We start from the raw sequence: 57467 nt of genomic DNA on the forward strand, positions 1-57467 counted from the left end.
CCTGTGCGCCGTTATAGCCGTCGCCCGAAAACTCATCGTTCTCGCCAACACAATCCTCTTTCGAAAGACCGAATGGACGCCACAACACCGGAAAATTGAACATGGTTGCTCCCCCGCTGGGGAGAAGGGGACGTGTCGCGAGGTCTCAATCCCCTCTTCTCCCAAGCGGGAGAAGGTGCCCGTAGGGCGGATGAGGGGGCCGCACGGCATGAGTTTCATGAGTTTCACCGTGGTTAACATTGGGGTAACGACATCAGGATAAGTCTAGCGGCCGCCGCTCTCCGCGGCTTTGTTTTTGCGTTTCCTGGAGTGCAGACGTGTCTCGTGCGGCAGCGCGGCTCGAAGAACCAGGTGCTCATCGGTGTCTCGGCGACCTACAGGTTCAATTTCTCTCTGCAGTGATCAAATCATGTCGCCCGCAAGTGTGCCGCGGTTCCGGGCGTCATGCATCACAAAGAGCCAAAGCGCATCACAGTAATCAGATTTGATGCGACACGCTTCTGGCGCCGTCGCGATCGCTTCTTGACCGGATCGCCAGCCCGCCGCTAGATGGATGGCATGCAAGATACCGGCGAGTTCAACGATCGCGTCTCCGACGCACCTTCCGATAACTGGGTTTACCGGACCCTGCCGCCATGGCTCTGGCCTTATGCGCAGCTTGCACGCTGGGATCGCCCGATCGGCTGGGAGCTCTTGATGTGGCCGTGCTTCTGGTCGGCCACGCTCGCCTCCAATGCGGCGATCGGCCAAGGGCTTTATTCCGGCAGCCTGCTGATGTCCCACCTTTTCCTCTATTTTATCGGTGCCGTCGCCATGCGCGGCGCCGGCTGTACCTATAACGATCTCGTCGATCACGAGATTGACATGGAAGTGGCGCGCACCCGTTCGCGTCCGCTGCCCTCGGGCCGCGTCACCCGCGGACGCGCGAAGATCTTCATCGGCATTCAGGCGCTGGTCGGCCTCTTCGTGCTCTTGCAGTTCAACTGGTTCACCGTCTTTCTCGGCCTGCTTTCGCTCGGCATCGTGGCACTTTATCCCTATGCCAAGCGCTTCACCGACTGGCCGCAATTTTATCTCGGCCTTGCCTTTTCCTGGGGCGCGCTGATGGGCTGGGCCGGCATTCTGGGCGGCCTCTCCTTTGCCGCCATCCTGCTTTATGCCGCCTCCGTCGCCTGGACGATCGGTTACGACACCATCTATGCACATCAGGACAAGGAGGATGACGAGCTGATCGGCGTGCGCTCCACCGCGCGTCTCTTCGGCGATAAGACGAGGCAATGGCTGATCGGCCTTTATGGGCTGACGCTGGTGCTGATGTTTGCTGCCTTCGCGCTCGCCGGCGCCAATCTCATCGCCTTCCTGGCCTTGTTCGGCGCGGCCGGCATGTTCGCCTGGCAGATCATCCGCCTTGATATCAACGATCCCGCCCAATGCCTGGCGCTCTTCAAGTCGAACAACCGCGTCGGCCTGACCATATTCGCCGGGCTGTTCTTTTCGCTGCTCTTTGCCATTCCCTGAATGGAATGGTTCGTGAAACGATAAACCCGGCACGAGGGCCGGGTTTCGCTTCTTCCAGATCTTCCTGCCGAGATGGCACAGTCGCGATTTCGGTCAGTTGCGGGCAATGATTTCCTTGCCTTCGATCTTCATGGCGACGCCCAGCTGCCCGGTGGTGCGACGCACGAGGAAGCGCGGACGGCGATTGGCGAAGTAGGAATGACGGCGACGCTGCTTGAGGTCACTGGTGCGCAGCGCCCCGATATGGTCCTCGAGCGGCCGGGCGACGCCATCTGCCTCGACCATTAGCATCGGAATGCGGAAGGCCTCCGACCAGCTGCGCCAGTCGGCGGCGATGTCGCTGAGATCATGAGCAACGAGCAGCGGAATGCAGAGCTCGGGATCGGCGTGGTGAAGTTCGAGCGTGACGGTGACCTCGCCGTCGCCATGGTCGATGGCGCGGGCGGCGACACCCTTAAAGACGCGCCTCGGCAGGGCAATCGAGAGCGGCAGACCGCTGGAGGGAAGGACTTTCCGCAGCACTGCGCCACGTTCGTCTATCGTGATGCTGACATCATCCGAACAATCATGGATGGCGTAGCTGATTTGCTGCGGGAAGCGGGACGGATCGAGACGCAGCGTCGTGCCAGCCCAAACGGGCTTCAAAACGGGATTGTTCATTTCATTCTACCCTTGTCTTACCTGAGAGCCGGTTTGCGGTCTTCTCCTCGGGACTTTTCGTCCTCTATGGCCGACAATAGGCGGCCCCCCTTCCGTACTGCTTAAAAATTGCGGTTAAGAAAACTTTGCCTCCCCTGATGGTTATCAAAACCGAATCCGGCAGGGTTTCCGGAAGGTGAACGGCTGGCTGACCTGAAATGGCGCAGTCGAAAGGTAAGTCTCGGGTAAGCTTTGCGTGGCAAAATGGGCTTACCAGCAGTTTGTCGTTCTTTTAGAGATTTTGCCGAAAAGGGCGCTTTTCATGATCACGGCCTCCCTCGCTTACACGATCCTGTCGAAGGACATGACGTCGAGCTTGAACAAGGTCGCCTCGCAGGCGACGGTCAAGAAGGATGCCCAGTATTACGCGGACAATATCAACAAGGTCAAAGACGTCGACGACTTTCTCGGCGATTACAAGCTCTACAGCTACGCCATGAAGGCCTATGGCCTCGAGGATATGACCTATGCCAAGGCCTTCATGAAGAAGGTGCTCGAAAGCGATCTCACGGACCCGAACAGCTACGCCAACAAGCTCTCCGATACGCGCTACCGTGAATTCGCGGCCGCCTTCAACTTCAATGCGCCCGAGAAGGACGTTCAGACCGACGCGCAGGAAGACGAGCTCATCGGCCTCTACAAGCAGTCCTTCGTCGATGCCGACAAGGCGGCGGCCACCGAGAGCACCTATTACAGCAACAATATCGACAGCGTGCAGACCGTCGACGACCTGGTCAACAACACCCGGCTGCGCACCTATGTGCTGAAGGCCTTCAAGATCGATCCCACCTATGCCTCGAAGGATTTCCTGCGGCAGGTGCTGACGAGCGATCTTAGCGACCCGACAAGCGTCGTGAACGCGCAGGGCGGCGACAAGTACAAGGCGCTTGCCGCCCAATTCAGCTTCAATGCCGACGGGACGGTCAACGGCAGCGCCCAGACCGCGACGCAGAAGGCGTCGATCATCGAGACCTATACGCTGCATAACCAGTCCGTCATCATCGACAATTCCGTCGGTTCTGATGTCGTCTATGTCAGCAAGACGGCGGCCGAATACAACCAGGCCTATTATACTGCCAAGATCGGCACGATCACCAATGTGGACGATCTCGTCGCCGACAGTCGTCTGACGTCCTATATCAAGACCGCCTACAGCATGGGCGCCGATTTCACCGCGCCGGCGCTGCGCATGGTGTTGACCGACCCCGGCTACGCCCAGCTGATGGGCTTCACCAATGTCTACAACGCCTTCAATTTCAAGGCCGACGGCACGACATCGACAACGGCGCGTGCACAGACGATCGCCCAGTCGAACAAGCTGAAGGACGCGGCGGCAAGCACCGCCAATTATTATAGCGTGACCTCGCGGTCGAGCAGCATCACCAATGTCGACGACCTGCTCGCCGACAGCGTTCTGGCACGCTATATCAAGGATGCCTACGGCCTCGGCAGCAGTTTCAGCAATGCCGAGCTGAAGAGCATTCTGACGGACTCGACCTATGCCGCCGCCCAGGGGCATGCCGATCTCAATGCCGACTTCAACTTTCAGGCTGACGGCTCGATCAACGGGTCGGTGATTCAGACCGACGCGCAGCGCAAGTCGACCACCGACAAATCGGCGGCGAACGCAACGCACTTCAACAGCATGATCGGCAATGTCACCAATGTCGACGACATCATGTCCGATCCCGTCGCCGTTAGCTATCTCAGAACCAGCATGCAGATCGCCGACAGCGTCTCCGACGCAACGCTGAGGAGCTTCCTCGTCGATCCCTCGGCGGCCAGCGCCCAGGGCTACAGCGACGTCCACGATCTGTTCAATTTCAAAACGGACGGCTCGGTCGCGACCCTCTATGCCACGCAGAGCGCGGCGCAAAGCGCCAGCACGGCAAGCAAGGCCGACGATGCCGCCGTCTATTACCAGGCAACCATCGCCGGCATCTCCAATGTCGACCAGCTGCTGGCCGACCGGCGGCTGAATAATTTCATCCGCAACGCTTACGGCATCCCCTCGACCGTCAGCGATGTCGATCTGCGCGCTATCCTGACCGATCAGAGCGGCACCGGCACCTATGCCGACGTCGCTGCCGCCTTCAACTTCAAGGCGGACGGTTCGCTCGAGGACGGCATGGCGGCACAGACGTCCGCCCAGATCACCAACACGAAAATTGCCGCCACGGCGCGCACGGACGACTATTCCGCCCGTATGGCGACGATCTCCAATGTCGATGATCTCATCGCCGATCCTGCAATCACCAACTTCCTGAAGAGCACCTACAATCTGCCGTTCGATATCACGGACGCCGATCTCAGGAGCATCCTGACTGATGCGACCGCCGCCGCCGCGGCCGGCTATTCCCACCTCAATGCCGATTTCAATTTTGCCGCCGACGGATCGCTTCCCGTCGTCAGCTCGATCCAGACCGCAGATCAGGCGCAGACCACCAACGACAACTACATGGCGCGCTATGACGACGAGCGCGACGAGGCGATTGAAGAAGTTGCCGACAATTACAAGAGCATGATGGCAGACAGCAGCAGCCTCTTGAACTTTTCCGACGTCAAGACCGTCAATGATTTCCTGCGCACCAATCGAACGGCCGATTTCACAAGGAGCAACGACAACCTGCCGGATCTCTATCATGTCGCGCTGCAGGCCTTCGGCTTGACCGATCAGGACGTGCCGCGCTCGATGATGCGCAAGATCCTGACGAGCGATGCCTACGATCCGGACGGCTATATCGCCTCGCTCAAGGACGAGCGAATTACCAATCTCGCCCGCGCCTTCAATTTCGGCCCCGACGGCAAGGCGGCCGCACCCCTCCAGGCGCTGCCCGACGCGACCATGGCCAAATACGCCACCGACTACAAGGCGCATGTGACCATGCTGCTGAAGGCCGGCCCGGTAAAGGACAAGGCATCGAAGGACGCAACCGCCGAGGTGGATTATTTCGCCAAGGGTATGGCGAAAGTGCAGTCGCTCGACGATTTCCTCGCTGACAGCCGCCTAACCGATCTGGTGTTGAAGGCGAACAACCTCGACCCGAAGGATTACGACAAGGCGACGCTGAAGAAGATCTTCACTTCCGATCCCGACGACAAGAAGAGCTACCTCAACACCAAGGCCGATGCGCGCTTCAAGGATATCGTCGCTGCCTTCAACTTCGACAAGGACGGCAATCTGACCCGTGCCAAGATCGGCGCCATCCAGAACAAGGCGGCCGAGGACAATACCCAGGAGCTCTACCTGCAGCAGACGCTGGAAACCCAGCAAGGCGAAAGCAACGACGGCGTCCGCCTGGCGCTCTATTTCAGCCGCAAAGCCTCCAGCATCACCTCAATCTATTCGCTCCTTGGCGACAAGGCGCTTTATCAGGTCATCACCACGGCTTACAGCCTGCCGTCACAGATATCGGGCATGGACGTCGCCAAACAGGCCGATCTCATTAATCGTTTCGTCAAGCTCGAGGACCTCCAGGATCCGAAGAAGGTGGACAAGCTGCTGCGGCGCTTCACCGCGATGTACGACGTCCAGAACAGCACCCAGCAGTCGCCGGCCCTGCAGATCCTGACCGGCGGCGGCACGCAGCAGGCGTAAGGTGGTTCGAGCAACGGGAAATTGCTCCGAGTTTCCCACGATCAGCAGGCTCAAGCCAAGACAGCCATTCGTACGGACGGCTGCTCCTCACCCTAACCCTCTCCCCGTAAACGGGGCGAGGGGACTTGCCCTGCGATGAGGTTGTCGGGAGACGGAGAGGCTGCGGCATATCCCCTTCGCCCCGCGTGCGGGGGTCCGAAGGGCGGGTCGAGACCCGTGGCTCGACCCCGGTCGGCGCCGGCAGGCGGATGAGGGGCAAACCTCATATTTCGAGACTGACCACCTTCCCGGGGTTCATGATACCAGCCGGATCGAAGGCGCGCTTGATGCGGCGCATCAGCTCGATTTCGATCGCCGGGCGGATTGCCGCCAGTTCGTCGCGCTTCAGCTGGCCAATGCCGTGTTCGGCCGAGATCGAGCCGCCATGGGCGAGCACCAGTCCATGCACGATGTGGTTCATTTCGCGCCAGCGGGCGATGAAGGCGGCCTTGTCGGCGCCGATAGGCTGGGAAATATTGTAGTGAATATTGCCGTCGCCCATGTGGCCGAAGGCGCAGATGCGGGCGCCCGGCATGGCTGCCATGACGACTTTCTCCGCCTCGGCCATGAAATGCGGGATCTTCGACACCGGCACGGAGACGTCGTGCTTGATTGAACCGCCTTCCGGCTTCTGCGCGTCCGACATGCTCTCGCGCATGTGCCAGATCGCCTTCTGCTGGGCGACGGAGGCGGCAATCGCGGCGTCCTGCACCAGCCCGGCCTCGAAGCCCTGTTCCAGCACGCCGTTCATCATCCGCTCCGCCGTCTCGGCCGAATCCGAGGTCGAGATGTCGATCAGCACGTACCAGGGGTAGGCCGCATCCAGCGGATCGCGCACGCCGTCGATATGACGGGTGGTGATCTCGACGCCGAAGCGCGGCATCAGTTCGAAACCGGTGAGCGAGGTGCCGCAGAGGCTGGCGGCAAGGTTGAAAAGCGCAAGCGCATCTTCGACCGAATTGAGGCCGGCAAACGCCACCTGATGACCGAGCGGCTGAGGAAACAGCTTCAGCACCGCGCCGGTGATGATGCCGAGCGTGCCTTCGGCGCCGATGAAGAGATCGCGCAGGTCATAGCCGGTATTGTCCTTCTTCAGGCGGCGCAGGCCGTCCCAGATCTCGCCGGTCGGCAGCACCACTTCGAGGCCGAGGCAGAGCTGGCGCATATTGCCATAGGCAAGCACGGCCGTGCCGCCGGCATTGGTGGAGAGATTGCCGCCGATGCGGCAGGAGCCCTCCGAGCCGAGCGAGAGCGGAAACAGCCGCCCATGCGCTTCGGCCGCTTTCTGCACATCGGCCAGGATCGCGCCGCCATCGGCGACCAGCACGTTCGCCACCGGGTCGACGTCGCGGATCCTCGTCATGCGTTCGAGCGACAGGATGATGTCGGCCTGCCCCGTGCGCGGCGTCTGGCCGCCGACGAGGCCAGTATTGCCGGTCTGCGGTACGATCGCCGTTTTGGTCTCGGTCGCAAGTCTCATGATCTCGGAGACCTCCTCGACCGAACCTGGCTTCAGCAGGAGAGGGGAGGAGCCATGGTAGAGCCCGCGATTTTCGATCAGGTGCGGCGCCAGATCGGCCTCGCGGCGCAGCGCATATTTTTCGCCGACGATCGCGGCGAAACGGTCGAGAAGATCGGTGGAAATGCCGGCGCTGCTCATCAGGTCGATCCTCTATCGCTTCTATCGGGTCAGTTGGTCGCGCGGGGCGCGGCAGCCCTTTGCAGCCGGTCGTTGATGGCTTCGCCGAGCCCGTCGTCCGGGATCGGCGAGAAGGCAATACTCGATACGCCGCTGGCATCGGCACGCTTCATGTAGTCGAAAAGATTGGCCGCCGCTTCCGCCAGGTCGCCGCGTGGGCTGAGATCGAGGACGATGCGTGCCTTACGCGCGCCTTCGACCGCCGCACCGCCGAAGGCGATCAGCGCTTCGCCCGGTTCCACTTTGGTCGCATTGAGGCGCACGCTGGCGCCCGGCGCATAATGCGAGGCGAGCATGCCGGGCGCCTCGATTGCCGCCGATGCCTTTTTGGCGCGCAGCAGCGGCTGGCCTGCGACCCGCTCGATCTCGCGCGCCGCCAGCCCGCCGGGCCGAAGCAGCCGCAACCGGCCGCCCTCCGCCTTGACGATGGTCGATTCGACGCCGACAGCGCTCGGTCCCGCATCGAGGATCAATGGAATTCTCGCCCCGAGATCGGCTTCGACATGGGCAGCACTTGTGGCGCTGATGGCGCCCGACGTATTGGCGCTCGGCGCCGCGAGCGGCCGTCCGAAGGCGCCGATCAGGGCACCGGCGAAGCCCTTGGGCACACGCACGCCGACGCTGTCGAGACCGGCGGTCGCCAGAGAGTGGATCGGGCTTTCAGCCTTCACCGGCAGCACCAGCGTCAGCGGGCCGGGCCAGAAGGCTTCGGCGAGCGCCCGCGATACCGGGTCGAACTCGGCATGCTGTTCGGCCATGTCGAGATCGGCCATATGGCAGATCAGCGGGTTGAAACGCGGCCGTCCCTTGGTCTCGTAGATGCGGGTGATGGCTGCCGGATTGGTGGCGTCGGCCGCAAGGCCGTAGACGGTCTCCGTCGGCATGGCGACGGCAAAGCCTTGGGAAAGAGCGGCACAGGCCGCTTCGAGCGCCACCTGCCTGTCTGCTCTGATATCAATAATGCGTGCCATATGCTGCCCGTCTCTGGTTCCGGCAGTCATTAGGCTTTCCGCCGCTTACGATCAATCGCCTTGTTCGCTCACAATTGGCGGATGATTTCGCGCAGCTGTTCGTTGCGGGCGCCGAGCAGCAGGATGTTGCGGATCGCTGCCTGCGGATCGTGGGTGCGAAAGAGCAGCCCGTTGCCGCGCACCGAGCGGTCGATCGTCATCTTTTCGGAGGACTCCTCGCCCGGCTTGATCGCGACGGCAAAATACATCCGCGAATAGCCGACGTCGATCCGTTCGAAGAAGTTGTCGTTGTCGCCGATTTCGGAATAGAAATTTGCGATGTAGAAAGCCCAGCTGACCTCCTCGTAGCGGGCGAATTTGGTGCGCGCTGCGGTGACGTGGCAATAGCCGAGATGCGGGCTGTCCTCCAGCGTCCGGTGGAAGATCATCTTCGGAAACTGGATCGAGTGGTGGAAGCCGTTGATGTGCTGATGCGTCTTCTCGCCGGCCGCCTGCAGCTTGCGGCCGGTCTTTGCGGCGACCTCGTCATGGGTGAGGTAGCGCCTTTCCTCGGCCAGCCAGTGGCGCCGGTCGCGGGGGATGCGGCCGGTGCGCAGGAATTCGGAATGGGCGGCGACCAGTGGCCGCTCCTGCGGCCGGATTACTTCTTTCGCGTCGAAATAGCGGAGTCTGGCCATGGTCTACATGCTTTGTCGGTCTGAGGTCGAAAGCAGGATAAGAGCGTATGCTTAACGCAGCATTAAGATGCGGCCGTCGCATCGGCCGGAAGCCGGCAATGTCGTAAATGCGACAATCGCCGATACCGGAGAGCCGCCTTCTTTGCCAATCCGGTCTTTACGCAATGTCGCAATTGACGATAATTGCCTGCAGAGTCGGACATCGGGTCGACTGGGAAGGGCTGTTTTGAAGCCTCCGCGCTTCCTGTCGTCAATTTCGAAGCCGATGTCGCATTACAACCAAGCGGCGGGAATGCCAGGTGATTAAATGGCGCCATGAACAATTCTCCCGCAGGAGAAGGTTAGCAGGCGCGCTTCCATAGCCTTCCGCTGAAGGCGGCAGCCGGTGCACGAGGACATGAAGATGGATATTCGCAGCAACGTTTTACGTCAGCTCAAGAACCGCCGCGAGGGCTTCAGCCTCGAACAGCCGTTCTACACCGACGAGGATTATTTCAAACTCGATATGGAGATGATCTACTATCGCGACTGGCTGTTCATGGGCCATGATTGCGAGTTGCCGAAGCCGGGCGCCTATTTCACCGTCCAGATCGGCACCTATCCGGTCGTCATAGTCCGCGGCCGTGACAATGTCATCCGCGCCTTCCACAACAGCTGTCGTCATCGCGGCTCGCGCGTCTGCACCAAGGAGCACGGCTCTTCCGTGCGTCTCGTCTGCCCCTATCATCAGTGGACTTACGATCTCGACGGCAAACTTGCCTTTGCCCGTCACATGGGCGACGATTTCGACAAAACCGGCTTCAACCTGAAGCCCGTCCACTGCGAGAGCGTCGCAGGCTATATTTTCATCTGCCTTGCCGACGTCGCCCCCGATTTCAAGCCGGTGCGCGACACGATCGAGCCCTATATGGCGCCGCATCGGATCGGCGAGACTAAGGTGGCTTTCCAGAGCACGATCATCGAGAAGGGCAACTGGAAGCTCGTCTGGGAAAACAACCGCGAGTGCTACCACTGCGCCGCCAATCACCCGGAACTCTGCCGCACCTATCCGGAAGCCCCGAGCGTCACCGGCACAGACGGCGGCGCCGACGATCCGGAGATTGCAGGCCATTGGGCGCGCTGTGAGGCCGCCGGCCTGCCGAGCAAGTTCCAGATCTCGCCGGATGGTCAGTTCCGCACCGCCCGCATGCCGCTGATCGAGGATGCCGAAAGCTACACCATGTCGGGCAAGCCGGCCGTGCAGCGCCGGATCTCCGACGACATCTCGATCAATCGTATCGGCACGATGCTGCTCTTCCACTATCCGACGACGTGGAACCATCTGCTCGGCGACCACGCTATCTCCTTCCGAGTGCTGCCGCTCAGCGCCAACGAGACGGCGGTGACGACCAAGTGGCTCGTCCACAAGGACGCCGTGGAAGGCGTCGATTACAATCTTGAGGAACTGACGCACGTCTGGACCGAGACCAACGACCAGGACCGCCGGATCGTCGAAGAGAATGCCTTCGGCATCCACTCGCCCGCCTATGAGCCCGGCCCCTATTCGGCCGTGCACGAGGGCGGCGTCATGCAGTTCCTCGAATGGTATTCGAACTTCATGGTGAACCGCCTGCAGGGTGAAACGGCGAAAATTTCCGCCGTCGCCTGAGCGCGCCGGTTGACCCCGCTTATCCAAAAGCGGCCCGTCCAGCCGCTTTTGGAACCATTTTCTCCCGAAAGCGTTGCAAGACCAAGCGGTTATCGCTGCTGAATGGAGAGAAAGAAATGATCGGCCTGAGAAACAAAATTGCGACCGCGGTATTGGCCGCCGCCGTCGTGCTGACGGGCTTCGTGCCGTCGCAAGCAATACAGATGCCGGCCGCGCCGCAGGTTGAAAAAACCTCGGCTGTCGAGAACGTCCAATACTACCGCGATTATTATCGGCCTTACCGCCGCGACTACTACCGGCCCGGCTATCGCCCCGGCGCCTACTACCGCCCCGGCTGGTATGGCGGCTATCGCGGCTATTCCTACTACCGCCCCGGCTATCGCCGCTATAACGGCTACTGGTATCCGCTCGCCGCCTTCGGCGCCGGCGCGGTCATTGCCGCTCCGCGCTACGCCGCGCCCGCGCCGCGCATGGGTTCGGCTCATGTCGCCTGGTGCGCGAACCGCTACCGGTCCTACCGCGCCTACGACAACACCTTCCAGCCTTATAACGGCCCGCGCCAGCAGTGCTATTCGCCTTATCGATAGGTCCCGAATGCTGCCCGTCACCCTTCCCCTTTCCCGCAAACGGAAGAGGGGAAGGGCCAAATATGGGGAGCGAAGCGGAGGGCCGTGGCACGAAGCAACGGCGCAACAACTCAGTGAACGACGGTGATCACCGGAATGCCTGCTTCCTTGGCGGCACGGATAAGCGCGTACCGTGCGTCCTCAGCAGGAAGGTCCCCGTGGATCGCATCGCGGCATGCCTTCACCGCGGTCAGATATTCTTCTCCGTCTTCGAGCGGCCAGCAAGCCGTCAGCATCTGGGCCGCCTCCCAAAGGCTCGCGACAAGCTTGTATTTTTCCGGCCCGTTCACAACGAGCATCAGCGGGCTGAATTCTCCAGGTGTGTGCCACTTCATGACATCAGGCCTCCCCACGGTGAGCATATTAGTAACCGTGCAAGAACCGTTCCGCGCGAGGTGGCATGAAGCAGCTGATCACGCGGGCACCGATCTCCGGGATTGCCCGCCAAGGCCGAGGCCATAATCAGATGGACGAAGCGTCGCAATGCTGACAGTGGCCGCGTCCCGCATGATGCGATAGGCGCAACGCCGCGCCATCCGCTGCGTCGGCGGCGAATTGGCAAGAGCGTTAACCCACTCTCGGCCTTGAGCTGCCTTGAGCAGAGGATCCATGCCCGGTGCTGGTGGAGGAGGCCTACATGAATCCTCGGGTCAGGCCAGGTCAAGTCCTGGGATGACGGAGCGTTGGGTGAGCTCTGTGGCAAGTACCGCGACGTTTGCTGGAGTAGGAGCGAGCTCGCACTCCGAGAGTCACGCTGAACCTTTCACCCTCAAAGAATATCCACTCGCCGCAGCAGCCACCAGGCGAAGGCGATCGAGGCGATGATCAGGATGACGGCGTATTCCGTGCCGTAATCGCCGACGGCGAAGGGCAGGTTGGCGGTGTTCATGCCGAAGAAACCCGTCACCAGCGTCGGCGGCAGCAGGAAGGCGGTCATGATCGACAGCAGATAGAGGTGGCGGTTGGTCTCGGAGGATTGTTTGGAATCGATTTCTTCGTGCAGCAGGCGGGCCCGGTCCTGCAGGGCATAGACATCGTGGTCGACCGTTTCCAGCCGGCTCGTCAGCCGCCGCGCCACATCGTCGAAGCCGAAGGGCATTTCGTCCTCGTCGGCGGCCCCGGCGCGGCGCATCAGCGCCAGCACCGTGCGCAGATGCCGGTGCAGCCGCACCACGGTCCGCCGGACCGGCGCCAGCCGCCGGCGCTCGTCGCGCGGCGCATTGTCGTAAACGATATCCTCGATCTGGTTCAGCTCCTCGGTGAGCTCGATGACGATCGCGATCAGCGTCCGCTGGAATTCGATCACCAGCAATTCGAAGAGATCGACCGGCCGCGAGAATTTGCCCGGATTCTTCTCGATCAGCGTGCGCGCCCGCTCGACGCTGCGCAGCGGCTGCAGCCTTGTGGTGATGATGAAGCGATCCGACATGGCGAAATGCAGCCAGCCGAGATTGTTGGTGTCCTGGTCGAAATCGCGCTGGCAGTCGACGAGCGTGCCGTAGAGCATCTGCTCGTCGACGGTCAGCGCCGCATGCGTGTCATGCGTCGTCAATGCCGATCTCGCCTCCTCCGTCAGTCCGTCGAGCGTCTCGAGCAGGGCCGGCACACGGGCGTCGACAAGGTTGAGATGCAGCCAGTAGAAACAGTTCTCGGCGATCAGATCCGCCACCGTCGCGGTGTTGGTCAGCCGCACCGCCGTCTTTTCATCCGGCGAGAAACGATAGGCCCAGACGAAACCGGGTATGTTGACGGGCAATGTATCCATCGGTCGCCGATCCTTTGCGAGGGCGATATATTGTCTTCAGTTCTCCATGCCGTCCATGGGCGCCGCTGTGCAAGGAGAAAGCGCCATGCCGGGTGGAATTATCGCATTGCGTCGTATGAAACAAAATTGACGTTTACGTAAAAATCAACTAGCCCTTGCCGGGGAGGGCTTTGCATGAGGTGCAGGCACCCGACGGAGGAGAAAGCATGTACAAGGCGCCCGTTGAGGAAATCGCGTTCACATTGAAGCATGTAGCCGGCATGGGCGGGGCGATGTCGAACGGTCTTTTTGACGATCTCGGCGAGGATCTCGTCGACGCCATCCTGGCCGAGGCGGGACGTTTTGCCACAGAGGAGGTGGCGCCGCTCGCCGAGATCGGTGACCGCCAGGGCGCCCGCCTCGTCGATGGCGAGGTCCGGCTGCCGGATGGCTGGCGTGATCTCTACCGCAGCTGGATTGCCGGTGGCTGGAACGGCCTGACGGCGCCGGAGGCTTTCGGCGGCCAGGCCTTGCCTGACATGCTGAATGTCGCGGCTCTCGAAATGTGGAATTCCGGATCCATGGCCTTTGCGCTCGCTCCGACGCTGACCATGGGCGCCATCGAGGCGGTCAGCACCCATGGCAGCGCCGCGCTCAAGGAGAAATATCTGGCGAAGATGGTGTCGGGCGAGTGGACAGGCACCATGAACCTGACCGAGCCGCATGCCGGTTCCGATCTCGGCGTCCTGAAGGCCCGTGCCGAACGTAGGCCCGACGGCAGCTATCGCATATCGGGTCAGAAGATCTTCATCACCTGGGGCGAACACGACGCTGCCGACAACATCATCCATCTGGTGCTGGCGCGGCTGCCGGATGCACCGGCCGGCACGCGCGGCATCTCGCTCTTCCTGGTGCCGAAATTCCTGGTGAACGATGACGGCTCGCTTGGGCCCCGCAACGATCTCTTCTGCCACGCGCTGGAGCACAAGCTCGGCATTCATGGTTCGCCGACTTGCACGATGATCTATGGCGACGGCCGCTTCGGCGACGAAAAGGGGGCGATCGGCTGGCTGGTCGGCGAGGAGCACAAGGGGCTCGCCTGCATGTTCACGATGATGAACAATGCGCGCCTCGCCGTCGGCATGCAGGGCGTGGCGATCGCCGAGGCCGCCACTCAGAAGGCTATCGCCTATGCAAGCGAACGCACGCAGGGCAAGGCCCCGGGCTGGTCGGGCGCCGGCATGAGCCCGATCATTGAACATCCCGATGTCGCCCGCATGCTCCTGACCATGAAGGCGCTGACCCAAGGCTCGCGCGCCATCTCCTATGCCTGCGCCCACGCGATCGACATGTCCCGCCGGGCACCCGACGGCCGCCATTGGCAGGAGCGTGCCGCGCTTTTGACGCCGATCGCCAAGTCCTTTTCAACCGATGCCGGCGTCGAGGTCGCCTCGCTTGGCATCCAGGTGCATGGCGGCATGGGCTTCATCGAGGAGACCGGTGCGGCCCGTTATCTCCGCGATGCCCGCATCGCGCCGATCTACGAGGGCACCAACGGCATTCAGGCGATCGATCTCGTTACCCGCAAGCTGCCGCTTTCCGGCGGCGATCAGGTAAAAGGCTTCATCGCCGAGTTGAAGGGGATCGCCGACGATGTCCGCCGCTCGAATTTCGATGGTTTCGGCGAGACGGCCGCGCGCCTCGATGCAGCCGTCGCCGACCTGGAGCAGGCTACGATCTGGCTCCTGAAGGCGCTGGCAGATGACAGGACCGCGGAAGCGCTTGCCGGCGCCACGCCCTATCAGCGCCTGTTCGGGCTGGTGCTCACCGGCTGTTATCTTGCCAAGGGTGGCCTGTCCGAGAGCGGCGACGGCAAAGCCGAGGGCCGCATCGCGCTCTGCCGCTTCGCCGCTGAAAACCTGCTTTCCGAGACCGCAGCCCTTCGCGACCGGATCGTCAACGGCGCGGCAAGCCTTGCCGCCGCCCGCATTCTGCTTGCCTGAGGAGATCCCCATGACTGATCATATCGTCGTCGAGCAGCCTTCCGCCCATCCCGGCGTCCAGCTCATCCGCTTCAACCGGCCGGAAAAAAAGAATGCTTTTACGCGGGCGATGTACCGCACCATGACCGATGCGCTGAATGCCGCCAATGCCGACGCGACGATCAGGGTGACGGTCTTCCTCGGCACTGAAGGCAGCTTTTCCGCCGGCAACGACATCGCCGATTTTCTGGCCGTCGCCATGGGCGGCGGCATGGGAGAGGATCTGATCGATTTTCTCTACGCGCTCGTCAGATCCGAAAAGCCGCTGGTCTCCGGGGTCGACGGCCTGGCGATCGGCATCGGCACGACCCTCAACCTGCATTGCGACCTGACGATCGCTTCCGACCGCAGCCAGTTCCGCACGCCCTTCGTCGATCTGGCTCTGGTGCCGGAAGCTGCGTCCAGCTTGATTGCTCCGCGCATCATGGGTCACCAGCGGGCTTTTGCCATGCTCGCTGCCGGAGAGGCCTTCAGCGCCGAGGAGGCACGGGAGGCCGGGCTTGTCTGGAAGGTGACGACGCCGGAAGAGGTTGTACGACAGGCACTGGCCGCTGCCGCAAAGCTTGCCGCTAAGCCGCCCGAGGCGCTGCGCATCTCCCGTGAGCTCGTCCGCGGTCCGCGGGAGGAAATTATCGCCCGTATCGATGAAGAGGCTCGCCATTTCGCAGCCCGACTGAAAAGTGCAGAGGCGCGGGCCGCTTTCGAAGCTTTTATGCGACGTTGAGCCCCTATAATTTCATGGTTTTTGCTGAGATTTTAAGCTCCTTTTAAGTATAAGCTAAATAACTAGAGCGCGACGGATCCCCTCGGCCGTCCGGGCGCATGATGTGCTTGACCCCCTTGTTCAAATTCATCCAACGGTGTCGCCGCCCATGTCGCGGCGTGCTTAACCGTTGCGCCCCCGAATCTATTTGATGGAGTGCATGGCATGACAAAGAAGACCAATTTGATGACGCGCATCCTGGTTGCAGCGTCTGTCGTAGTCCTAGCTGCTTTCGCCGCCTTTTCCTATTACATCGATCACGTTCAGCGTAGCGTGACTACCGCTTCGATCGAAGCGAATATCAAATCCTCTGGCGAGCAGGCCGCCCACAGCCTCGCCAACTGGATGAACGGGCGCGTCATCTTGACCGCCATGGTCGGCGATGCTGTTGGCAAGGCAGTCGATCGTGACGGTGTTCGCAAGGTTCTGCAGAACAATGTGCTCGCCACCCAGTTTGTCAGCACCTACCTCGGCGATGAGCAGGGCGTCTTCACGTCGTGGCCGGACCTGCCGCTGCCGGCTGATTACGATCCGCGCAAGCGTCCCTGGTATCAGGATGCCGTCAAGGCAAACGCCCCCGTGCTGACCGAACCCTATACTGACGCATCCAGCGGCAATCTCATCATCAGCTCTGCCGTTCCGGTTTCCCGCGATGGCAAGCTCGCCGGCGTTGCTGCCAGCGATTTCTCGCTGGAAACCATGGTCAAGATGATCAAGGAGATCAATCTTGGCGGGCAGGGCGAGGCCTTCCTCGTTAATAACAGCGGCCAAATTCTCATCCACCCCGATGCGAAGCTGGTAACGAAGACGCTGGCCGATGCCTTCCCGACGATCACGCCGACAATCGGCGGCAGCCTCACCGAGACCGAATTTGCCGGCAAACCGGTGCTTGTGTCCTTCGTGCCGGTCGAAGGTCTTCCGACTGTAAAATGGTATCTCGGCTTCGTGGTCGACAGCGACAAAGCCTTCGCGACGCTCAATCAGTTCCGCATCGCAGCCCTTGTCGCCACCCTCCTTGCCGTCGGCATCATGATTGCCGCCATGGCATGGCTGCTGCACGGCTTCGTCATCCGTCCAATCACGGCGATGACCGCTGCCATGCAGAAGCTTGCCGCCGGTGATCTTTCCGCCGTCATTCCAGGCGAAGAGCGCCGTGATCAGATCGGCTCGATGGCGGAGGCCGTTGCCGTGTTCAAAGCGAATGCCGTCGACCGGGAGCGCTTGGAAGACGAAGCCGAGCAGGGCCGTTCGCTGACGGAGCGCGAGCGCCGGGAACGCGAAGCGCAGAAAACGCGTGAGGCGGCGGAAATCCGTGAGGCCGTCGATGCGCTTGCTGGCGCGCTCGGAGCACTTTCCGAAGGCAATCTTGCCCATCGCATCGATACGCCTTTTGCCTCCCACCTCGATCGCTTGCGCAGCGACTACAACACCTCCGTCGCCAAGCTGGACGCTGCCCTCCATGCCGTCGGCAGCAATGCCCATGCAATCGACGCTGGAGCGACGGAAATCCGTACCGCCGCGGACGGTCTTGCCCGCCGCACCGAACAGCAGGCCGCCTCCGTCGAGGAAACGGCTGCCGCTCTGGAAGAGATCACCACGACCGTCAAGGATACTGCTCGCCGCGCCGAAGAGGCCGGCAGTCTGGTTGGCCGCACACGCAACGACGCCGAACATTCGGGCGAGATCGTCAGCAAGGCCGTCGATGCCATGACCGGCATCCAACAGTCCTCGGAGAAGATCTCAAGCATCATCGGCGTTATCGATGATATTGCCTTCCAGACAAACCTGCTGGCTCTCAACGCTGGCGTCGAAGCCGCACGCGCTGGTGAAGCCGGCAAGGGTTTTGCCGTCGTTGCCCAGGAAGTGCGCGAACTGGCGCAGCGTTCGGCCCAGGCCGCCAAGGAAATCGAAGGTCTGATCACGACTTCGAATGCTCAGGTTCGTTCAGGCGTCACACTCGTCGGCGATACCGGCAAGGCGCTGCAGTCGATTGTTGCGCAGGTGCAGGAAATCAGCCGCCATGTCGAGGCGATTGTGATCGCCACGCGTGAACAGTCGACGGGCCTCGCCGAGATCAACACTGCCGTCAACACGATGGATCAGGGCACCCAGCAAAATGCAGCCATGGTCGAGGAACAGACGGCCGCCAGCCATGGTCTTGCCCAGGAGGCTGCGAAACTGATGCGGCTTCTGGCGCAGTTCAGACTCGGCGCTCAGGAAGCCTTGGCTGTCCGCCGCGCAGCTTGACAAAGGTTGTCATCGGAGATGCCCGCGCTCGCCGCGGGCGTTTCCGATTGCCGAATGACGCCGGTTACTTCTCCAGCGTCGCCACCACCTCGACATGTGAAGTCCAGAGGAACTGGTCGATCGGCGTGACGCCGGTGATGCGGTAGCCGCCCTCGACGAGGATGGCGAGATCGCGCGCCAGAGTCAGCGGATTGCAGCTGACGGCGGCGATCTTCTTCACCGCCGAGCGGGCGAGCTCCTTGCACTGGAACTCCGCGCCGGCGCGCGGCGGATCGAAGACGACCATGTCATAGGGCTTCAGCTCCTGCGTCATCAGCGGACGTCGGAAGAGATCACGCCTTTCGACCGTCACCGGTTTCAGGCCTTGGGTTTTGCGGGCCGCCTGGTCGAGGGCGGCGAGCGCCTTGGCCTCGGCTTCGACGGCATGGACGCGACCGATCCGCGCCAGCCTGAGCGAAAACGTGCCGGCGCCGGCGAAGAGATCGGCGATCCGCTTCGCCTTGCCGGCATGGGCGAGTGCCAGTTCCGCCATCGCCTCTTCGGCCGGCTTGGTCGCCTGGGCAAAGCCGCCCGACGGCGGCGAAACAGAGACGCCGCCGAAATCGAGGAGCGGCTTCGATGGCTCGACCAGGATTTCTCCATTCACCGTCACGCGGGCAATGCCGCGCAAGGCCAGCACCGTCTCGATCGCCTTGCGCCGCTGCGGGTCGGAGAGCTTCTTGATTTCGTCGACCGCTACATCGAGTCCGGAGAGCGTTTCAAGCACGGCGATCCGGAAGGCTTCGGCGCTGGTCGCGAGCGACGCGGCGATCGCCTTGATCGCCGGCAGCCGGGCGACGATGCCCGGCGACGAGATCGGACATTCCTCGATGGCGACGATGTGGTGGCTTTCGGCCTGATTGAAACCGATCAGCATGTCCTTCTCGGTCCTGCGCGCCGCAAACACCACGCGCCGTCGCTCGCCCGGGTGAGCCGGGACGATTTCGCCGACCTCAGGCGTCAGCCCCTTGGATTTCAGCGCGTCGATGACCAGCTGGCGCTTGAAGGCGCGGTAGGGGCCGTCGGCCAGATGCTGCAGCGTGCAGCCGCCGCAGGTGCCGTTGATGCCGTCCGGACCGAAATGCCGGCAGGGCGGCTCCTGCCGGTCGGGTGAGGGCGCTGCGATCGACATGATCGTGCCATGGCTCTTGACGCGGGCGATCGCCACGGTTTCCCCAGGCAGGGAAAAGGGCACGTAGACAGGCCCGCCGGCGTCGCTTGCGATGCCGTCGCCCTGGGTGCCGAGTTTTTCGATCGTGACGGTTTCGGTGCTCACGGTTTCAATCCTGCTAGAAGGTATTCCTGATTGCCGTCGCCGCCTGATATCGGGGAGGAGATGAGGCCGAGGCTTTTCCAGCCCATGTCCTCGGTGAACCAGCGCTCCAATTCGGATGCGACGGCCGGAGCAGACGAGGGATCCTTCAATAGCCCGCCCTTGCCGATCGCCTCGCGCCCGGCCTCGAACTGGGGCTTGACCAGCAGCACGGCGACAGCACCCGCCGCAGCGAGATCGAGCGCCGGAGCCAGCGCCAGCTTCAGCGAGATGAAGGAGACATCGGAGACGATGAAGGTGGCGGGCTCGCCGATATCGTCGGCGCTGAGACTGCGGGCGTTGAGGCCTTCGCGGTTCGTCACCCGCGGATCGCCGGATAGCCGCGGATGCATCTGCCGATGGCCGACATCGATTGCGGTGACGTGCCGGGCGCCCCTGAGCAGCAGCACTTCGGTGAAGCCGCCGGTGGAGGCGCCGATATCGAGACAGTGATGGCCGGCCGGATCGAGCCGGAAATGGTCGAGAGCGGCCGCAAGCTTCAGCGCGGCGCGCGAGACGTAAGCCTGTGCCGGGTCGTCGATCTCGATATCGGCATCGTCGCCGAAGAGCGCGCCGGCCTTGGTTACCACCTCACCGGCGATCCGGACCGTGCCGCGCTGCACGGCGTCGCGCGCCCGAGAGCGGCTGGCAAAGAGGCCGCGGGAGACGAGAAGCTGGTCGAGGCGTTGGCTGTTTTGATCGGACATCGGCTGTGAATGACCGGCAAAGCCGCCGCTTGCAAGCATTTTATTCCTGCCGGTTGCAGGGCAATTCCTGCGATCCGCGATTTAAACAAATTTAAAGCCTGTCCGCATAGGGTCGGCACGATTGCAGCGGTTGGTCCGAACCGCTTCGTGCCATGAAGGCGCAGGCGTCTTCCGCCGATCATGTTTCCAATTCCAAGTCTCTGCGGTTGCGCCTTGCGCGCGACTGTGTCTCGCCGCGCCGACTGTCGCCAGGAGAACTCACCGATGTCTGTTAAAAACATATCCTTGAATGGGAAGCTTGCGGCCACGTTCGCAGCCCTCATTCTGATCTTCGTGTCCGTTTCGTCTTTCGTCTATTCCAAGGCGACGGCATCGGCGGCCGCCTCCACCGAGCAGGAAAAATCGGAGCTGCTCGTCAACCAGATCGACGATGCGCTGCAGGCCATGCTCGAGCAGGCGGTCAACCTGCGCGGCTTCATTCTCTTCCGCAGCGACAGCACCTATGGCGATGTCTTCGCCAATCGCGAGCGCATGCTGAAGGCAATCGCCGCCGCCAAGCAGACCGCGGCCGGCGAGCCGCAGCTGGTCGAGATGATCGACGGCATGCAGAAGGCGGCCGACCTTTATTTCCATGAACTTGCCGAACCGCAGACCAAGGCGCGCAAGGAAACCGACATGCCGATCGAAGAGGTCGTCAAGATCGGCGTCAACGCCGCCAAGGGTCAGCTCGACGGTTTCCGCCAGGCGTCCGCCAAGATCAAGGCGACCGCCCGCGAAAAGTCGAATGCGCTCGCTGCGATCCGGGCTGATGCCAACAGCGATCTGACGACGACGCTGCTTGCCGGTGGCATCGTCGCCTCGCTTGCCGCCGCCCTTCTTGCCTGGCTGATGTCGCGCACCATCGTCCGCCCGGTCGTCGGCATGACCGCTGCCATGGACCGGCTCGCCGGCGGCCAGAACGATATCGAGGTTCCGGCTGTCGAACGCGGCGACGAGATCGGCCGCATGGCCAAGTCGGTCCTGGTCTTCAAGCAGGCGGCGATCGAGAAGCTGCGTCTTGCCGGGGAAACCGACCGCATGCGCGACGATGCAGAGCGCCAGCGCCAGGCAAGCGATGAGCAGAAGGCGCGCGAAGAAGGCGAGCTCCGCAATGCCGTCGACGCTCTCGCCGGTGGCCTTGCCGGCCTTGCCGTCGGCGATGTCGCTGCCCGCATCCAGACGCCGTTCGCGCCGCAATATGACAGCCTGCGCAACGACTTCAACCACGCCGTCGAAAAGCTGCAGGCGGCACTTCAGTCAGTCGGCCGCAATGCCTCGGCGATCAATGCAGGCGCTGGCGAAATCCGCTCGGCTGCCGACGATCTTGCCCATCGCACCGAGCAGCAAGCCGCAGCCGTCGAAGAGACCGCTGCAGCGCTCGAGCAGGTGACGACGACGGTGCGCGACAGCGCCAAGCGCGCCGAGGATGTCGGCAATCTCGTCGAGCGCACCCGCCTCGGCGCCGAAAAATCCGGCGATGTCGTCCGCAAGGCGGTCTCGGCCATGCAGCAGATCGAAAAATCCTCCGGCGAAATCTCCAACATCATCGGCGTCATCGACGACATCGCCTTCCAGACCAACCTCCTGGCGCTGAACGCCGGCGTCGAAGCGGCACGCGCCGGCGAGGCAGGCAAGGGCTTTGCAGTCGTCGCCCAGGAAGTGCGCGAGCTGGCGCAGCGTTCCGCCAAGGCTGCAAAGGAAATCAAGGACCTGATCACCAATTCCGGCACGCATGTGCAAACCGGCGTCACGCTGGTCGGCGAGACCGGTAAGGCGCTGGAAGCCATCGTCGCCGAGGTGCAGGAGATCAACCGCAACGTCAACGCGATCGTCACCGCCACGCGCGAACAGTCGATCGGCCTGCAGGAGATCAATACCGCCGTCAACAACATGGATCAGGGCACGCAGCAGAATGCGGCGATGGTCGAGCAGCAGACCGCTGCAAGCCATGCGCTTGCCCAGGAAGCAAGCGCCCTGGACGAGCTGCTGCGCCAGTTCAAGCTCGGAACCGAGCTTGCCGCTCCGGTCCAGAGGACGGCAGCCGCAACGCCGGCCTCGCGCCCCATCGCGTCACCGGCCCGCGCACTCGCCAGCAAGGTCACCAAGGCCTTCGGCGGCAAACAGGCGAGCGCTGCGGTTGCGGTTCAGGAGGACTGGACGGAGTTCTGAGAGCGCGCTTTCGGAAGGAAAGGCTAAGGAAGAGGGCGGCGCAGTGATGTGCTGCCCTTTTTTATTGAGAAGATTGGCATAGGTGCGAGCAGGAACCGCCCCTCACCCTTACCCTCTCCCGTAAATGGGGCGAGGGGACGTGCCCTGCGAAAGGTTAATGGAGAACGGAGAGGGTGCGGCATGGTCCCTTCGCCCCGTTTACGGGGGTCCGAAGGACGGGTCGAGACCCGTGGCTCGACCCCGGTCGGTGCCGGCAGGCGGATGAGGGGCGGCGCAACCCTCAAAAATTTGCCTACCCCGCAACCCCAACCGCAACACCGCGCCCTAGCGCCCGGAACACCGTCGAAACAATCCCGGCGCGATCCAATCCCGCATGGGCATTCATCGCTTCGGGCTTGGCCTGCTCCATCCAGATGTCGGGCATGACGAGCGAACGGATCTTCAGGCCGTTGTCGAGCAGGCCTTCGCTCGAAAGGTACTGCATCACCTGGCTGCCGAAGCCCCCGACCGAGCCTTCCTCGACGGTGATCAGCATCTCGTGGTGGCGGGCGAGCTGGCGGATCAGGTCGTGGTCGAGCGGTTTGGCGAAACGCGCGTCGGCGACCGTTGTCGACAACCCGGCGGCGTCGAGATCCTCGCCGGCAAGCAGACAGTCGGCAAGCCGGGTGCCGAAGGAGAGCAGCGCCACCTTGGTGCCTTCCTTGACGATGCGGCCCTTGCCGATCTGCAGGATTTCGCCGCGCGCCGGCATGTCGACGCCCACACCTTCGCCGCGGGGATAGCGGAAGGAGATCGGGCCGGCGTCATAGGCGGCGGCCGTGCGCACCATATGTTTGAGTTCAGCCTCGTCGGCCGCCGCCATCACCACGAAGCCGGGCAGGGTGGCGAGGAAGGCTGTGTCGAAGGAGCCGGCATGGGTCGGCCCGTCGGCGCCGACGAAGCCGGCGCGGTCGATCGGGAAACGCACCGGCAGGCCCTGGATTGCCACGTCGTGCACGACCTGGTCGTAGGCGCGCTGCAGGAAGGTGGAATAGAGGGCGGCGAACGGCTTGTAGCCTTCCGCCGCAAGCCCGGCGGCGAAGGTCACGGCATGCTGTTCGGCGATACCGACGTCAAAACAGCGCGACGGAAAGGCCTCGGCGAGTTTGTCGAGGCCGGTGCCATTCGGCATGGCGGCGGTGATGCCGACGATCTTGTCGTCAAGTGCGGCTTCCTGCACCAGCGCTTCGGCAAAGACGCTGGTATAGCTCGGCGCATTCGGCTTGACCCGCGCCTGCGCGCCGGTGATGACGTCGAACTTGTTGACGCCATGGTATTTGTCGGCCGCGGCTTCCGCCGGCGGATAACCCTTGCCCTTCTGGGTGACGACATGGATCAGCACCGGTCCGCGGGCGTTATCGCGCACATTGCGCAGCACCGGCAGCAGGTGGTCGAAGGAGTGCCCATCGATCGGGCCGATATGATAGAAGCCCATCTCCTCGAACATGGTGCCGCCGGTGACGTAGCCGCGCGCATGCTCGACGGCGCGGGTGATTGCCCGGTCGATGTTCTTGCCGAGATAGGCCGTCAGTTTCTTGCCGAAATCGCGGAAACCCATATAGGTGCGCCCCGAGGCGAGGCGGGCGAGATAGGCACTCATCGCCCCCGTCGGCGGGGCGATCGACATGTCGTTGTCGTTGAGAATGACGATGAGGCGGGCGTCGAGGGCGCCGGCATTGTTCAGCGCCTCATAGGCCATCCCGGCCGACATCGCCCCGTCGCCGATGACGGCGATGACGCGCCGGTCGGTCTTCTCCAGATCGGCGGCGATCGCCATGCCGAGGCCGGCCGAGATCGAGGTCGAGGAATGCGCCGCCCCGAACGGATCATATTCGCTTTCGGCCCGGCGGGTGAAACCGGAAAGGCCGTTTTCCTGGCGCAGCGTGCGGATGCGGTCGCGCCGGCCGGTGAGGATCTTGTGCGGATAGCATTGGTGGCCGACATCGAAGATCAGCCGATCGTTGGGCGTATCGAAGACGCTGTGGATGGCGATCGTCAGCTCGACCACGCCGAGGCCGGCGCCGAGATGACCGCCGGTGCGCGACACCGCATCGATCATTTCGTCCCGGACTTCGCGGGCAAGCTGCGGCAGCTCGCGATCCTCGAGCTTGCGCAGGTCGGCTGGATAGATGACCTGGTCGAGCAGGGGAGTCTTCGGCAGTTGTGTCACGGGCGGGTGCTCTTTCTTGCTTTTCCTCGTTTCGCTTTATTCGATTAGATCGGGGCAAAACAAGTGCATTTCAGGAACCGAAGGTTTTCACCTTAGAGCATGGCGGAAAAAAGTGTGAGCGGTTTCGGAAGATATCACTTTCTATTTCTGTGAGTTGCATTTGCCTGATTTTGCCCGGGCGATCGAATGCGCGAAGCGCTGGCGAACAGCTTGAATATGACACGGAATGGTAGCAATGTTGCCGGACTGACTGGGGGACGGGTCATGGGAACGATTGTTGCAGCGCATGCCTACGTGAATAACGAGGTCGCCTATGTGGCCTGGGACATCGATGCCAAGATCGACGGGTGCCTCGGGTTCGAAGTCGTCCGCGTTTATCTCGACGAACAGGGTAACGTGTCGATAAGGTCCGACGGCAGCGAGGACCGGGTGACCTGCGCCGCCTGGGTCGCCTTCAAGGGGCAGCGTAATCCGCATTGGCTGCCGCAGACGACGTCGCTCTGGCCGGTGCAGAAGCTGTCCTGGCGCGACCTGACGCTGCGCAAGCGCCGCAACGAGATGAAGCGCCGACCGGACGAGGTCCGCGTGCGCTATGAAATCCGCCCGCTCGGCGACCTGAAGCCGGGCATGCAGGCCGCGCCCGATCCGACGCCTGAGATCGTCGAAATCAACAAGCGGGATGAAAATGGCCGGCCGATCAAAAAGCTCGACGGCACCTTCGAGAAGATCGCGGTCAAGGCCTATGAGGGGCCTCCGCGGCCGCTCGGTTATCTCGGGCCGGCCGTCGCCTCCAATCCGGTGCATGTGACGCGCAAGCGTGGCCAGTTCGAGTCCACCTTCACCAACGGCATCCTCGCCGCCCAGTGGCTGCGAAACGTGCTTTTGGAAGACGGCGTCAAACAGCCGAACGAGCTGATCGACATGATCTCCAATCCGGAAAACGGCATCCGCAAATATCTTGCCGGCGATGTCATTCCCATGCTCAAGGACTTCATGAATGCGCCTGGCCGGTTCCTTGTCGCGCTCTATGAGCTCGAGGATGAGGAACTGCTCGACCTGCTGCTTGCCAACAAGGACAAGCTCAGCCTCATCCTCGCCAATACCGGAAAGGTCGGTGACAACTGGGATGTGCGCAATGCCCATGCACGTAACGCGTTGATCGAGGCCGGCGCTGAGATTCACCACCGCATGTTCAACAATTCGAGTCAGATCGGCCACAACAAGTTCGTCGTCCATATTCCGCCTGGCGGCGCGGATCGCAGCGTCTTCACCGGCAGCACCAACTGGACGGCGACGGGCCTTGCCGGCCAATCCAACAATGCGCTGATCGTCAGGAACGATGCCGTTGCCGCGGCCTATGTCTCCTATTGGGAGCGGATGCTGGAAGACAATGCAACGCTGGAAGAGCCGGTCGAATTCGATGACGGTATGCCCGACAACCAGCAGAGCAAGGCGTTCCGTCGCTCGAACGAGACGCCGTCCATTGTGCCCACCGGCAATGGCGCTTCGGTGGAAGCATGGTTCTCGCCGAACATGCAGAGCCGAAGGAAGGGCAAGGATACACCGCCCGACCTTCGCGAGGTCTACCGGCTGATGCGCCGCGCCGAGCATGCGGTGCTGTTTCTGGCCTTCTATCCCGGACAGTCCGGCAAGGATTGCATCGTCGGCGAGGCGATCGACATCGGCCTCAAGGATCAGAAGCTGATCGTCACCGGCGCCGTTTCCAGCCCCCAGGCCATGCCCAACTATGTCCCCAGCAAAAAGAACGATCCCGACGACGAGGACGACGATGTCGACGCCATCTCGCCGCATACGTTCGACGAGGCCAACGTCTCGATCGTCCGCGCCTCGCGCATCGACGACCGGCAACTGCTGGCGGATTTCGGCGCGGAGGAACTGACGGCCAAGAAGGTCGGCGCCATCATTCACGACAAGGTGCTGGTGATCGATCCCTTATCGGATGACTGCGTCGTCGTCCTCGGCAGCCATAATCTCGGTTTCAAGGCCTCCTACGCCAATGATGAGAACATGCTGATCGTCAAAGGCGACCGCGCCCTTGCCGAGGCCTATGCGGTGCATATCCTCGATGTCTACGACCACTACCGGTTTCGTGCGGTCGAGGCGGAACTGAAGCGTCAAGGCAAGAAAGGCTGGTCGGGCTTCCTCAACGTCGACGACAGTTGGCTGGACGGCTACGTCAATCGCACGAAGGGAGCGCTGACGCGCTATTTCGCGGTGGGCTGAATTCCCGAAGCTGACGGTGGCGATCCCGCGCCGTCATCCCTCCGGCAGAGGCACGAATTCTTCTTCGTCACCCGGCACGATATCGAAGCGGCCGGTGCGCCATTCCTCCTTGGCCTTTTCGATCCGCTCCTTCGAGGACGAGACGAAATTCCACCAGATATAGCGTTTCGAATTCAGCGCCGCGCCGCCGAAGAGCATTAGATGACAGCCGTCGCCGCCGGCTTCCAGCGTGATAGGATCGCCGGGCCGGAAGACCAGCAACTGATCGGCGGCGAAGCGATCGCCTGCGATGACCACCTCGCCCGACAGCACGTAGACGGCGCGCTCCTCATGGCCGGCGCCGAAGGGAAAGCGGACGCCCGGCTGCAGGTTGAGATCGACATAGAGCGTGTCGGAGAACGTGCCGACCGGCGATGTCATGCCTTCGAACGAACCGATGACGACCCGGCCGCGCACCCCTGATGTTTCGATCAGCGGCATGTCGGTCTTTTCCGTATGGGCGAAGGAAGGATCGATCTCCTCCTTGTCGTCGGGCAACGCGAGCCATGTCTGCAGCCCGGACATCAGCAACGGATGGCCGCGCAGATTGTCCGGCGTGCGCTCGGAATGGACGATGCCGCGGCCTGCCGTCATCAGGTTGATGTCGCCGGGACGGATGACCTTTTCGGTGCCGAGGCTGTCGCGATGGCGGATCTCGCCGTCGAACAGATAGGTGACGGTGGAAAGGCCGATATGCGGATGCGGCTTGACGTCGAGCGCCTCATTGGGCTTCAGGATCGCCGGTCCCATGCGGTCGAAGAAGATGAACGGCCCGACCAGCCGCCGCTGCCGTGTCGGCAGCGCGCGCCGCACCTGGAAGCCGCCGATATCGCTGCTGCGCGGAATGATCAGGTTCTCGATCGCATCGCAGGCGAAGGCATCGCCGGGCAGGGGATCTTTACCGGGAAAGAAGGACATGAGGGATCTCCGCTTGCAGGGACGTCGACCACAGATAGTCCCTGCAGCGCCGCGCGTCCAACAGGATGTGCCGAAGAGGCTCCATGATGTCAGATTGCGGTGAAGCCGTTATCGACGAAGAGATGAGCGCCATTGACGAAGCTCGATTCATCGCTGGCGAGATAAAGGGCGGCGCGCGCCACGTCTTCCGGTTCGCCGATCCGTCCCTGCTGCGCGGCGATGGCGGCATCCGAAACATCGACGCCGAGCGCCTGCAGGTCGGCGACCTCGCGCAGCCCGTGCGGCGTGCGGATGAAACCGGGGCAGACGGCGTTGCAGCGGATGTTTCGGTCGCGGAACTCGACGGCGATGGCGCGGGCAAACATGTGCACCGCGCCCTTGGTGGTGTCGTAGAGCACTTCCATCGGGGTGGCGGCGACCGCCGAGATCGACGAGGTGCAGACGATCGATCCGCCGCCGGCGGCCATCATCTTCGGCAGCACCGCCTTGGTCATCAGGAACATCGAGCGCACATTGACGGCGTGCAGCCAGTCCCATTCCTGAAGCGTCGTCTCCAGGAAAGGCTTGATGACGATGGTGCCGGCATGATTGAAGAGGACCGTCACCGCGCCATAACGTTCCTCGACGCCGGCCACGGCGGCATTGACGGCGGCTTCGTCCGAGACATCGGCCGTCCAGCAGTCGGCCTCGCCGCCGGCATCACGGATTTGCTTCACCGTCTCGGCGGCCGCCTGGCCATTGCGGTCGATGATCGCAACGCGCGCACCTTCGGCCGCAAACAGCTTCGAGGCAGCGCCCCCCATGCCGGTCGCGCCGCCCGAGATGATGGCGACTTTGCCTTTCAATCTGTCCGTCATTGTCTGTCCCCTGATGGTGTCGGAAGGGGATCATAGATCGACCGAAAGCTGATCGCCAAGTGTCTTCAAATGCCGCGTTCGGTAGGCTCAGGCGCCGTCCAGCGGCTCGACGCCCTGCGGCCTGCCGGCGCGGTCGAGCCTGATCTTCTCGATGCGGTTCTCGGCCGCCGAAAGCAGCGTCTCGCAATGTTTCTTCAGCGCTTCGCCGCGCTCGTAGATCTCGATGGATTCATCAAGCGCCACGTCGCCGCGTTCCAGCCGGGCAACGATGCTTTCGAGTTCGGCGACCGCCTTTTCGAAGGAAAGGCCTGATACTTCAGGCTTGGCGCTGTCAGTCATTCTCAACCCTTCATCATTCTCAGAATATGCATGCCCGCCGATTCGGCCAGCCCCTCGAGATCATAACCGCCTTCGAGCAGGCTGACGACCCGGTTCTTCGCGTGCCGGTCGGCCAGTTCCAGGACTCTGCCCGTCGCCCAGTCGAAATCCTCACCCGTCAGATTGATCTGCGCCAGGGGATCGCGGTGATGCGCGTCGAAACCGGCGGAGATGATGATCAGATCCGGCCGGAAATCGTCGAGCGCCGGCAGCACGCGCGATTTGAACGCTTCGCGGAAATGGTCGCTGCCGACATTCGGCGAAAGCGGCGCATTGACGATGGTATTGTGCTTGCCCTTCTCCTCCTTGGCGCCGGTGCCGGGATAGAGCGGCATCTGATGCGTCGAACAGAACAGCACCGAGGCATCGTCCCAGAAAATATCCTGGGTGCCGTTGCCATGGTGCACGTCCCAATCGACGATGGCGACGCGCTCGGCGCCGTGCCTCTTCTGCGCATGGCGGGCGGCGATCGCCGCATTGTTGAAGAAGCAGAAGCCCATCGCCGTCATCTTCTCGGCATGGTGCCCGGGCGGACGCGCGGCGACGAAGACATTGTCGGCCTGGCCGGAAAAGACGTCGTCGACGGCCGCCATCGCCCCGCCGATCCCGGTCAGCGCCGCCTGCAGGCTTTTGGCGCTGGCGTAAGTATCGGCTTCGAGCTGGTTGATCCGATCCTCTTCCTCGGGAATCTCCCTTATGACGGCGGCAAGATGCTCCTCCGGATGGGCAAGCAGCACCGCATCCTCGCTCGCCTGCGGCGCCTGCCGGCGCTCCAGCCGTTCGAAATTCGGATGCTCCAGCGCGACGTTGATGGCGCGGATCCGGTCCGACCGCTCGGGGTGTCCGGCGGGCGTCACATGTTCCAGGAAGATCGGGTGTTCGTAAAGACGGGTGCTCATGGAGACACTCTATCGGCCGCTTCTGTCATGTTCCACAGCAGATGGGGCATCGCCCGCCGATTTCAACAAGTGCTCCCGCGGCGCTTGCGCACGCTCGGGGACGCGAACCGTTGCTCGCAATATTTGCTCCGATCGCATCGTCATACCCGCGGCGCGCCTTCGAGAACCTGCAAGCCAGGCTCTAACGCTTTGAATCAAATCTGTTTCGATCCAATGAATTATGCAGTAATGTCGGTTTGGGGGAATGTTGCAAGGCAGTATTGTTGATGAGTGAGTCAAAGCGTCCTGGGGTGACGGAAATACGCGTGCCGTTTCGCGATGTCGATATGAACGGCAAGATGTTCCTGGCTTCCTATATTTCTTACGCTGAATCCGTCATTGCGAGCTTCTGGTCGGCGCGGCCCGATGTAGACGACGAACCGCTCTATAGCGCCAGCAAGATCTCCTGCATGCTTCACCGCCCGCTGCACCATGACGAGCCGGCAATCTTCACCGCCGCCATCGACAAGATCGGCGTGCGCTCCATCGGCTTTTTGGTTTCGATCGACACGGGGGAGGAGCGCGCCGCCGAGGTCGAGATCATCTGGCAGGCCCGCAACAGAGAGGACGAGCAGCCGGCCTCCCTGCCGGAGGAAACGCGCGACTGGCTGTATGGGTTTTTGGATTAGGGGCGTTGCGGCAGGTAGCGATGAAGGACGAGCGAGAGACCGGTCGGTGGGACGCCGACGACGTCGTGACGTTCATGTATGGAACACAAAGAGCCGCGCTGCTTCTGGCGCTGCGGGATTTCTGGAAAGCACTTCTCTCGGCCTGGCCGAATAAGAAAAACACTTTCGTTTCCCCGCATCGTGGAGATGAACCTCAAGAGTAAGAGCCCGGCCAGATGGGTTCCTTGATCTCCGCGATGCGGCTCGGCTTTCCGCCGGCTGAAATTTGGGCCTCTCGTCATCTCGACGCCATGCTGGCCACCAGATCGCTGAACCTCTCGCCCTGAATGCCGACATGCGTTCGCAGCAGGCGGCGGGCGGCATCTCCATCTCCGGCAAAGATCGCGTCGACGATGGCGCAATGTTCCGAGAAGGAGGTCGACAGGCGATTGCGCACGCGCAGCTGGAGGCGGCGGTACGGCCGCAGGCGTCGATGCAATTGCTGGCATTGCTCCTCAAGGAAATCGCTGCGGCTTGCCGCGTAGATCGCCTTATGGAATTCCTCATTGTCGTAATAATAGGCATCGCTGTCGCCGGCACCGGCCGATTGTTCGCAGCGGCTGTGGGTGGCGGTGATCGCTTCCCGGGAGGCCTTGTCCAGCCGGCGTGCGGCGAGCGATCCCGCCAGGCCTTCGAGTTCCGCCATGACTTCGAACATCTCATAGATCCGGTGCGGGCCGGGATCTATCACGATCGCACCGCGGCGCGGGCGGATTTCGATCAGCCCGATGGCGTCAAGCTGCATCAACGCCTCGCGCACCGGCGTTCGCGATACGCCGAACCGATTGGCAAGCACCGTTTCATCAAGCCGTTCACCGGGGGCGAACTCGTAGGAAAGTATCGCGTTTTCAATCTCATCCCGAAGCCACCGGCCGGCATTCTCTGACATTTGTCTCGCATCCTTCATACACAAGCGCCATTCTTGTATACACGAATGTTGACGCCGTGTACGAAAGATGACACTCTACATACTACCGATGAAGCCCGACAATGGGAAGCAGATGGTCTGAATGGCCGCTCGGCTGGTCTTCGGAAGAGAGGAGAATGGCATGCCCGAGGCGTCTTTCTTCACCGACATGCTGCAAAGCATCACGGATCACGGTCGCCAGCTTTTGTTTTCCGGCTCGCGCAACACACAGGCCGCCGCCAAAGCCGATCTTCAGACCCTCTGTGAAATGCTGCTGTCGAGCCGGGGCGAAGCATCCGGCATGGCCCTTGCGGCCGAGATACTTGATCGCTGGGAGGCCCTCGACAGCGAGGGCGCGCAGGCATTCCTCCAGATGCTTCACGAAAAATTCGGGCCTGATGCGAGCAAGCTCGACCAGGCGATTGAACGCTACCGCACCGACAAGAGTTCGGCCGCCGTTATTGCGCTCCACCAGGCAGCCGAGCCGCGGCGCCAGGAGCTTCTGCGCCGGTTGAATCACGCGCCGAACGGCACCGCCACGCTCGTTCGTATGCGTCAGCAGCTGCTTGCTTCCAAAGACCGATCAGAAGCCTATGACGCGCTTGATGCCGACTTCACGCATCTGTTCGGCTCCTGGTTCAATCGCGGCTTCCTGACGCTGCGACCCATTGACTGGTCGACGCCGGCAAACATCCTGGAGAAGATCATCAAATACGAGGCCGTGCATGAGATCGCCAGCTGGGAGGAGTTGCGCCGTCGCTTGGCGCCGGCCGACCGTCGATGCTTTGCCTTTTTCCATCCGCGACTGGCCGACGAGCCGCTCGTCTTCGTTGAGGTGGCGCTTACCCGATCCGTGCCGAAGGCGATCGCCGATGTGCTCGATGAGGGCAGGGAGCAGATCAATGCCGACGAGGCGACGACGGCCGTCTTCTATTCGATCTCCAACTGCCAGGATGGCCTGCGCGGCATCTCCTTCGGCAATTTTCTGATCAAGCAGGTCGTGGAAGACCTGCGCCGCGACCTGCCCGGCCTGAAGAATTTCGTCACACTGTCGCCGGTCCCGGGCTTTGCCCGTTGGCTTGCCAAGGTGCGCGCCTCGGCAGACGGCCTGGTTCTATCCGAAGCGGCCATGAAAACGCTGGCCTTGCTCGACGATCCGAACTGGCCCGGCAAGGAGAACGGCGCGGCCGAAGTGGAGCGCGTATTGCTGCCGCTTGCGGCGCGCTACTTCCTGACCGAGCGGACGCCGGAGGGCCGTCCCGTCGATCCCGTTGCCCGCTTCCATCTCGGCAACGGCGCGCGGCTTGAACGATTGAATTTCCTCGGCGACCGCTCGCCCAAGGCTATCCAGCAGGCGCACGGTCTGATGGTCAATTACCTCTACAAGCTCGACGACATCGTCGCCAACCACGAGGCGCTGGCGCAGCGCGGCGAAGTGATCGCCTCGCCCGCCGTCAAAAACCTGCTCAGCCAGAGCGATGACGGCCGCCGCGGCGGCCATGGCCAGCAGGGCTCTCGAGCATTCGTACAACTGATGAATTCCACGCTTGGAGGAGGGCGAAAGTGAGCAACCATCTTTTCGATGCCATGCGGGCCGCCGCGCCCGGCGACGCAGCGTTCATCCGGATCGATAGCACCCGCACATGGACCTATGACGACGCCTTCGCTCTTTCCGGCCGCATCGCCGGCGCGATGGACACGCTCGGCATCCGCCCCGGCGACCGGGTTGCGGTGCAGGTCGAAAAAAGCGTCGAGGCGCTCATCCTCTATCTCGCCTGTCTTCGCAGCGGTGCCGTCTACCTGCCGCTCAACACCGCCTATACGCTGGCCGAGCTCGACTATTTCATCGGTGATGCGGAGCCGCGTCTGGTGGTCGTCGCCCCGGCCGCCCGGGAAGGCGTGGAGACCATCGCCAAACGCCACGGCGCGATCGTCGAAACCCTCGACTCCGACGGTAGCGGCTCTTTGCTCGATCTTGCGCGCGACGAGCCGGCCGACTTTGTCGATGCCTCGCGCACCGCCGATGATCTGGCCGCGATCCTCTACACCTCGGGAACAACGGGCCGTTCGAAGGGAGCGATGCTCACCCATGGAAATCTGCTCTCCAACGCCCTGACCCTGCGGGACTACTGGCGCGTCACATCAGATGACCGGCTGATTCATGCCCTGCCGATCTTCCACACGCACGGGCTCTTCGTCGCCACCAACGTCACCCTGCTCGCCGGCGCCTCGATGTTCCTGCTGCCGAAGTTCGACGCCGATGAGGTCGTTTCGCTGATGCCGCAGGCAACGATGCTGATGGGCGTGCCGACCTTCTATGTGCGCCTGCTGCAAAGCCCCCGATTCGGCAAAGAAGCGGCGGCCAACATCCGCCTGTTCATCTCCGGCTCGGCGCCGCTGCTGGCGGAGACGCATTCCGCGTTCCAGGCGCGGACCGGCCACGCGATTCTTGAGCGCTACGGCATGACGGAAACCAATATGAACACGTCGAACCCCTATGACGGAAAGAGGATTGCCGGGACGGTGGGCTTGCCGCTGCCTGACGTGACGGTGCGCGTCACCGATCCCGCCAGCGGGCAGGTGCTGCCGCCTGAAGAAACCGGCATGATCGAGATCAAGGGGCCGAACGTCTTCAAGGGCTATTGGCGCATGCCGGAGAAAACCGCGGCCGAATTCACCGCCGACGGTTTCTTCATCAGCGGCGATCTCGGCAAGATTGATCGGGACGGCTATGTCCACATCGTCGGCCGCGGCAAGGATCTGGTGATTTCGGGCGGCTACAACATCTATCCGAAAGAGGTCGAGAGCGAGATCGACCAGATCGACGGTGTCGTCGAAAGCGCTGTGATCGGCGTGCCGCATCCCGATTTCGGAGAAGGCGTCACCGCCGTCGTCGTGTGCAAGCCTGGCGCCGTCCTGGATGAAAAGAGCATTGTCAGCGCCCTCCAAGACCGCCTCGCGCGCTACAAACAACCCAAACGCATCATCTTCGCCGACGACCTCCCGCGCAACACGATGGGCAAGGTTCAGAAGAACATCCTGCGGCAGCAATACGCCGATCTTTACACCAGGACGTAAGGCGACCGCCCTCTGGGAGGAGGGCGCGCCGGCATCCGCATCAAACTTGAACGCAACAGCTACGGCGCTGGAGGCGCCGGAGGGAGGGGAATCATGGGTATTGAAATACTGGCCATAGGCCTGTTGGTCGCGATGTTCATCATTGCGACGATCCAGCCGATCAACATGGGCGCGCTCGCTTTTGCCGGCGCCTTCCTTCTCGGCTCCATGACCATCGGCATGAAGACCGGCGATATTTTTGCCGGCTTCCCGAGCGATCTGTTCCTGACGCTCGTCGCCGTCACCTACCTCTTCGCCATCGCGCAGATCAACGGCACCATTGATTGGCTGGTCGAATGCGCCGTGCGCCTGGTGCGTGGACGCATCGGCCTGATCCCATGGGTGATGTTCCTCGTCGCCGCCGTCATCACCGGTTTCGGCGCGCTTGGGCCGGCCGCAGTGGCCATTCTCGCCCCTGTGGCCTTGAGCTTTGCCATTCAGTACCGCATTCACCCGGTGATGATGGGTCTCATGGTGATCCACGGCGCCCAGGCAGGCGGCTTTTCACCGATCAGCATCTATGGCGGCATCACCAACCAGATCGTGGCGAAGGCCGGCCTGCCTTTCGCTCCGACGTCGTTGTTTCTCTCGAGCTTTTTCTTCAACCTGGCGATATCAGTGCTGGTGTTCTTCGCCTTCGGCGGCGCAAAGGTCACGAAGCACGCGCCGGCAACATCACCTGGCCCCTTGCCCGAACTGCATCCCGAGGGCGTGTCGGCCTCGATCAGGGGCCACGGCGGCACGCCGGCAAAGCCGATCCGGGACCATGCCTACGGCACGGCGGCCGATACGGCGGCGACGCTGCGTCTGAACAATGAGAGAATCACCACCCTGATCGGCCTGACGGCGCTCGGCATCGGCGCCCTGGTTTTCAAGTTCAATGTCGGTCTGGTCGCCATGACCGTCGCCGTTGCGCTGGCGCTGCTGTCCCCGAAGACCCAGAAGGCGGCCATCGACAAGGTCAGCTGGTCGACCGTGCTTTTGATTGCCGGCATCATCACCTATGTCGGCGTCATGGAGAAGGCCGGTACGGTCGACTATGTCGCGAACGGCATATCCAGTCTCGGCATGCCGCTGCTGGTGGCGCTCCTGCTTTGCTTTACCGGCGCCATCGTCTCGGCCTTTGCATCCTCGACCGCGCTGCTCGGCGCCATCATCCCGCTTGCGGTTCCGTTCCTCATGCAGGGACATGTCAGCGCCATAGGCGTGGTCGCGGCCATCGCCATCTCGACGACGATCGTCGATACCAGCCCCTTCTCCACCAATGGCGCCCTCGTGGTTGCCAATGCGCCGGATGACAGGCGAGAGCAGGTCCTCAAGCAGTTGCTGATCTATAGCGCGCTGATTGCGATTATCGGCCCGATCGTCGCCTGGTTGGTGTTCGTCGTGCCGGGGCTGGTTTGACGGCCACCGCCGAACCCATCGCTTTCCGCCCCGGACCATCGCCCGCGGCGGCGAAAAACCTGAACGGCGTGGTGTGCGGGCGGGGCGGCCGGCTCAGTATTCCGAACCGCTTCTATTGCTTAGATCGTGACGTTCCGTGCCATTCAATGGTGGATTGAAGACGCTGACGAGGATGAGATCCTCATCCTTGCCACCCCGCAAATAGTGCCGATCGTGTTTGTCGAGAACGTAGATATCGCCGGCGCGGATGGGGAAGACATTGCCGTCCATATCCTCGACCTCGCCTGCTCCCTGGATGCAGTAGCAGGCCTCCAGATGGTTGCGGTACTGCAGCAGGGCTTCGGTGTTGGCGCGAACAACGGTGTGGCAGACGGTAAACCCCATCCCGTCATCCCTGGTCAGCAGACGATGGCTTGTGCCATTGCCCCAATCGACGAAACGCTCGGTCTGCTCGACTTCTCTCAGGCTTCTCACAAACATGTTCGTCTCCTCGCGAATGGCTGAGATCTTTTGATCTCCGTGATCCATTAGGCACTGCAGCCGCGACTCTTTCAAATGATCTAATTTGAGAGACTTGTTAGAATATTCTACACATAATCTGGCGCGGGCCGAGGGCGATCGGATATTCTCCGGCACGTTCGGAGTGATACTAAAAGATTTGACATATCGGGCGGCGAATGGATCCTGCTGCTTATGTGAGGAATTCGAACATATGCAACTGCCGCCGCTGAACGCATTGAGAGCCTTCGAAGCAACCGCCCGGCTCATGAGTCTTTCAAAGGCCGGAGACGAACTGCACGTGACCCATGCCGCGATCAGTCACCAGATCAAACATCTGGAGACATGGATGGGACGCAAGCTGCTGCAAAAATCCGGACGCGGCGTTGCACTGACGCCGGCGGGCGCCGAATATTACCTGGCCGTTTCGGGCTCGCTCGCTGCCATCGCCCACGCCACCGGCAACATGCGCAGAGACCACAATATGCGTTCGATAACCGTGGGATGCATTCCTTCGATCGCGTCGCGCTGGCTGGTTCCGGCACTTCCATCTTTTCGGGAGAGCGATCCTGATCTTGATGTCAGGATCGTCTATGCAAAAGCGGAAGAGCGCTTCGATGACGAAAGCCTGGATGTTCTCATTACCATGGGAGAAGACGTGTCAGGGGGACGGGAGAGCCGCCTGCTTTTCTCCAGGCGCAACCAGCCGGTGGCCAGCATTCATTATCTGGCAAAGCGAAACTGGATGGCCGACGGCGTTCCCTTTGCGGCAGCCGAACTGCTGCACGATGAATCCATGGACGGCTGGAAGGAATGGTTCCGAAAGGCTGAGATAACGGCGCCCGACCCGCTTCGCGGGCCGATATTCCAGGACTTCAACATTCTTGCCACGGCAGTGATCGCCGGGCATGGCGTCGCACTATGCCCTGTCGAAGTGTTCCGGCGAGAGATCGATCGCGGCGACCTCGTTGTGCTCTCGGACATTTCGACGGCAGAGACTCAAGGCTATTACCTGATCACCAGCTCCTGGGCGAAGAAGCCGGTTCGCCGCTTTGCGGAATGGTTCACGGCGGAGTGTCGATCAGGCGGCCCGCCGACCATGGAATAGGCTGGAAACCACAGGGCACGGCTCGTTTTGACCCGAGCTGAAATGTCATGAAAGTTTCATATTGGTGCTATTGCGGCGATCGAAAAACAATCTACACTTTTGATCAGGAAACGAGCTTTCCTGAAGCAAACGAAAGGAAACTGATTGGATTCATATCTTCTGACGACCATGCTCGTCGCAGGCCTACTGGCCTTTGCCCTGACCGCGGTAAGAGCAGGAGCAACCGCCCAGACCAGCGCAAACACCAGGCGAAGTCCGGGTTCAGGTAGCGACGGCGGAATTGGGTTCGAGGTCTCTGATGACGGGGGCTGCGATGGCGGCGACGGAGGTGGCGGGGACGGTGGAGGAGACTAGATCAAACGAAATCGATAGCATGCCCGACCGCCTCAAGGCGGTTTTTTGTTGCCCGAACTCCACTCCGTACCAGGCCTCCAAATAGGCCGGAATGTCAGGCCCGCTCGAGGATTGCGGAACTGATCTGACGGGCGAATAGACGAACGGATCCGACACGCAATCCAATTTATGGGTCGTCACAGGAAACTTGAGCCCTATGTCTGTCGAGGCGGGCTGGGCGAAGGTGTTGGAGACAATCAATATGGCTAAATCTGCGGCGGGAAACCCGTATATTTACGGGATCGACGCACTGCGCTTTGCATGTGCCCTGATGGTGACAGTGTTCCATCTCGGATTTACTTCCTGGGCCTCGCCTTTATATCTCAGACCGTACAAAATGCCGGCGATCGAGAATGTCGCCCAGCCCGGATGGGTCGGCGTCGAATTGTTCTTCGTCATATCGGGCTTCGTCATCGTCAATTCCGCCGCTTCCGCCAGCGCCCTGTCATTTCTCAAGGGGCGTATTCTGCGGCTCTATCCGGCGGTATGGATCTGCGCATCGCTGACGCTGATCGTCATTGCCACACAGGACGTCAACTGGCGCATCCTCATGAGCTATCTGCGCTCGATCACGCTCTATCCCGGGGGGCCCTGGATCGATGGCCAGTATTGGACCCTGGCATGCGAGATTTGCTTCTACGCCATCGTCTTCATCATGTGCGCGACCGGGCAGAAGACGAGGATGTCCGCCCTGGCGCTCGGCCTGTCGCTGGCCAGCGCGGCTTTCATCGCGCTGTCTTACGCCGTTCCCGATGCAGCCATACAGGACATGTTCACCGAGACCGCCTGGCGGGCCATCCCCTTTTACTACGGCTGCCAATTTGCCGTCGGCATCTATATCTGGCTGCTGTCCCAAGGCCGGATGAGTGGGATATCCTGGCTGGGCTTCTTCTGCGCCTTGGCGGCGGGGGGCGCCCAGATCTACATGGCCGGAGAGAACAGCAGCGACCGCACGCTCGCCGCAGCGGGTCATTCTTTCTCCTCCTTTCCCGCAATCGCAATCTGGCTGGCTGGATTGATATCGATCGTCGCAAGCGTCGGCTATGCCAAGCGGATCAGCCGTCTGCCAAGCTTGTTGCTTCGATCGGTGAAAACCTTCGGCGCGATGACCTATCCGCTCTATCTCCTGCATCTCGCCATCGGCGTCCAACTTCTCGACTGGCTGACCGCCCGCGGAATGGCGCCGCTGCTGGCACTGGCTTTGGCCGTCGCGATCATTTGCGCCATGTCGCTTGCCGTATGCAAATGGGGAGAGCCGCCGATGCGGAGCCTTTTGCGAGGATTGCTCGATCGACTTGGGCAACGGGCTGCCGTTTTTCTGGCGAGGGAGTCTCGGGTCTAGGGGTAAAATTGAGGAGAGGGAGTAGGCCCGAGGCGCAATGATGTCCGAATTCCCCCTTCTCGGCTCTTGCCTCGACCTTGACCCCACTCTCCGTCCTGCTCGGGCTTGCCCCGAGCATCCATGCGACATCCTCTAATACGCAGTGGCCACCTTCGGTGGAAGGCGGCCACTGACGCTATGGATAGGCCCTAAACGCTCAAGCGCGCGCCGGCAGCAGGGGATAGCCGACCATGACGGCGCGGCCGAGCAGGGCGGCGACGACGGCCTTGATCACATCGCCCGGAATGAAGGCCATCGAGCCGACGAAGGCTTTCGTGAAGCCGAGGCCTGCGACGGTCGCGAGATAGGTGATGCCAAAGGCGTAGAGCACGACGATGCCGCCGATCATGGCGGCGAGGAAGAAGCTCACCGTCTGCACCAGGCCGGATTGCCCATGGTTGACCAGGCGCTCGCTGAGATAGCCGGTGACGAAGGCGCCAAAGATCCAGCCGACGAGGAAGCCAGCTGTCGGCGAGGCGAAGATCGCCAGGCCGCCGCGGCCGCCGGAAAGCACCGGCAGGCCGATCGCGACGAGCAGCAGCACGATCAGCACGGCGATCGCGCCGCGCCGGGCGCCGAGCACGACGCCGGCCATCATGACGCCGAGCGACTGGGCGGTGATCGGCACCGGAATGAAGCCGAGCGAGATCGGCGGCAGCAGGCCGAGCGCCACGATGATCGCGGCAAAGAGGGCGGTAAGGACGAGGTCGCGGGTGCTCATCATGAACTCCGTATTAAAAAATCGTTAACTTCCATGCCGCCGAATGCGGCGCGCGTCAATCGCCGCGGCGACATTATCCGCGTCCTTCAGCGTCAGAATGATCAGCGGCGCAAGCATACTTGTCGGCCGGACCTTCAGCCCACGCGCCATGTGCGCCTCGCGGATCGCCTGGTAACGGTTGACGATCTCAGGCACGAAGCGCAGCACCAGTCCGAGAGCAAGGCCGATATCGTCGGCCTGAACCCGGCCGGTGCGTTCGAGCGGGCGGGCAAGCGCCGTCACCTCGTCGATGAACTCGGTAATTGAAGTCGTCGCCGTCACGCTGGCGGCGAGAAGCATCAGCGCCGTCAACCGTAGCACGGGCACGAGCGCCGCCTGCCAGGGATTGAAGATGAAGTTGAAGAGGGCGACGACCGCAATCGTCAGGAAGATCGGCCGCAGCCGTCGCAACGCCTCGCCGAGCGGCAGGCCGACCGTGCCGTAGAGCACCGCCGCCACCAGCACGGCGCCCGAGAGCAGGAGGAGATTGTGGCCGATGAACAGCAGGATGGCGAAGGCCGTCAGCGACAGGAGCTTTACCCGCGGCGAGAGCCGGTGCATCGGGCTGTTGCTTTCGACGTAGAGCGTCTGCATCAGGCGGCGATCTCCCGATAGCGGGCGACCGCTTCGGCCGCAGGCGCATCGGCGGCAAGCCGCCCTTCGTGAAACACGAGCACCCGATCGAAACCGGCAATCAGCTCAAGGTCGTGGGTGATGACGATGGCGCTTTCCGGCAGTCCGGCGATGATCCTCTCGACCAGCCCCCGGTTTTTGAGATCGAGCTGGTTGGTCGGCTCGTCAAGGATGAGAATGCCCGGGCCGGTCGCCAGCACCGAGCAGAGCGCCGCCAGCTGGAGCTCGCCGCCGGAAAGCTCGTGCGCCCGGCGATCGGCTAGCGCCTCGGCGCCGAAGCGGGCCAGCACGCCTTGGACCCTTGCCTCGATCTCAGCCTTGCTGAAGCCGCGCCGCTTCAGCCCGAAGGCGATGTCGTCCTTGACGATCGGCAGGATGATCTGGTTCTGCGGCGACTGGAAGATGAAGCCGACATCGGCGCCAACAGTCTTCTCGTCGGCCGTGTCGCGGCCGTTGACCATGACGCGGCCAGTGGTCGGCTTGGTCAGCCCATTGATCAGCCGCGCAAAGGTGGTCTTGCCCGAGCCATTCAGTCCGATGATGCCAATCCGTTTGCCCGTGATGCCGAGCGTCAGCGGCTCGAGCGCCACCCGAGCCCCGAAACTGACACCTGCACTTTCGAATTGAATATCCAAACCAAGTCCCTCGCATTTTCTACCGGAGGGGTTGCCGATGCCGGCCCCTCATCCGCCTGCCGGCACCTTCTCCCCGTAAACGGGGCGAAGGGACCATGCCGCGCCCTCTCGGTTCCCCGCAGGCCCCTCGCAGGGCACGTCCCCTCGCCCCGTTTACGGGGAGAGGGTTAGGGTGAGGGGCAGCCATTGGCGCCAACCCGACAGCAGTGCTTCTATACGGGGAAGCAAGGATGATGAAAGCGCAAATCGCGACGTCGACACTTGGGCGGATAATCGGGTGGCTAGGAAGATTTTCCGCGTTATGATGGATGCATGACGAATCTGCTGTCCAATTCCGATGCCCGCCGTGTCTTTCTTGCCAAGCAGGGCCTCAGCGCCTCACCGAACCGTGCCTTGACCAAGGCCGGCCTGCTGCAGTTGATCCACGATCTCGGCTTCGTCCAGGTGGACAGCATCCAGACGGTGGAGCGGGCGCATCATCAGATCCTGTTTTCCCGCAACCAGACCTATCGGCGCGAGCATCTGAAGGCACTGCTCGAAAAGGAGCGCGCGCTGTTCGAGCACTGGACGCACGACGCCTCCATCCTGCCCAGCGCCTTCTTCGTATATTGGAAGCACAAGTTCCGCCACCAGGAGAAAGTCCTCGTCGAGCGCTGGCGCAAGTGGCGCGGCGAGGGTTTCGAGGCGGCTTTCGAGGAGACCTATGAACGTGTGCGGCGCGACGGCGCGATGCTGGCGCGCGACGTCAAGGCCGATGGCCACGCCTCCGGCGGCTGGTGGAACTGGCATCCGAACAAGACGGCGCTCGAATATTTCTGGCACACCGGCAAGTTCGCCATCGCCGGCCGCTCGAATTTCCAGAAGATCTATGATCTGACCGAGCGCGTTATCCCCGCTGAATTCCGCGAGCCGGAGGTAAGCCGCGAAGACTTCGTCGATTGGGCCTGCCGCAGCGCGCTTGCCCGCCTCGGTTTCGCCACCCACGGCGAGATCGCAGCCTTTTGGAACCTGGTCTCGCCCGACGAGGCCAAGGCCTGGGTATCAGCCCATCGTGACGAGCTGACCGAAGTGCTGATCGAACCGGCGCCCGGCGGCAAGCCTCGCCCGTCCTGGGCCTTTGCCGACTTTCTCTCGACGCTCGACACCTATCCGGACGCTCCGCCGCGCATCCGCGTGCTCAGCCCCTTCGACCCGATGATCCGCGACCGCAACCGCACCGAACGCCTGTTCGGCTTCTTCTACCGCATCGAGGTCTTCGTGCCCGAAGCCAAGCGTGAATATGGCTATTACGTCTTCCCGCTGCTCGAAGGCGACCGGCTGATCGGCCGCATCGACATGAAGGCGGACCGGAAGAAATCGACCCTCGACGTCAGGCGGCTCTGGCTGGAACCGGGCGTGAAGGCTTCCGCCGGACGGTTGGAGCGGCTGGAGGCGGAGCTGGATCGGGTGGCGCGGTTTGCTGGCGTGGAGAAGGTCGTGTTGCTCGAGGGGTGGAGAGGATAATTTCCTCGAGAGAGCGCATCAGATTGCCCCTCACCCTAACCCTCTCCCCGTAAACGGGGCGAGGGGACGTGCCAAACGTTGAGATGGAGGACGCCGGTGCGACATGTCCCCTTCTCCCCGCGGGCGGGGAGAAGGTGCCGGCAGGCGGATGAGGGGCTGCCATCCGGCTTTCGTTTGACCCTCAGCAGATCTCCGTCTTGCTGATCTTGATGCCGAAACCTTCCAGGCCGACATAGTGGCGCTCGCGGCTGGTGAGCAGCTTGATCGAGCTGACGCCGAGATCCTTGAGGATCTGGGCGCCGAGGCCGATTTCCAGCCATTCGCTCTCGCGCGTCTGCGCCTCGGCATGGGCTTCGCGGCCCTGGTTGCGGGCCTTGCGGCCATTGTCGTAATGGCCGACGCCGACGGAGCCCTCGCGCAGATAGACGATGATGCCGCGGCCTTCGGCGGCGATCTTCTCCATGTAGAAGTCGACCGGGCTGTTCTTGCCGAAGAGATCCTCGGCGACATTTTCCGGATGCAGGCGCACCGGAATGTCGACGCCGTCGCGGATGTCGCCGAAGACGACGGCGAGATGCTGCATCGGGTCCCAGGGCAGGGCATAGGTGTGGGCCTTGGCCTTGCCGAACGGCGTGTCGATGTCGAAGCTCGCGCCGTGCTCGACCAGCGTTTCCTTGCGCTGGCGATAAGCGATGAGGTCGGCGACGGAGACGAGCTTCAGCCCGTGCTTCTCGGCGAAATCGACAACCTGCGGCCCGCGGGTGACGGTGCCGTCGTCATTGACCAGTTCCGAGATGACGCCGATCGGCGGCAGGCCGGCGAGCCGGCAGAGATCGACGGCCGCTTCCGTATGGCCCGAGCGCATCAGCACGCCGCCTTCGCGCGATACCAGCGGGAAGATATGGCCGGGACGGACGAAATCGGCGGCCCCTACATTCGGATTGGCGAGGTTGCGCACCGTCAGCGTCCGGTCGTCGGCCGAGATGCCGGTCGTCGTACCGTGCTTGAAATCCACCGAGACGGTGAAGGCGGTCGTGTGGGCCGAATCGTTTTCCGCCACCATGGCGTTGAGGTTGAGGCGCTTGGCCTCTTCCTTCGGCATGGGTGCGCAGACGATGCCTGAGGTGTGGCGCACGATGAAGGCCATCTTCTCCGGCGTGGTGTGGACGGCGGCGACGATCAAATCGCCCTCGTTCTCGCGGTCATTGTCGTCCATGACGACGACGATTTCGCCCGCCTCGAAGGCCCTGATGGCGTCGACGACGCGCTTCTGATCGTAAGACATGGACGCTCCTATTTCAGACGGCCTGTCTGGCCGCGGTCGCGAAGGTAATGATCGGCAATGGCGCAGGCGACCATCGCCTCGCCGATCGGTACGGCGCGAATGCCGACGCAGGGGTCGTGCCGGCCCTTGGTGCGCACGTCGACATTCTTGCCGTCGGCATCAATCGACTGGCGTTCGGTCAGGATCGACGAGGTCGGCTTGACGGCGAAACGCGCCACGATCGGCTGTCCGGTCGAGATCCCGCCGAGAATACCGCCGGCATTGTTGGAAAGGAAGATCGGCGTTCCGTCATTGCCCATGCGCATCTCGTCGGCATTGTCTTCGCCTGAGGTTTCGGCGGCGGCAAAACCATTGCCGATCTCCACACCCTTGACGGCATTGATCGACATCAGCAGCGAGGCTATGTCCTGGTCGAGCTTGGAATAGATCGGCGCGCCGAGACCTGCGGGCACGCCTTCGGCGATCACTTCGATAACAGCGCCGATGGACGAGCCGGCCTTGCGGATGCCGTCGAGATATTCCTCCCAGACCGGCACGATTGCCGCATCCGGCGAGAAGAACGGGTTTTGTCCGACCTGATCCCAGTCCCAGTTGCTGCGGTCGACCTTGTGTTTGCCGATCTGCACCAGGGCGCCGCGCACGGTGACACCCGGCACGACGAGGCGGGCGATGCCGCCGGCCGCAACCCGGGCGGCGGTCTCGCGCGCCGAGGAGCGGCCGCCGCCGCGATAGTCGCGAATCCCGTATTTGAGGTCATAGGTATAGTCGGCATGGCCGGGCCGGTATTGCCGGGCGATCTCGCCATAATCCTTGGAGCGCTGATCGGTGTTCTCGATCAGCATGGAGATCGGCGTGCCTGTGGTCGTCATCGTCTCGCCGTCGGCATCGAGCATGACGCCGGACAGCACCTTCACCAAGTCGTCCTCGCGCCGCTGCGTGACGAAGCGGGATTGGCCGGGCTTGCGCTTGTCGAGCCAGACCTGGAGGTCTTCGAGCTTGAAGCGCAGACCTGGAGGGCAGCCGTCGACGACGCAGCCGAGCGCCGGGCCATGGCTTTCGCCCCAGGTGGTTACGCGGAAGAGGTGACCGAATGTATTGTGTGACATGTGTTCCCACGGCGGCGCCTGAGCGCCGGTCGCCGCCGGCCGCGCCATTGCTTGAAAAGGCGCGACACTCATAGGCCAAAAAACCGCCGAGGCAAAAGCCTTTCTTTGCGTCAAACCGGCAGCGGCGGAAATGCTGTTTCGCTCCTTTGCGGCAGCATGGCCGTCACGAAGCCAGCCGCCATCCAGTTCCGGCCGCAGCGGCGGTGAGATCAGCGAGGGAAGCGCGTGGTTAACGCAGCGCCTTGATTATGTTTAAAATGCCATTCATCAATTGGGCGGGAAAAGCCATTCTTACGGGCAATTTTCGCCATATTCAGGAGATTATCTGTGGCCAGTGTTCTCGTGCAGCGTTTCAAGAGGATTGTTGCCATGCGTTTCGTCGTCGCCACGCTTTTGGCCACAGCAAGTTTCCTGTCGCCGATGAGCGGTTTTGCCGAGAGCGCCGATGTCGAGGCGACGATCAAGAAGGTCGACACGGCCAATCTCGTGCTGACGCTCGACGATGGCAAGACCTATCAGGCGCCGGAGGAATTCAATTTCGACGGCCTCGAAGCCGGCGTGAAGGTCATCGTCTTCTACACCGAGGTCGACGGCAAGCGCGTCATCAACGATCTCGATATCGTCAAGTAGGCAGTTTCCGGAGAATGGTCGTGTGAGGTTGGCGCCAATGGCTGCCCCTCACCCTAACCCTCTCCCCGCTCGCGGGGCGAGGGACTTGCCCCACGAGAGCGAGTGGACCGGAGAGGGCGCGGCACGTCCCTTCGCCCCGCGAGCGTGGGTCCGAAGGACGGGTCGCACGTGGCTCGACCCCGGTTCGGTGGCGGCAGCCGGATGAGGGGCTCATATCGGCGATCTCCCCCGGGCCGAACAACTCGCTCCCATCCCAATCCGACCAACACTGAGCGCAGCGCCCTGCGATGCCTACAGCCAGACGATTGTCCGCTCGCGCGTATCGATCCTGACGATCCGGTCCTGTGGTATACCGCCTTCGGCGGCGGTGCTCTTAGGCAGGTCGGCAATCGCCTGGAACAGCGTGCGGATGACGCCGCCATGGGTGACGCAGACAGTCGGGCGATCGACGGAGTGCAGCCATGCGCTTGTGCGCCAGGAGAGGATCTCGTAGCTCTCCGCATCGTCGCCGGGTGGAATGAAATCCCATTTCGAGGCATTGCGTTCGGCCACCCGCTCGGCCTGCGTCGCCCTCAGTTCCTTGAGCGTCGAGCCCTCCCAGTCTCCGAAGGAAATCTCCACCAGCCTCGGATCGGTGCGATAGGCAAGCGGCGGCAGTCCCATGGCGGCGCGCATGATCTCCATCGTTGCGCGCGTGCGTCCGAGCGGGCTTGCGACAAAATCGAATTCGCCGACCGCATCGCCGAGGATCTTGGCCAGCTCGATGCCGTTCTGCCGGGCTTGTTCCAGGCCGATGGCGTTCATCGGCACATCCTTCTGGCCCTGCAGGCGACGCTCGGCATTCCAGTCGGTCTGACCGTGTCTGATCACGTAGATGAGCACGGTCTCGACTCCGGGGGACTTAGTCCTTGACGACCGAAATATCCGGCGCGTCGACCGCCTTCATGCCGATGACATGATAGCCGCTGTCGGCGTGATGCACTTCACCGGTGACCGAGCGCGACAGGTCGGACAGCAGATAGAGGCCGACGTCGCCGACTTCTTCGATCGTGACCGTGCGGCGCAGCGGGGCATTATATTCGTTCCACTTCAGAATATAGCGGAAATCGCCGATGCCGGAGGCGGCGAGCGTCTTGATCGGCCCGGCCGAAACGGCGTTGACGCGGATGTTCTGCGGCCCGAGATCGACGGCGAGATATTTGACGCTCGCTTCGAGCGCGGCCTTGGCGACGCCCATGACATTATAGTTCGGCATGACCTTTTCGGCGCCGTAATAGGTTAGCGTCAGCATCGAGCCGCCGTCCGTCATCAGCTTCTCGGCGCGGCGTGCGACCGAGGTGAAGGAGTAGACGGAAATCTGCATCGTCTTGGTGAAATTGTCGGGCGAGGTGTCGATGTAGCGGCCGGTCAGCTCGTCCTTGTCGGAAAAGCCGATCGCATGCACAAGGAAATCGATCTTGCCCCACAGCTTTTCGACATTTTCGAAAACCGCGTCGATGGTGGATTCGTCGGCGACATCGCAGTGGCCGACGAGCGTCGCGTCGATCTCGGCTGCAAGCGGCTCGACACGCTTCTTCAGCGCATCGCCCTGATAGGTGAGCGCGACTTCTCCGCCCTGCGCATGAATGGCCTTGGCAATACCCCACGCAATCGAACGATTGTTGGCGACACCCATGATGACGCCGCGTTTGCCTGCCATGAGGCCGGATGCTTGAGCCATATTTCGCTCCCTAGGATTCTGATCGATCCTGCCTATGGCATAGGCCGTTAATCGGTTCAAGCTTGGCCTGGATCATCAACTGTTAGGGATCGTAACAAAGGGTGCGAATGTCATAAAAATTTCACAGGAACAGGCCTTCGCGCATGCTCCGCATGAGATCTGTGATCTTATCGTCGGGTTTTTCCCACAGGATGATGCGCAATTCGACGACGAGATCGCCTCTGCTGCCGTCTTCCCGCGGCAATCCCTGGCCGGGAATCGCGATCGTCTTGTCCGAGCCCGACCATGCGGGAACGGTGATATCAAGCGGCCCGGCCGGGCCTTCGATGCGCGCCTCGGTGCCGAGCACGGCATTCTCGATACTGATCGGCAGCACGGCGTGCAGGTCGAAACCATCGACGGTGAAGCGCGGATCGGGGGCGATGCGGATATTGACGACGGCATCGCCGCGCTGCATGCCCGGCAGCTTGAAGCCCTGTCCCTTGAGCCTGATCTCGTGACCATCCGTGGTGCCGGCCGACAGCACGAAGCCGATTTCGCGGCCCTCCGGCAGCGACGCGTTGATCCAGGCGCTTTTCAGCACGTCGTCGATCGTGACCGTCGCCGTCGTCACCTCGTCCGGCGCTTTCTCGAGGCCGCTATCCTTGGCGCCGGTGAAACGGCGCACCAGCGATGTCAGAATGCTGAGCGGCAGCGACAGGTTGGCGGCATTGTTTGATGTCTCGCCGGATTCCTCCTCGGCTTCGGGGGCCTCGCCATCCACACGTTTGCCCGCTTCGGACTGTGTCTGGCCCTGCGTCTGCTGGGTCTGCGTCTGCTGGGCGCGGCCCTGCGCCTGGCCGCCCGCCGCAGCGCGTGTCTGCGCGCCGAAAATGCGCTCGACCATCTCCTCGGCACCTTCGCCAGTGCCGGCCTGCTGTTTTGGGCCTTCGGCCGCGGCCTTCTGGGCAGCCCGGGCAAGCTCTTCCATCACCCGCTCGGCATTGGCCTGCGCCGCCTTGGCGCGGGCCGCAGCCTCGCGCGCGGCCTGGCGCTGCTGCATGATCGTCTGTTCCTGCTTCTTGGCTTCCGCCACCCGCACGGCATTGTCGAACAGGCTGCGTTTGCGCGGGTCTCTCAGCGTTTCGTATGCGCGGCCGATCTCGGCGAACCGCGCCGTCGCCGTCGGATCGTCCTGATTGTGGTCGGGATGGGCTGCTTTGGCCATGTTGCGCCAGGCCGCCTTGATCTCTTCTGCCGCCGCGTCGCGCTTGACGCCCAGAATTTTGTAAGGATCGCGCATGTCAAAACCGCCGGTGTTGCGATGCGGGTGACGCCTGTCCTTGCCCGGCATCCCCGCCCAATATCGAAGTCCAATATCAACATGTGAGGCGCCACCGGCCACGAAGGCAGGCAGAGCCACTCTCGACACCGATCGTGCGGCCGAGTTGCTAATCACTTCTTATTTCCGTGGAGAGATGGGGAGTGTTTTGCCGTAAATGGTTAGCTGTTTGCTAAGCATTCGCGACAAAGCTGGCGGCCGTTAACTGTCGCGCGCGCCGAATCGGTTCCGGCAGATCAAATTTCCCGCCGGACATTAACTTTCACGCCGGAAATTAGCTTTCCCGCCGGAAATTAACTTTCCGGCTGGAAGCTCAGCAGCTGCCAGTTGCCGCCGCCGACGAGGCAGGTCTTGCCGTAGAATTTGGCGATCCCGACATATGAATGCCGCGTCGTGCGGAACTGCCGGCAGACCTGGCCCGATTCGTTGTTTTCGACGATCGTGTCGATGACGCCGGCGCTGCCGGTCGATGCATTCGCCCAGGGAAGCGGCTGGCCTTCGAGCTTGTGCACATCGGCCGAGGTCACGGCGTTGCGCACTGTCATCTCGTCCGAAAGCGTGTCGGTGCTCGGCGGCGTCTGCGGCACGGTGCCGGTGGCCACCGACCGGTCGACCTTGGCTTCGCTCAAGAAATCCATCCCGCCCGCGAGGCAGCCGGAAAGCGACAGCATTGCGGCGCCGACAACCAGGAAGACGCTGCTGCGTTGCCGCAGGCCCTTTGTATGGCGATATGACTTTGCTATGACTTCCACCCTGCGTCCTGTCCAGTTATCAAAAGCTGGGCGAGTTTTGAATAATCCGGGGCATTTGAACCAATATGTCGGCAAACGAGTTAACAAGCGGTGACTTTACCGAAAGTGGCGAGCCCTTCAAGCTCTTTGCCGAATGGCTGAAGGAAGCGGAGGCCTCCGAACCGAACGATCCCAATGCCGTGGCGCTGGCAACGGTCGATGAGCATGGTCTTCCCAATGTCCGCATGGTGCTCCTGAAGGGATTCGACGATGACGGTTTCGTCTTCTACACCAATTTCGAGAGCCAGAAAGGTCGCGAAATCTTGGGGCAGAAGAAAGCCGCCATGTGTTTCCACTGGAAAAGCCTGCGCCGCCAGGTGCGGTTGCGCGGACCTGTCGAGATCGTGAGCGACGCCGAAGCCGACGCCTATTTCAAGACGCGGGCGCGCGGCAGCCGCATCGGCGCCTGGGCCTCCAAACAATCGCGTCCGCTCGAAAGCCGATTCGCGCTGGAGAAGGCGGTGGCGGAATACACCGCCCGCTACGCCATTGGCGAGATACCCCGGCCTCCCTATTGGTCGGGCTTCCGCATCCGGCCGACCTCGATCGAATTCTGGAAAGATCAGCAGTTCCGCCTGCATGACCGCATCGAATTTCGTCGCCCATCCCCAGTCGGGGCCTGGGAAAAGGTACGGATGTATCCTTAGCTTACCCTCTACCGGCCCATCAGTTTCAGCGGAATGCCGGAAGCAAGCGCCGAGACGTAGCGCCGCTTCTGGTAGTAGCCGTTCAGCGACATGCGCGGGAGATAGCCGGTCTTGCCGGTCGCCGGCAGCCCCGGCTGCGTCGTGACCGCGACCGAAAAGCCCAGCCGGCCGGCAAGTGCCTCCTCGCGGGCGGTCGCCGCCTCCGGCGTGCCGTAGGGATAGGCAATCGCGGCGGGACGGGCGCCGGTCAGCGCCTCGACATAATCGGCCGAAACTTCCATCTCGATCCGCGCTTCGGCCTCCGGCAAGCGGGCAAGCGCGCGATGGCTGATTGTATGGGCGCCGAGCGTTGCAAGCGGACGTCGGGCGAGCCGCTGCAACTGCACCGGTCCCATCACCAGATCGCGCACGATATCGGTCGGCTCGATGCCGTGTTCCCGGGCCAGCATATCGAGGGTGGCAACGGCGCGCGCCTCGTCGAAGCGGTGGATATACCCGGCGAAGCGGTCGAAGGCATCCCATTGCTGCCGCGGGCTGGCGAGGGCCAGCCGCTCGCTGCCGTTGCCGAAATCGAAGCGGATTTCTTTTGGCCGTCGCAACAGGACGGCGAGCGTTTCCCACCAGATGCTGTGGGAACGTTCGGCAAAACCCTTGGTGACGAACACCGTGAAAGGCGCCCGATGCCGCTCGAACACCGGCAGCGCATGCTCCATGTTGTTGATGTAGCCGTCGTCGAGCGTAAAGGCCGCAAACGGCCGGCCGCCCTCGGGTTCGGCCAGAAGCGCCGGCAGCTGGTCGAGCCGCACGAAGCGATAGCCGTCGCGCGTCAGTCGCCTGAGCGCCGCATCGAGAAAATGCGGCGTGATTTCAAGATGCGCGTTCGGCGCAAAGGCGTGGGGCTCGTGCGGGCGGACATGATGCAGCGTGAAGATGACCCCGCGCCCGCCCGCCTGCCGCATCAGGCCGGCCGCTGCGATCAACGAGGATGCCTCGAGCCCGGCGCCGATCGCCACGCGTTTTGCCAGTCGCTTCAATTGCCCCGTCATGCGTCGCCCATTGTCCTTTGCCGCAAACTAGCAACGGCGGCTTAAGCCTTGCTGAATCCCGCTTTCACACAGCTTCTTTCGTTTTCTGTTAACCAAGGCGATGAAAAGACTAGAAAAATCGTAGGCGTTGCCGCAAAGTCGCGCCAAACTTCCGGCTTCTGTCACATTACGACACATGGCCGGCCCATCGAGAGCCAGCGCATCAGGGGGAACTCCATGAGAAAGCTTTTGGCGGCTGTTTTGACCGTGACGCTGGTCGTTTCGGCGCCGCTTGCGGCTCTTGCCGGCAGCGCCTCGCTGGTCCTCGATGCCCGAACCGGCAAGGTCCTGGCGTCCGAAAACGCCGATACGCTGAACCATCCGGCCTCGCTCACCAAGATGATGACGCTCTATCTCACCTTCGAGGCGCTGAAACGCGGCAGGATCGCCTGGGATACGCCGATCAAAATGTCGAAATATGCCGCCGCCCGGCCGCCAACCAAGCTCGGCGTCAAGGCCGGCGGCACCATCACCGTGCGCGAGGCGGTCTATGGCATGATCGTCAAGTCCGCCAATGACGCCGCTGCCGCCGTGGCCGAGACGCTCGGCGGCTCGGAGGCCGGCTTTGCCCGGATGATGACGGCCAAAGCCCGCCAGCTCGGCATGAGCCGCACCGTCTTCGTCAATGCCTCCGGCCTGCCGGACGGCCGGCAGGTGACGACGGCGCGCGACATGTCGACGCTCGGCGTGGCGCTGATCAAGAATTATCCCAATGAATATCGCCTGTTCTCGATGGCAAGCTTCAATTTCCGCGGCAAGACCGTGCGCGGCCACAACAATCTCATGTACCGCTACCAGGGCATGGACGGCATCAAGACGGGTTATACCAACGCGTCCGGCTTCAACCTCGTCAGCGCCGTCAGAGACGGCAACCGCCGCGTCGTCGGCGTCGTGCTCGGCGGCCGCACCGCCCGCAGCCGCGACGCCAGGATGGAAGCGCTGCTCGACCGCTATCTCGGCCGCGCCTCGTCATCCGGCGGCGCCAGGCTGATGGCGAGCGTCGCCGCCAGGGAACCGGTCGAAGTCGCGTCTGCGGCTGACTCTTCCGATGTTCCGGTGCCGCTCAACGCCCGGCGCCCGGACGAAGATCCCGCAGCCAAGAGCCTGGCTTATGCCGATGACGCCGTCGTGCCGCTGGAACGTCCTGTCGCCATGGACGAGATCCTGAATGCCGGCAAGACCGGCAAGGCTCCGGCCGAGAAGACCGATGGCACCTGGCAGATCCAGATTTCGGCGGCCCCCAGCGCCGATGCGGCGCGTGCGCTTCTTGCACAGGCCCAGTCGGAAGGCGGCGCACCGCTGGTTTCCGCCTCGCCCTACACTGAAGCGGTCGGGCAGGGGGCGAACCGGATCTATCGCGCCCGCTTCGTCGGCTTTGCCAGCAAGGACGCCGCCGCCTCCGCCTGCGATGCGCTGAAGCAGCGCTCCTATGACTGCGTGCTGCTGCCCGACCACAGCTGATCCCAGCGGCATCATACTCGGCTCTGGACAAGCAGCGGGAATCAGCGTCTCCTCCATAAACAAAAGGAGAACATCCATGCTGCGCCGTCTCGCCGACCAGTTCGAAGCCGCTTCCGCTGTCCATGTCGCCGAGAGCGGCATCGAGCGGGATGACGACTGGTTCCTTTTGAAGCTGCAGGAGGAAATGGGAGAGCTCACCCAAGCCTGGAACCGGCTGACCGGTCGGGGCCGTGCCAAAGGCCGCTCTCCCGAGGATATCAGGCGCGATCTCGCCGACGAGACTGCCGACCTGCTCGGTCACCTCCTGCTGTTTGCTCGCCGTAACGACATCGACATCGCCGCCGCGATCGAACGGAAGTGGCGGTTTCAGCCGGCACAGACGCCCAACGCCTAAGCGCCACGTCAGCTGTCCGATCGACTAAGAGAGCTGGCCCAACAGGCTCACGAGCCAGAACGAAACTGCCGAAATCATTGCCGCGGCCGGCAGGGTGATGATCCATGCGATCACGATGTTGCCGGCAAGCCCCCACCTGACGGCGGAGACGCGCCGGGCGGCGCCGACGCCGATGATGGCGCCGGTAATGGTATGGGTGGTCGAAACGGGGATGCCGAGCCAGGTGGCGCCGAACAGCGTCAAGGCACCGCCCGTTTCGGCGCAGAATCCTTGCATCGGGTTCAGTCGGGTGATCTTCGAGCCCATCGTATGGACGATGCGCCAGCCGCCGAACAAGGTGCCGAGCGCCATCGCCGCCTGGCATGAAATCACCACCCAGAGCGGCACGTGGAAGCTGCCACCGAGATAGCCTTGCGAGTAAAGAAGCACGGCAATGATGCCCATGGTCTTCTGGGCGTCATTGCCGCCGTGACCGAGCGAATAGAGCGATGCCGACACGAATTGCAGAAAACGGAAGGACCGGTCGACGGCAAAAGGCGTTTGCCGGATGAAGGTCCAGGTCACCGCCAGAATGAGGAACAATGCCAGCAGGAACCCGATCATCGGCGACATGACGATGGCGCTCGCGGTCTTGAGAAGGCCGCTCCAGACGATCGAACTCAAGCCCGCTTTGGCAAGGCCCGCACCGACCAGCCCGCCGACCAGGGCATGGGATGAACTGGAGGGAATGCCGAAGATCCAGGTCACGACATTCCAGACGATGGCGCCGATCAAGGCTGCGAAAATCACCTGCGGTGTCACGATCGCCGGATCGATGATGCCGGTCCCGAGCGTCTCGGCCACATGCAGGCCGAAGAACAGGAAGGCGATGAAATTAAAGAATGCCGCCCAGAAGACCGCATATTGCGGCCTCAGGACCCGTGTCGAGACGATTGTTGCGATCGAATTGGCCGCATCATGCAGGCCATTGAGAAAATCGAACAGCAGCGCGACGCCGATCAGGCCGACAAGAAGCGGAAGAGCGAGGGCGGCATCCATCAGACATTCTCGATCACGATGCCGCTGATCTCGTTGGCGACGTCTTCGAAACGGTCGACCACCTTCTCCAACTCGCCGTAGATCTCGCTGCCGATCACATAGGCCATCGCATTGCCGGCGCCGTGCCGGCGAAACAGATCCTTGAGCCCCTGCTCGTGCAACTCGTCGGAGCGCCCTTCCACCCGCGTGACCTGCTCGACGATCGCAGAAAGCCGCGGCGCATTGGCGTTCATGCGATCGAGCAAGGGAATGGCCTCGGCAATGAGATTGGCAGCTTCCACAACGGTTTTGCCCATCTCCTGCATCCCCGGATCGAAGCTGGTCTGCTCGAAGAGCCGGATGGTTTTGACAGTCTTGTGCATCATGTCGATCGCATCATCCATGGATTGGATGAGATCCTTGATGTCTCCACGATCGAAAGGTGTGATGAAGCTCCGCCGGACGGCCTGCATGACTTCGCGCGTTATATCGTCGGCCTGGTCTTCCAACCGCACGATCGTTTCGCATTGATGCTCGATCTCTATTCCCGACAGCAACCTGTCCAGAGCCTGTGCGGCGTCGACGATCGTTCTGGAATGTTGTTCGAAAAGGACGAAAAACCGGTCTTCGCGCGGCATCAATTTCCGAAACCAACCCAGCATGAACACCTCGTGATTTTTGATCTGCGCTATGGATGACGAGCCGTCCTAAACCCTATCCCGTTGAAGAGATAGGGCCGAGTTTCGGTTTGTGACAGTTTTATGACAGTTGTGGCGCGACAGGAACATGGCCGTTATCGGCCGCCGACCCTTTGCGGCATCCGCAGTCAGCCGACCTTATACCGGTAAAACTTGGTGTCCACGGCCATCAGCGGGAAGGAGCGGGGCAGGGCGCTCTTGGCAATCTCGGTAAAGCCGTTCTGCTCGTAGAAGCGATGGGCGGCAACGAATTTGTCCGTGGTGCCGAGGAAGATGTCGGTGAGGCCGGCATCTCTGGCGTGGTCGAACAGGCGCTCGAGAAGCCGCGCTGCCACGCCGTGCTCGCGGCCGCGAACCTCGGCGGCGACGAACATCTTGCGCAGCGCTGCCTGATTGTTACCGATATCCTTCAAGCCCAGCGTTCCGACGATCGCGCCGTCCTTGACGGCGACCCAGAACTGACCTTTGCCGGATTGGTAGAAATCCGGGATGACCCGGAGATCCGGCTGCGCATCAGCTGTGATGTCGATGCCGAACTCCTCGCGCTGAATCGGCAGGATCACCGACAGCACGTCATCGGCATCGCCGGCGGCAAAGGGTCTGATTTCGATCTCTGCCATGAGGAAATACTCCGCCTCAGGTCTGCGTGCCGCCGACGGTGATCTGATCCATGCGCAGATGCGGCTGGCCGACGCCGACCGGAACCCATTGGCCGGCCTTGCCGCAATTGCCGATGCCGGTATCGAGCTTCATGTCGTTGCCGATCATCGACACCCGCTTCATCGCATCCGGGCCATTGCCGATCAGCATCGCCCCCTTGATCGGCGCGCCGAGCTTGCCGTTCTCGATCAGATAGGCCTCGGTGCAGCCGAAGACGAATTTGCCGGAGGTGATGTCGACCTGACCGCCGCCGAAGGAGACGGCATAGATGCCCTTCTTCACCGAGGCGATGATCTCTTCGGGCGTCTTGTCGCCGCCGAGCATATAGGTGTTGGTCATGCGCGGCATCGGCACGTGGGCATAGCCCTGGCGGCGGCCATTGCCGGTCGGCGCCATGCCCATCAGCCGGGCATTCTGCCGGTCCTGCATGTAGCCGACCAGCTTGCCGTTCTCGATCAGCACGTTGTAGCCGGACGGCGTACCCTCGTCGTCGATCGTGATCGAGCCGCGGCGGTTGTCGATCGTGCCGTCATCGACGACGGTGACGCCGGGCGCGGCGACGATCTGGCCGAGAAGGCCTGCAAAGGCCGACGTCTTCTTGCGGTTGAAATCGCCTTCCAGCCCGTGGCCGACGGCCTCGTGCAGCATCACGCCCGGCCAGCCGGAGCCGAGAACGACGTCCATCGTGCCGGCCGGCGCATCGATCGCCTCCAGATTGACGAGTGCCTGGCGCAGCGCCTCGTCGGCGCCGTATTGCCAGCTGCCCTCGGCGATGAAATCGCCGAAGCCGACGCGCCCGCCGCTGCCGTAAGAGCCGCTCTCCTGCCGCTCGCCTTCGCCGACCACGACGGAAATGTTGATGCGCGTCATCGGCCGGATGTCGCGCACGCGATGGCCGTCAGCGCGCAGGATGTCGACGACCTGCCAGCTCGCCGCGACCGAAGCAGTCACCTGCCGCACCTTGTCGTTCTTGCTCCTGAGATAGGCGTCGATATCCTGCAGGACCTTGACCTTCTCCTCGAAGCTCGGCTGGCCGATCGGGTTCTGGTCGCCGTAGAATTTCTTGTTGGTGCCCTGGGGAGCGGCGGCATAGGTGCCGGAATAGCCGCGCGTCACCGCGCCGACCGCATCGGCCGCCCGCTTCAGCGCCGCCACCGAGAGGTCGCCGGCATGGGCATAACCCACGGTTTCGCCGGCAACGGCGCGAAGTCCGAAACCCTGTTCCGTATTGAAGCTGCCGCCCTTCAGCCGGCCATTGTCGAAGGTCAGCGCCTCGGCCTGGGCATGCTCGATAAACAGCTCGCCGTCATCGGCGCCGGCGAGCGCTTCGGCGACAAGGCCGCGCATCGTGGCCTCGTCGGCATCGAAAAGCGTCAGGAGATCGGTGGTCATGGTCTGGCTCCAATGGCATGCGTTCGGGAATGCGCTTGCGCCTTAGATAGGGCTCCTGTTGATAAAGAGTGAAGCCCTGCGGTGGAATTATTATTGCTGGAGTTGGACTGGCAAGTTGAGAGGGGAATTGTCT

49 protein-coding genes and 1 pseudogene are annotated in these 57467 nt (G+C 62.4%); 21 read left to right on the forward strand and 29 right to left on the reverse strand.

The genetic code is table 11. The features are described 5' to 3' along the window. Positions 1-315: 315 nt before the first annotated feature. Positions 316-402: pseudogene (locus FHT70_RS23525) on the forward strand (MipA/OmpV family protein); the annotation flags it as partial. 156 nt (positions 403-558) lie between these two features. Next, the gene (gene ubiA / locus FHT70_RS23530; protein ID WP_085779975.1) at positions 559-1518 is read left to right on the forward strand and encodes a 4-hydroxybenzoate octaprenyltransferase; all 960 of its coding nucleotides are present in this window, start codon (positions 559-561) and stop codon (positions 1516-1518) included. A 93-nt stretch (positions 1519-1611) separates the two neighbouring features. On the opposite strand, the gene FHT70_RS23535 is transcribed toward ubiA, so the two are convergent. After that, positions 1612-2178 (reverse strand): DUF6101 family protein, encoded by a 567-nt coding sequence (locus tag FHT70_RS23535; RefSeq protein WP_183705186.1) that lies wholly within the window; start codon positions 2176-2178, stop codon positions 1612-1614. Between the two features lie 301 nt (positions 2179-2479). On the opposite strand from FHT70_RS23535, the gene FHT70_RS23540 reads away from it, so the two are divergent. Further along, the gene (locus tag FHT70_RS23540) at positions 2480-5815 is read left to right on the forward strand and encodes a DUF1217 domain-containing protein (RefSeq protein ID WP_183705188.1); all 3336 of its coding nucleotides are present in this window, start codon (positions 2480-2482) and stop codon (positions 5813-5815) included. A gap of 262 nt (positions 5816-6077) precedes the next feature. On the opposite strand, the gene FHT70_RS23545 is transcribed toward FHT70_RS23540, so the two are convergent. From FHT70_RS23545 to FHT70_RS23555, 3 genes are all read right to left on the reverse strand, one after another. Beyond that, positions 6078-7514 (reverse strand): FAD-binding oxidoreductase, encoded by a 1437-nt coding sequence (locus tag FHT70_RS23545; protein ID WP_183705190.1) that lies wholly within the window; start codon positions 7512-7514, stop codon positions 6078-6080. Positions 7515-7543: 29 nt separating this feature from the next. Next, entirely contained in the window at positions 7544-8524 is a 981-nt protein-coding gene (locus FHT70_RS23550; protein ID WP_183705192.1) for an L-threonylcarbamoyladenylate synthase, read from the reverse strand. A gap of 68 nt (positions 8525-8592) precedes the next feature. Further along, positions 8593-9201 carry a DUF6656 family protein gene (locus FHT70_RS23555; RefSeq protein WP_085777171.1) on the reverse strand — a complete coding sequence of 203 codons (609 nt, stop codon included), beginning with the start codon at positions 9199-9201 and terminating at the stop codon, positions 8593-8595. A gap of 403 nt (positions 9202-9604) precedes the next feature. Between FHT70_RS23555 and FHT70_RS23560 the strand changes: the two genes are divergently transcribed. Then, a complete protein-coding gene (locus FHT70_RS23560) occupies positions 9605-10849 on the forward strand; it encodes an aromatic ring-hydroxylating dioxygenase subunit alpha (protein ID WP_085779976.1) in 1245 nt (414 codons plus the stop codon). Between the two features lie 116 nt (positions 10850-10965). Beyond that, entirely contained in the window at positions 10966-11436 is a 471-nt protein-coding gene (locus tag FHT70_RS23565) for a BA14K family protein (protein WP_183705194.1), read from the forward strand. Between the two features lie 110 nt (positions 11437-11546). On the opposite strand, the gene FHT70_RS23570 is transcribed toward FHT70_RS23565, so the two are convergent. Together FHT70_RS23570 and FHT70_RS23575 are read right to left on the reverse strand one after the other, a co-directional pair. Next, entirely contained in the window at positions 11547-11810 is a 264-nt protein-coding gene (locus tag FHT70_RS23570; RefSeq protein ID WP_183705196.1) for a DUF982 domain-containing protein, read from the reverse strand. A 434-nt stretch (positions 11811-12244) separates the two neighbouring features. After that, positions 12245-13240, reverse strand: a complete 996-nt coding sequence (locus tag FHT70_RS23575; RefSeq protein WP_183705198.1) for a transporter — start codon at positions 13238-13240, stop codon at positions 12245-12247. Between the two features lie 206 nt (positions 13241-13446). Between FHT70_RS23575 and FHT70_RS23580 the strand changes: the two genes are divergently transcribed. From FHT70_RS23580 to FHT70_RS23590, 3 genes are all read left to right on the forward strand, one after another. Beyond that, on the forward strand, positions 13447-15222 hold the full coding sequence (locus FHT70_RS23580; protein WP_183705199.1) for an acyl-CoA dehydrogenase: 1776 nt from the start codon (positions 13447-13449) through the stop codon (positions 15220-15222). 10 nt (positions 15223-15232) lie between these two features. Further along, on the forward strand, positions 15233-15985 hold the full coding sequence (locus FHT70_RS23585) for a crotonase/enoyl-CoA hydratase family protein (RefSeq protein WP_183705201.1): 753 nt from the start codon (positions 15233-15235) through the stop codon (positions 15983-15985). Between the two features lie 204 nt (positions 15986-16189). Then, the gene (locus FHT70_RS23590; protein ID WP_183705203.1) at positions 16190-18271 is read left to right on the forward strand and encodes a methyl-accepting chemotaxis protein; all 2082 of its coding nucleotides are present in this window, start codon (positions 16190-16192) and stop codon (positions 18269-18271) included. A gap of 64 nt (positions 18272-18335) precedes the next feature. On the opposite strand, the gene FHT70_RS23595 is transcribed toward FHT70_RS23590, so the two are convergent. Beyond that, complete coding sequence (locus tag FHT70_RS23595) at positions 18336-19586, reverse strand: class I SAM-dependent RNA methyltransferase (protein WP_183705205.1); 1251 nt, start codon at positions 19584-19586, stop codon at positions 18336-18338. Further along, positions 19583-20329 carry a TlyA family RNA methyltransferase gene (locus tag FHT70_RS23600; RefSeq protein ID WP_183705316.1) on the reverse strand — a complete coding sequence of 249 codons (747 nt, stop codon included), beginning with the start codon at positions 20327-20329 and terminating at the stop codon, positions 19583-19585. Before FHT70_RS23600 ends, FHT70_RS23595 begins: the two co-directional genes overlap by 4 nt. Positions 20330-20593: 264 nt before the next feature. Here FHT70_RS23600 and FHT70_RS23605 point away from each other — a divergent pair, with 264 nt between their 5' ends. Then, positions 20594-22537 carry a methyl-accepting chemotaxis protein gene (locus FHT70_RS23605; protein WP_183705207.1) on the forward strand — a complete coding sequence of 648 codons (1944 nt, stop codon included), beginning with the start codon at positions 20594-20596 and terminating at the stop codon, positions 22535-22537. A 292-nt stretch (positions 22538-22829) separates the two neighbouring features. Here the strand turns inward: FHT70_RS23605 and dxs are convergent, their stop codons facing one another. After that, complete coding sequence (gene dxs / locus FHT70_RS23610; protein ID WP_085777180.1) at positions 22830-24746, reverse strand: 1-deoxy-D-xylulose-5-phosphate synthase; 1917 nt, start codon at positions 24744-24746, stop codon at positions 22830-22832. A gap of 264 nt (positions 24747-25010) precedes the next feature. Here dxs and FHT70_RS23615 point away from each other — a divergent pair, with 264 nt between their 5' ends. Next, positions 25011-26990 (forward strand): phospholipase D-like domain-containing protein, encoded by a 1980-nt coding sequence (locus FHT70_RS23615; RefSeq protein ID WP_183705209.1) that lies wholly within the window; start codon positions 25011-25013, stop codon positions 26988-26990. 33 nt (positions 26991-27023) lie between these two features. Here the strand turns inward: FHT70_RS23615 and FHT70_RS23620 are convergent, their stop codons facing one another. From FHT70_RS23620 to FHT70_RS23635, 4 genes are all read right to left on the reverse strand, one after another. Further along, complete coding sequence (locus tag FHT70_RS23620) at positions 27024-27947, reverse strand: pirin family protein (protein ID WP_097597734.1); 924 nt, start codon at positions 27945-27947, stop codon at positions 27024-27026. Positions 27948-28036: 89 nt separating this feature from the next. Then, the gene (locus FHT70_RS23625) at positions 28037-28804 is read right to left on the reverse strand and encodes an SDR family oxidoreductase (RefSeq protein ID WP_183705211.1); all 768 of its coding nucleotides are present in this window, start codon (positions 28802-28804) and stop codon (positions 28037-28039) included. Between the two features lie 87 nt (positions 28805-28891). Beyond that, positions 28892-29143, reverse strand: a complete 252-nt coding sequence (locus FHT70_RS23630; protein WP_039618216.1) for an exodeoxyribonuclease VII small subunit — start codon at positions 29141-29143, stop codon at positions 28892-28894. A gap of 2 nt (positions 29144-29145) precedes the next feature. Then, complete coding sequence (locus FHT70_RS23635; protein WP_183705213.1) at positions 29146-30081, reverse strand: histone deacetylase family protein; 936 nt, start codon at positions 30079-30081, stop codon at positions 29146-29148. A gap of 266 nt (positions 30082-30347) precedes the next feature. Between FHT70_RS23635 and FHT70_RS23640 the strand changes: the two genes are divergently transcribed. After that, positions 30348-30749, forward strand: coding sequence for a thioesterase family protein (locus FHT70_RS23640; RefSeq protein WP_085777184.1), 402 nt, complete (start codon positions 30348-30350; stop codon positions 30747-30749). A gap of 277 nt (positions 30750-31026) precedes the next feature. Here the strand turns inward: FHT70_RS23640 and FHT70_RS23645 are convergent, their stop codons facing one another. Further along, positions 31027-31677 carry a GntR family transcriptional regulator gene (locus FHT70_RS23645; protein ID WP_097597731.1) on the reverse strand — a complete coding sequence of 217 codons (651 nt, stop codon included), beginning with the start codon at positions 31675-31677 and terminating at the stop codon, positions 31027-31029. A 160-nt stretch (positions 31678-31837) separates the two neighbouring features. On the opposite strand from FHT70_RS23645, the gene FHT70_RS23650 reads away from it, so the two are divergent. From FHT70_RS23650 to FHT70_RS23660, 3 genes are all read left to right on the forward strand, one after another. Next, positions 31838-33262, forward strand: coding sequence for a malonyl-CoA decarboxylase (locus FHT70_RS23650; RefSeq protein ID WP_183705214.1), 1425 nt, complete (start codon positions 31838-31840; stop codon positions 33260-33262). Continuing rightward, a complete protein-coding gene (locus FHT70_RS23655; RefSeq protein WP_183705216.1) occupies positions 33259-34773 on the forward strand; it encodes a malonyl-CoA synthase in 1515 nt (504 codons plus the stop codon). The genes FHT70_RS23650 and FHT70_RS23655 overlap by 4 nt, the downstream gene beginning before the upstream one ends. A gap of 93 nt (positions 34774-34866) precedes the next feature. Then, positions 34867-36216, forward strand: coding sequence for an SLC13 family permease (locus tag FHT70_RS23660; protein ID WP_183705218.1), 1350 nt, complete (start codon positions 34867-34869; stop codon positions 36214-36216). A gap of 93 nt (positions 36217-36309) precedes the next feature. Here the strand turns inward: FHT70_RS23660 and FHT70_RS23665 are convergent, their stop codons facing one another. Continuing rightward, positions 36310-36696 carry an ectoine synthase gene (locus FHT70_RS23665; RefSeq protein ID WP_085779980.1) on the reverse strand — a complete coding sequence of 129 codons (387 nt, stop codon included), beginning with the start codon at positions 36694-36696 and terminating at the stop codon, positions 36310-36312. Positions 36697-36928: 232 nt separating this feature from the next. Here FHT70_RS23665 and FHT70_RS23670 point away from each other — a divergent pair, with 232 nt between their 5' ends. Both FHT70_RS23670 and FHT70_RS23675 read left to right on the forward strand, forming a co-directional pair. After that, positions 36929-37822, forward strand: a complete 894-nt coding sequence (locus FHT70_RS23670; protein ID WP_183705220.1) for a LysR substrate-binding domain-containing protein — start codon at positions 36929-36931, stop codon at positions 37820-37822. A gap of 595 nt (positions 37823-38417) precedes the next feature. After that, positions 38418-39557 carry an acyltransferase gene (locus FHT70_RS23675; protein ID WP_183705222.1) on the forward strand — a complete coding sequence of 380 codons (1140 nt, stop codon included), beginning with the start codon at positions 38418-38420 and terminating at the stop codon, positions 39555-39557. Positions 39558-39753: 196 nt separating this feature from the next. Here FHT70_RS23675 and FHT70_RS23680 read toward each other — a convergent pair whose 3' ends face one another. The 3 genes from FHT70_RS23680 to FHT70_RS23690 are packed head-to-tail and all read right to left on the reverse strand — an operon-like array spanning position 39754 to position 41624. After that, on the reverse strand, positions 39754-40317 hold the full coding sequence (locus tag FHT70_RS23680) for a biotin transporter BioY (protein WP_011424275.1): 564 nt from the start codon (positions 40315-40317) through the stop codon (positions 39754-39756). Positions 40318-40341: 24 nt separating this feature from the next. Beyond that, positions 40342-40950 carry an energy-coupling factor transporter transmembrane protein EcfT gene (locus tag FHT70_RS23685; RefSeq protein ID WP_183705224.1) on the reverse strand — a complete coding sequence of 203 codons (609 nt, stop codon included), beginning with the start codon at positions 40948-40950 and terminating at the stop codon, positions 40342-40344. Then, on the reverse strand, positions 40950-41624 hold the full coding sequence (locus FHT70_RS23690) for an ABC transporter ATP-binding protein (protein ID WP_183705226.1): 675 nt from the start codon (positions 41622-41624) through the stop codon (positions 40950-40952). The genes FHT70_RS23685 and FHT70_RS23690 overlap by 1 nt, the downstream gene beginning before the upstream one ends. Before the next feature lie 312 nt (positions 41625-41936). On the opposite strand from FHT70_RS23690, the gene FHT70_RS23695 reads away from it, so the two are divergent. Beyond that, positions 41937-43127, forward strand: coding sequence for a winged helix-turn-helix domain-containing protein (locus FHT70_RS23695; protein WP_183705228.1), 1191 nt, complete (start codon positions 41937-41939; stop codon positions 43125-43127). Positions 43128-43308: 181 nt separating this feature from the next. On the opposite strand, the gene ribB is transcribed toward FHT70_RS23695, so the two are convergent. Beyond that, complete coding sequence (gene ribB, locus FHT70_RS23700; RefSeq protein ID WP_085777193.1) at positions 43309-44412, reverse strand: 3,4-dihydroxy-2-butanone-4-phosphate synthase; 1104 nt, start codon at positions 44410-44412, stop codon at positions 43309-43311. 8 nt (positions 44413-44420) lie between these two features. Further along, positions 44421-45518: a chorismate synthase gene (aroC, locus tag FHT70_RS23705; RefSeq protein WP_183705230.1), complete on the reverse strand. Its 1098-nt coding sequence runs from the start codon at positions 45516-45518 to the stop codon at positions 44421-44423. A 369-nt stretch (positions 45519-45887) separates the two neighbouring features. Here aroC and FHT70_RS23710 point away from each other — a divergent pair, with 369 nt between their 5' ends. Beyond that, the gene (locus FHT70_RS23710; RefSeq protein WP_003569889.1) at positions 45888-46148 is read left to right on the forward strand and encodes a DUF1344 domain-containing protein; all 261 of its coding nucleotides are present in this window, start codon (positions 45888-45890) and stop codon (positions 46146-46148) included. Between the two features lie 291 nt (positions 46149-46439). Here the strand turns inward: FHT70_RS23710 and FHT70_RS23715 are convergent, their stop codons facing one another. The 4 genes from FHT70_RS23715 to FHT70_RS23730 all read right to left on the reverse strand — a co-directional run bounded on the left by FHT70_RS23715 (position 46440) and on the right by FHT70_RS23730 (position 49941). Then, positions 46440-47030 carry a histidine phosphatase family protein gene (locus tag FHT70_RS23715; RefSeq protein WP_183705233.1) on the reverse strand — a complete coding sequence of 197 codons (591 nt, stop codon included), beginning with the start codon at positions 47028-47030 and terminating at the stop codon, positions 46440-46442. 19 nt (positions 47031-47049) lie between these two features. Beyond that, positions 47050-47868 (reverse strand): enoyl-ACP reductase FabI, encoded by an 819-nt coding sequence (fabI, locus tag FHT70_RS23720; RefSeq protein ID WP_064800910.1) that lies wholly within the window; start codon positions 47866-47868, stop codon positions 47050-47052. Positions 47869-47989: 121 nt separating this feature from the next. Continuing rightward, positions 47990-49150, reverse strand: coding sequence for a DnaJ C-terminal domain-containing protein (locus tag FHT70_RS23725; RefSeq protein WP_183705235.1), 1161 nt, complete (start codon positions 49148-49150; stop codon positions 47990-47992). A gap of 332 nt (positions 49151-49482) precedes the next feature. Beyond that, entirely contained in the window at positions 49483-49941 is a 459-nt protein-coding gene (locus FHT70_RS23730) for an RT0821/Lpp0805 family surface protein (RefSeq protein ID WP_064800911.1), read from the reverse strand. A gap of 65 nt (positions 49942-50006) precedes the next feature. Between FHT70_RS23730 and pdxH the strand changes: the two genes are divergently transcribed. Beyond that, positions 50007-50627, forward strand: coding sequence for a pyridoxamine 5'-phosphate oxidase (gene pdxH / locus FHT70_RS23735; RefSeq protein ID WP_085777196.1), 621 nt, complete (start codon positions 50007-50009; stop codon positions 50625-50627). Between the two features lie 8 nt (positions 50628-50635). Here the strand turns inward: pdxH and FHT70_RS23740 are convergent, their stop codons facing one another. Continuing rightward, positions 50636-51673 carry a polysaccharide deacetylase family protein gene (locus FHT70_RS23740; RefSeq protein WP_183705237.1) on the reverse strand — a complete coding sequence of 346 codons (1038 nt, stop codon included), beginning with the start codon at positions 51671-51673 and terminating at the stop codon, positions 50636-50638. 216 nt (positions 51674-51889) lie between these two features. On the opposite strand from FHT70_RS23740, the gene FHT70_RS23745 reads away from it, so the two are divergent. Then, positions 51890-53173, forward strand: coding sequence for a D-alanyl-D-alanine carboxypeptidase family protein (locus tag FHT70_RS23745; protein ID WP_183705239.1), 1284 nt, complete (start codon positions 51890-51892; stop codon positions 53171-53173). Between the two features lie 76 nt (positions 53174-53249). Then, positions 53250-53567, forward strand: coding sequence for a pyrophosphatase (locus FHT70_RS23750; RefSeq protein ID WP_183705241.1), 318 nt, complete (start codon positions 53250-53252; stop codon positions 53565-53567). 24 nt (positions 53568-53591) lie between these two features. On the opposite strand, the gene FHT70_RS23755 is transcribed toward FHT70_RS23750, so the two are convergent. From FHT70_RS23755 to tldD, 4 genes are all read right to left on the reverse strand, one after another. Next, positions 53592-54605 (reverse strand): inorganic phosphate transporter, encoded by a 1014-nt coding sequence (locus tag FHT70_RS23755; RefSeq protein WP_085777200.1) that lies wholly within the window; start codon positions 54603-54605, stop codon positions 53592-53594. Next, positions 54605-55246 (reverse strand): DUF47 domain-containing protein, encoded by a 642-nt coding sequence (locus tag FHT70_RS23760; RefSeq protein ID WP_183705243.1) that lies wholly within the window; start codon positions 55244-55246, stop codon positions 54605-54607. Before FHT70_RS23760 ends, FHT70_RS23755 begins: the two co-directional genes overlap by 1 nt. 164 nt (positions 55247-55410) lie before the next feature. Further along, entirely contained in the window at positions 55411-55902 is a 492-nt protein-coding gene (locus FHT70_RS23765; RefSeq protein WP_183705245.1) for a GNAT family N-acetyltransferase, read from the reverse strand. A gap of 16 nt (positions 55903-55918) precedes the next feature. Then, positions 55919-57334, reverse strand: a complete 1416-nt coding sequence (tldD, locus tag FHT70_RS23770; protein WP_183705247.1) for a metalloprotease TldD — start codon at positions 57332-57334, stop codon at positions 55919-55921. Positions 57335-57467: the final 133 nt, after the last annotated feature.

It is taken from the genome of Rhizobium sp. BK049, from assembly GCF_014193135.1.
Classification (GTDB): Bacteria; Pseudomonadota; Alphaproteobacteria; order Rhizobiales; family Rhizobiaceae; genus Rhizobium.

What these genes read in the sequence shown, in the direction of transcription:
- FHT70_RS23575 (WP_183705198.1), bottom strand. Translation starts at nt 13,240, where the DNA reads ATGGATACATTGCCCGTCAACATACCCGGTTTCGTCTGGGCCTATCGT.
- FHT70_RS23680 (WP_011424275.1), bottom strand. Translation starts at nt 40,317, where the DNA reads ATGAGCACCCGCGACCTCGTCCTTACCGCCCTCTTTGCCGCGATCATC.
- FHT70_RS23675 (WP_183705222.1), top strand. Translation starts at nt 38,418, where the DNA reads ATGGCTAAATCTGCGGCGGGAAACCCGTATATTTACGGGATCGACGCA.
- FHT70_RS23710 (WP_003569889.1), top strand. Translation starts at nt 45,888, where the DNA reads ATGCGTTTCGTCGTCGCCACGCTTTTGGCCACAGCAAGTTTCCTGTCG.
- FHT70_RS23540 (WP_183705188.1), top strand. Translation starts at nt 2,480, where the DNA reads ATGATCACGGCCTCCCTCGCTTACACGATCCTGTCGAAGGACATGACG.
- FHT70_RS23560 (WP_085779976.1), top strand. Translation starts at nt 9,605, where the DNA reads ATGGATATTCGCAGCAACGTTTTACGTCAGCTCAAGAACCGCCGCGAG.
- FHT70_RS23670 (WP_183705220.1), top strand. Translation starts at nt 36,929, where the DNA reads ATGCAACTGCCGCCGCTGAACGCATTGAGAGCCTTCGAAGCAACCGCC.
- FHT70_RS23600 (WP_183705316.1), bottom strand. Translation starts at nt 20,329, where the DNA reads ATGTCCGATCAAAACAGCCAACGCCTCGACCAGCTTCTCGTCTCCCGC.
- pdxH (WP_085777196.1), top strand. Translation starts at nt 50,007, where the DNA reads ATGTCGGCAAACGAGTTAACAAGCGGTGACTTTACCGAAAGTGGCGAG.
- FHT70_RS23630 (WP_039618216.1), bottom strand. Translation starts at nt 29,143, where the DNA reads ATGACTGACAGCGCCAAGCCTGAAGTATCAGGCCTTTCCTTCGAAAAG.
- FHT70_RS23765 (WP_183705245.1), bottom strand. Translation starts at nt 55,902, where the DNA reads ATGGCAGAGATCGAAATCAGACCCTTTGCCGCCGGCGATGCCGATGAC.
- FHT70_RS23650 (WP_183705214.1), top strand. Translation starts at nt 31,838, where the DNA reads ATGCCCGAGGCGTCTTTCTTCACCGACATGCTGCAAAGCATCACGGAT.
- FHT70_RS23565 (WP_183705194.1), top strand. Translation starts at nt 10,966, where the DNA reads ATGATCGGCCTGAGAAACAAAATTGCGACCGCGGTATTGGCCGCCGCC.
- FHT70_RS23745 (WP_183705239.1), top strand. Translation starts at nt 51,890, where the DNA reads ATGAGAAAGCTTTTGGCGGCTGTTTTGACCGTGACGCTGGTCGTTTCG.
- FHT70_RS23585 (WP_183705201.1), top strand. Translation starts at nt 15,233, where the DNA reads ATGACTGATCATATCGTCGTCGAGCAGCCTTCCGCCCATCCCGGCGTC.
- FHT70_RS23725 (WP_183705235.1), bottom strand. Translation starts at nt 49,150, where the DNA reads ATGCGCGATCCTTACAAAATTCTGGGCGTCAAGCGCGACGCGGCGGCA.
- fabI (WP_064800910.1), bottom strand. Translation starts at nt 47,868, where the DNA reads ATGGCTCAAGCATCCGGCCTCATGGCAGGCAAACGCGGCGTCATCATG.
- FHT70_RS23665 (WP_085779980.1), bottom strand. Translation starts at nt 36,696, where the DNA reads ATGTTTGTGAGAAGCCTGAGAGAAGTCGAGCAGACCGAGCGTTTCGTC.
- FHT70_RS23755 (WP_085777200.1), bottom strand. Translation starts at nt 54,605, where the DNA reads ATGGATGCCGCCCTCGCTCTTCCGCTTCTTGTCGGCCTGATCGGCGTC.
- FHT70_RS23685 (WP_183705224.1), bottom strand. Translation starts at nt 40,950, where the DNA reads ATGCAGACGCTCTACGTCGAAAGCAACAGCCCGATGCACCGGCTCTCG.
- tldD (WP_183705247.1), bottom strand. Translation starts at nt 57,334, where the DNA reads ATGACCACCGATCTCCTGACGCTTTTCGATGCCGACGAGGCCACGATG.
- FHT70_RS23640 (WP_085777184.1), top strand. Translation starts at nt 30,348, where the DNA reads ATGAGTGAGTCAAAGCGTCCTGGGGTGACGGAAATACGCGTGCCGTTT.
- FHT70_RS23535 (WP_183705186.1), bottom strand. Translation starts at nt 2,178, where the DNA reads ATGAACAATCCCGTTTTGAAGCCCGTTTGGGCTGGCACGACGCTGCGT.
- FHT70_RS23580 (WP_183705199.1), top strand. Translation starts at nt 13,447, where the DNA reads ATGTACAAGGCGCCCGTTGAGGAAATCGCGTTCACATTGAAGCATGTA.
- FHT70_RS23635 (WP_183705213.1), bottom strand. Translation starts at nt 30,081, where the DNA reads ATGAGCACCCGTCTTTACGAACACCCGATCTTCCTGGAACATGTGACG.
- FHT70_RS23615 (WP_183705209.1), top strand. Translation starts at nt 25,011, where the DNA reads ATGGGAACGATTGTTGCAGCGCATGCCTACGTGAATAACGAGGTCGCC.
- ribB (WP_085777193.1), bottom strand. Translation starts at nt 44,412, where the DNA reads ATGTCTTACGATCAGAAGCGCGTCGTCGACGCCATCAGGGCCTTCGAG.
- FHT70_RS23550 (WP_183705192.1), bottom strand. Translation starts at nt 8,524, where the DNA reads ATGGCACGCATTATTGATATCAGAGCAGACAGGCAGGTGGCGCTCGAA.
- FHT70_RS23750 (WP_183705241.1), top strand. Translation starts at nt 53,250, where the DNA reads ATGCTGCGCCGTCTCGCCGACCAGTTCGAAGCCGCTTCCGCTGTCCAT.
- FHT70_RS23740 (WP_183705237.1), bottom strand. Translation starts at nt 51,673, where the DNA reads ATGACGGGGCAATTGAAGCGACTGGCAAAACGCGTGGCGATCGGCGCC.
- FHT70_RS23625 (WP_183705211.1), bottom strand. Translation starts at nt 28,804, where the DNA reads ATGACGGACAGATTGAAAGGCAAAGTCGCCATCATCTCGGGCGGCGCG.
- FHT70_RS23605 (WP_183705207.1), top strand. Translation starts at nt 20,594, where the DNA reads ATGTCTGTTAAAAACATATCCTTGAATGGGAAGCTTGCGGCCACGTTC.
- ubiA (WP_085779975.1), top strand. Translation starts at nt 559, where the DNA reads ATGCAAGATACCGGCGAGTTCAACGATCGCGTCTCCGACGCACCTTCC.
- aroC (WP_183705230.1), bottom strand. Translation starts at nt 45,518, where the DNA reads ATGTCACACAATACATTCGGTCACCTCTTCCGCGTAACCACCTGGGGC.
- FHT70_RS23760 (WP_183705243.1), bottom strand. Translation starts at nt 55,246, where the DNA reads ATGCTGGGTTGGTTTCGGAAATTGATGCCGCGCGAAGACCGGTTTTTC.
- FHT70_RS23545 (WP_183705190.1), bottom strand. Translation starts at nt 7,514, where the DNA reads ATGAGCAGCGCCGGCATTTCCACCGATCTTCTCGACCGTTTCGCCGCG.
- FHT70_RS23695 (WP_183705228.1), top strand. Translation starts at nt 41,937, where the DNA reads ATGACGAATCTGCTGTCCAATTCCGATGCCCGCCGTGTCTTTCTTGCC.
- FHT70_RS23620 (WP_097597734.1), bottom strand. Translation starts at nt 27,947, where the DNA reads ATGTCCTTCTTTCCCGGTAAAGATCCCCTGCCCGGCGATGCCTTCGCC.
- FHT70_RS23660 (WP_183705218.1), top strand. Translation starts at nt 34,867, where the DNA reads ATGGGTATTGAAATACTGGCCATAGGCCTGTTGGTCGCGATGTTCATC.
- FHT70_RS23555 (WP_085777171.1), bottom strand. Translation starts at nt 9,201, where the DNA reads ATGGCCAGACTCCGCTATTTCGACGCGAAAGAAGTAATCCGGCCGCAG.
- FHT70_RS23570 (WP_183705196.1), bottom strand. Translation starts at nt 11,810, where the DNA reads ATGAAGTGGCACACACCTGGAGAATTCAGCCCGCTGATGCTCGTTGTG.
- FHT70_RS23590 (WP_183705203.1), top strand. Translation starts at nt 16,190, where the DNA reads ATGACAAAGAAGACCAATTTGATGACGCGCATCCTGGTTGCAGCGTCT.
- FHT70_RS23645 (WP_097597731.1), bottom strand. Translation starts at nt 31,677, where the DNA reads ATGTCAGAGAATGCCGGCCGGTGGCTTCGGGATGAGATTGAAAACGCG.